The sequence below is a fragment of the Betaproteobacteria bacterium genome, from assembly GCA_016713305.1.
Lineage (GTDB): Bacteria > Pseudomonadota > Gammaproteobacteria > Burkholderiales.
In genome coordinates this window covers 1-57,671 of record JADJPK010000001.1, presented here as the reverse complement: position 1 = coordinate 57,671, position 57,671 = coordinate 1, and the positions used below count along the sequence as shown (strand labels likewise).

The 57,671-nt window shown below is 63.3% G+C and carries 46 protein-coding genes, 2 tRNA genes and 3 pseudogenes (1 of these 51 running past the window's edge); 22 read left to right on the top strand and 29 right to left on the bottom strand.

The genetic code is table 11. From position 1 onward, the window contains the following. Positions 1–599: the start of a hypothetical protein gene (locus tag IPK20_00255; protein MBK8015264.1), read on the bottom strand. The gene continues 850 nt to the left of window position 1, outside the view; 599 of the gene's 1,449 nt are visible here — the first part of the coding sequence; it begins with the start codon at positions 597–599; its stop codon lies off the left edge, out of view. Positions 600–887: 288 nt separating this feature from the next. Here IPK20_00255 and IPK20_00250 point away from each other — a divergent pair, with 288 nt between their 5' ends. Together IPK20_00250 and IPK20_00245 are read left to right on the top strand one after the other, a co-directional pair. Continuing rightward, on the top strand, positions 888–2,441 hold the full coding sequence (locus IPK20_00250; protein ID MBK8015263.1) for a hypothetical protein: 1,554 nt from the start codon (positions 888–890) through the stop codon (positions 2,439–2,441). A gap of 304 nt (positions 2,442–2,745) precedes the next feature. After that, on the top strand, positions 2,746–4,188 hold the full coding sequence (locus IPK20_00245; GenBank protein ID MBK8015262.1) for a carbohydrate-binding protein: 1,443 nt from the start codon (positions 2,746–2,748) through the stop codon (positions 4,186–4,188). A 92-nt stretch (positions 4,189–4,280) separates the two neighbouring features. Here IPK20_00245 and IPK20_00240 read toward each other — a convergent pair whose 3' ends face one another. Then, positions 4,281–4,925, bottom strand: a complete 645-nt coding sequence (locus IPK20_00240) for a hypothetical protein (GenBank protein MBK8015261.1) — start codon at positions 4,923–4,925, stop codon at positions 4,281–4,283. A 505-nt stretch (positions 4,926–5,430) separates the two neighbouring features. Here IPK20_00240 and IPK20_00235 point away from each other — a divergent pair. Then, positions 5,431–6,132 carry a hypothetical protein gene (locus IPK20_00235; GenBank protein ID MBK8015260.1) on the top strand — a complete coding sequence of 234 codons (702 nt, stop codon included), beginning with the start codon at positions 5,431–5,433 and terminating at the stop codon, positions 6,130–6,132. 548 nt (positions 6,133–6,680) lie between these two features. On the opposite strand, the gene IPK20_00230 is transcribed toward IPK20_00235, so the two are convergent. The 3 genes from IPK20_00230 to IPK20_00220 form a co-directional block, all read right to left on the bottom strand. Continuing rightward, on the bottom strand, positions 6,681–7,847 hold the full coding sequence (locus IPK20_00230) for a hypothetical protein (GenBank protein MBK8015259.1): 1,167 nt from the start codon (positions 7,845–7,847) through the stop codon (positions 6,681–6,683). A 177-nt stretch (positions 7,848–8,024) separates the two neighbouring features. Next, positions 8,025–8,747 carry a hypothetical protein gene (locus IPK20_00225; protein ID MBK8015258.1) on the bottom strand — a complete coding sequence of 241 codons (723 nt, stop codon included), beginning with the start codon at positions 8,745–8,747 and terminating at the stop codon, positions 8,025–8,027. A 326-nt stretch (positions 8,748–9,073) separates the two neighbouring features. Further along, positions 9,074–9,361, bottom strand: a complete 288-nt coding sequence (locus IPK20_00220; protein MBK8015257.1) for a hypothetical protein — start codon at positions 9,359–9,361, stop codon at positions 9,074–9,076. A 240-nt stretch (positions 9,362–9,601) separates the two neighbouring features. Here IPK20_00220 and IPK20_00215 point away from each other — a divergent pair, with 240 nt between their 5' ends. From IPK20_00215 to IPK20_00200, 4 genes are all read left to right on the top strand, one after another. After that, positions 9,602–10,264, top strand: coding sequence for a hypothetical protein (locus IPK20_00215; GenBank protein ID MBK8015256.1), 663 nt, complete (start codon positions 9,602–9,604; stop codon positions 10,262–10,264). Next, entirely contained in the window at positions 10,257–11,147 is an 891-nt protein-coding gene (locus IPK20_00210) for a nucleotidyl transferase AbiEii/AbiGii toxin family protein (GenBank protein MBK8015255.1), read from the top strand. Before IPK20_00215 ends, IPK20_00210 begins: the two co-directional genes overlap by 8 nt. A 581-nt stretch (positions 11,148–11,728) precedes the next feature. Continuing rightward, positions 11,729–12,946 (top strand): ATP-binding protein, encoded by a 1,218-nt coding sequence (locus IPK20_00205; GenBank protein MBK8015254.1) that lies wholly within the window; start codon positions 11,729–11,731, stop codon positions 12,944–12,946. Positions 12,947–13,637: 691 nt separating this feature from the next. Continuing rightward, positions 13,638–14,585 carry a restriction endonuclease gene (locus tag IPK20_00200; GenBank protein MBK8015253.1) on the top strand — a complete coding sequence of 316 codons (948 nt, stop codon included), beginning with the start codon at positions 13,638–13,640 and terminating at the stop codon, positions 14,583–14,585. Between the two features lie 105 nt (positions 14,586–14,690). On the opposite strand, the gene IPK20_00195 is transcribed toward IPK20_00200, so the two are convergent. Continuing rightward, positions 14,691–15,808 (bottom strand): IS3 family transposase gene (locus tag IPK20_00195; GenBank protein MBK8015252.1). Its coding sequence is split into 2 segments (ribosomal slippage): positions 14,691–15,556 and positions 15,556–15,808, totalling 1,119 coding nucleotides; the frame shifts between segments, so codons are not numbered across the junction. A gap of 269 nt (positions 15,809–16,077) precedes the next feature. Further along, positions 16,078–16,905 carry a hypothetical protein gene (locus IPK20_00190; protein MBK8015251.1) on the bottom strand — a complete coding sequence of 276 codons (828 nt, stop codon included), beginning with the start codon at positions 16,903–16,905 and terminating at the stop codon, positions 16,078–16,080. Positions 16,906–17,470: 565 nt separating this feature from the next. Between IPK20_00190 and IPK20_00185 the strand changes: the two genes are divergently transcribed. Further along, positions 17,471–18,553 carry a hypothetical protein gene (locus IPK20_00185; protein MBK8015250.1) on the top strand — a complete coding sequence of 361 codons (1,083 nt, stop codon included), beginning with the start codon at positions 17,471–17,473 and terminating at the stop codon, positions 18,551–18,553. 266 nt (positions 18,554–18,819) lie between these two features. Beyond that, positions 18,820–19,764 (top strand): site-specific DNA-methyltransferase, encoded by a 945-nt coding sequence (locus IPK20_00180; protein MBK8015249.1) that lies wholly within the window; start codon positions 18,820–18,822, stop codon positions 19,762–19,764. Between the two features lie 18 nt (positions 19,765–19,782). Here IPK20_00180 and IPK20_00175 read toward each other — a convergent pair whose 3' ends face one another. From IPK20_00175 to IPK20_00120, 12 genes are all read right to left on the bottom strand, one after another. Beyond that, positions 19,783–22,296: a hypothetical protein gene (locus IPK20_00175; GenBank protein ID MBK8015248.1), complete on the bottom strand. Its 2,514-nt coding sequence runs from the start codon at positions 22,294–22,296 to the stop codon at positions 19,783–19,785. Then, the gene (locus IPK20_00170; protein ID MBK8015247.1) at positions 22,293–22,646 is read right to left on the bottom strand and encodes a hypothetical protein; all 354 of its coding nucleotides are present in this window, start codon (positions 22,644–22,646) and stop codon (positions 22,293–22,295) included. Before IPK20_00170 ends, IPK20_00175 begins: the two co-directional genes overlap by 4 nt. A gap of 17 nt (positions 22,647–22,663) precedes the next feature. Further along, positions 22,664–24,649: an AAA family ATPase gene (locus IPK20_00165; GenBank protein MBK8015246.1), complete on the bottom strand. Its 1,986-nt coding sequence runs from the start codon at positions 24,647–24,649 to the stop codon at positions 22,664–22,666. A 211-nt stretch (positions 24,650–24,860) separates the two neighbouring features. Beyond that, on the bottom strand, positions 24,861–26,981 hold the full coding sequence (locus IPK20_00160; GenBank protein ID MBK8015245.1) for a DEAD/DEAH box helicase family protein: 2,121 nt from the start codon (positions 26,979–26,981) through the stop codon (positions 24,861–24,863). A 448-nt stretch (positions 26,982–27,429) separates the two neighbouring features. Then, positions 27,430–28,053: a DUF2971 domain-containing protein gene (locus IPK20_00155; GenBank protein ID MBK8015244.1), complete on the bottom strand. Its 624-nt coding sequence runs from the start codon at positions 28,051–28,053 to the stop codon at positions 27,430–27,432. 175 nt (positions 28,054–28,228) lie between these two features. Next, on the bottom strand, positions 28,229–29,134 hold the full coding sequence (locus tag IPK20_00150; GenBank protein ID MBK8015243.1) for a trypsin-like peptidase domain-containing protein: 906 nt from the start codon (positions 29,132–29,134) through the stop codon (positions 28,229–28,231). Positions 29,135–29,893: 759 nt separating this feature from the next. Then, positions 29,894–30,352 carry a hypothetical protein gene (locus IPK20_00145; protein MBK8015242.1) on the bottom strand — a complete coding sequence of 153 codons (459 nt, stop codon included), beginning with the start codon at positions 30,350–30,352 and terminating at the stop codon, positions 29,894–29,896. Positions 30,353–30,497: 145 nt separating this feature from the next. Continuing rightward, on the bottom strand, positions 30,498–30,941 hold the full coding sequence (locus IPK20_00140; GenBank protein ID MBK8015241.1) for a hypothetical protein: 444 nt from the start codon (positions 30,939–30,941) through the stop codon (positions 30,498–30,500). 327 nt (positions 30,942–31,268) lie between these two features. Next, on the bottom strand, positions 31,269–32,066 hold the full coding sequence (locus IPK20_00135; GenBank protein MBK8015240.1) for a DUF4145 domain-containing protein: 798 nt from the start codon (positions 32,064–32,066) through the stop codon (positions 31,269–31,271). 810 nt (positions 32,067–32,876) lie between these two features. Next, positions 32,877–33,524, bottom strand: a complete 648-nt coding sequence (locus IPK20_00130) for a hypothetical protein (protein MBK8015239.1) — start codon at positions 33,522–33,524, stop codon at positions 32,877–32,879. Positions 33,525–33,542: 18 nt separating this feature from the next. Next, entirely contained in the window at positions 33,543–34,229 is a 687-nt protein-coding gene (locus IPK20_00125; protein MBK8015238.1) for a GIY-YIG nuclease family protein, read from the bottom strand. Between the two features lie 325 nt (positions 34,230–34,554). After that, a complete protein-coding gene (locus IPK20_00120; protein ID MBK8015237.1) occupies positions 34,555–36,819 on the bottom strand; it encodes a hypothetical protein in 2,265 nt (754 codons plus the stop codon). A 130-nt stretch (positions 36,820–36,949) separates the two neighbouring features. Between IPK20_00120 and IPK20_00115 the strand changes: the two genes are divergently transcribed. Further along, positions 36,950–37,825 (top strand): tyrosine-type recombinase/integrase, encoded by an 876-nt coding sequence (locus tag IPK20_00115; GenBank protein ID MBK8015236.1) that lies wholly within the window; start codon positions 36,950–36,952, stop codon positions 37,823–37,825. A gap of 155 nt (positions 37,826–37,980) precedes the next feature. Here IPK20_00115 and IPK20_00110 read toward each other — a convergent pair whose 3' ends face one another. After that, positions 37,981–38,544: a hypothetical protein gene (locus tag IPK20_00110; protein MBK8015235.1), complete on the bottom strand. Its 564-nt coding sequence runs from the start codon at positions 38,542–38,544 to the stop codon at positions 37,981–37,983. Continuing rightward, on the bottom strand, positions 38,541–39,833 hold the full coding sequence (locus tag IPK20_00105; protein ID MBK8015234.1) for a DNA modification methylase: 1,293 nt from the start codon (positions 39,831–39,833) through the stop codon (positions 38,541–38,543). The genes IPK20_00110 and IPK20_00105 overlap by 4 nt, the downstream gene beginning before the upstream one ends. Before the next feature lie 170 nt (positions 39,834–40,003). Between IPK20_00105 and IPK20_00100 the strand changes: the two genes are divergently transcribed. The 9 genes and pseudogenes from IPK20_00100 to IPK20_00060 all read left to right on the top strand — a co-directional run bounded on the left by IPK20_00100 (position 40,004) and on the right by IPK20_00060 (position 46,457). Continuing rightward, positions 40,004–40,696: a hypothetical protein gene (locus IPK20_00100; protein ID MBK8015233.1), complete on the top strand. Its 693-nt coding sequence runs from the start codon at positions 40,004–40,006 to the stop codon at positions 40,694–40,696. 113 nt (positions 40,697–40,809) lie between these two features. Then, positions 40,810–42,840: a bifunctional DNA primase/polymerase gene (locus IPK20_00095; protein ID MBK8015232.1), complete on the top strand. Its 2,031-nt coding sequence runs from the start codon at positions 40,810–40,812 to the stop codon at positions 42,838–42,840. A gap of 110 nt (positions 42,841–42,950) precedes the next feature. Continuing rightward, entirely contained in the window at positions 42,951–43,415 is a 465-nt protein-coding gene (locus IPK20_00090) for a septation protein SpoVG family protein (GenBank protein ID MBK8015231.1), read from the top strand. Positions 43,416–43,886: 471 nt separating this feature from the next. After that, the gene (locus IPK20_00085; protein ID MBK8015230.1) at positions 43,887–44,072 is read left to right on the top strand and encodes a hypothetical protein; all 186 of its coding nucleotides are present in this window, start codon (positions 43,887–43,889) and stop codon (positions 44,070–44,072) included. After that, a complete protein-coding gene (locus IPK20_00080; protein ID MBK8015229.1) occupies positions 44,069–44,290 on the top strand; it encodes a hypothetical protein in 222 nt (73 codons plus the stop codon). Before IPK20_00085 ends, IPK20_00080 begins: the two co-directional genes overlap by 4 nt. A gap of 17 nt (positions 44,291–44,307) precedes the next feature. Continuing rightward, positions 44,308–44,646, top strand: a complete 339-nt coding sequence (locus IPK20_00075) for a DUF2924 domain-containing protein (protein ID MBK8015228.1) — start codon at positions 44,308–44,310, stop codon at positions 44,644–44,646. Between the two features lie 2 nt (positions 44,647–44,648). Further along, entirely contained in the window at positions 44,649–44,840 is a 192-nt protein-coding gene (locus IPK20_00070; protein MBK8015227.1) for a hypothetical protein, read from the top strand. Between the two features lie 15 nt (positions 44,841–44,855). Then, a pseudogene (locus IPK20_00065) lies at positions 44,856–45,398 on the top strand (recombinase family protein). Positions 45,399–45,617: 219 nt separating this feature from the next. Continuing rightward, positions 45,618–46,457, top strand: a complete 840-nt coding sequence (locus IPK20_00060; protein MBK8015226.1) for a recombinase zinc beta ribbon domain-containing protein — start codon at positions 45,618–45,620, stop codon at positions 46,455–46,457. Here the strand turns inward: IPK20_00060 and IPK20_00055 are convergent. The 7 genes from IPK20_00055 to IPK20_00025 all read right to left on the bottom strand — a co-directional run bounded on the left by IPK20_00055 (position 46,417) and on the right by IPK20_00025 (position 53,194). After that, positions 46,417–46,492: transfer RNA gene (locus IPK20_00055), tRNA-Glu, on the bottom strand. The two genes, IPK20_00060 and IPK20_00055, sit on opposite strands and share 41 nt — an antisense overlap. A gap of 51 nt (positions 46,493–46,543) precedes the next feature. Further along, positions 46,544–46,617, bottom strand: a tRNA-Gln gene (locus tag IPK20_00050). A gap of 238 nt (positions 46,618–46,855) precedes the next feature. Continuing rightward, positions 46,856–48,823, bottom strand: coding sequence for a phage holin family protein (locus IPK20_00045; GenBank protein MBK8015225.1), 1,968 nt, complete (start codon positions 48,821–48,823; stop codon positions 46,856–46,858). Between the two features lie 58 nt (positions 48,824–48,881). After that, the gene (locus tag IPK20_00040; protein MBK8015224.1) at positions 48,882–50,378 is read right to left on the bottom strand and encodes a glutamate--tRNA ligase; all 1,497 of its coding nucleotides are present in this window, start codon (positions 50,376–50,378) and stop codon (positions 48,882–48,884) included. Positions 50,379–50,409: 31 nt separating this feature from the next. Beyond that, the gene (locus IPK20_00035; GenBank protein ID MBK8015223.1) at positions 50,410–51,468 is read right to left on the bottom strand and encodes a hypothetical protein; all 1,059 of its coding nucleotides are present in this window, start codon (positions 51,466–51,468) and stop codon (positions 50,410–50,412) included. Further along, the gene (locus tag IPK20_00030) at positions 51,452–51,967 is read right to left on the bottom strand and encodes a tetratricopeptide repeat protein (protein MBK8015222.1); all 516 of its coding nucleotides are present in this window, start codon (positions 51,965–51,967) and stop codon (positions 51,452–51,454) included. Before IPK20_00030 ends, IPK20_00035 begins: the two co-directional genes overlap by 17 nt. A gap of 72 nt (positions 51,968–52,039) precedes the next feature. Beyond that, entirely contained in the window at positions 52,040–53,194 is a 1,155-nt protein-coding gene (locus IPK20_00025) for a tetratricopeptide repeat protein (protein ID MBK8015221.1), read from the bottom strand. A gap of 230 nt (positions 53,195–53,424) precedes the next feature. Between IPK20_00025 and IPK20_00020 the strand changes: the two genes are divergently transcribed. Further along, entirely contained in the window at positions 53,425–54,240 is an 816-nt protein-coding gene (locus IPK20_00020; protein ID MBK8015220.1) for a ribonuclease Z, read from the top strand. Continuing rightward, positions 54,237–55,082 (top strand): alpha/beta hydrolase, encoded by an 846-nt coding sequence (locus tag IPK20_00015; protein MBK8015219.1) that lies wholly within the window; start codon positions 54,237–54,239, stop codon positions 55,080–55,082. Before IPK20_00020 ends, IPK20_00015 begins: the two co-directional genes overlap by 4 nt. 78 nt (positions 55,083–55,160) lie before the next feature. Here the strand turns inward: IPK20_00015 and gmd are convergent. Continuing rightward, positions 55,161–56,125: pseudogene (gene gmd / locus IPK20_00010) on the bottom strand (GDP-mannose 4,6-dehydratase). 136 nt (positions 56,126–56,261) lie between these two features. Between gmd and IPK20_00005 the strand changes: the two are divergent. Continuing rightward, positions 56,262–57,671 (top strand): annotated as a pseudogene (locus tag IPK20_00005) (aromatic amino acid lyase).

The window sequence follows — 57,671 nt, the reverse complement described above, 5'->3', positions numbered from 1 at the left end:
TTTGTCCCGTCCCAGCGGGCGACGCCGCGGACCCGTGTGCTGCCGGAGTTCGAGAATTCGCCTGCGGCATAGAGGTGGCCATTCGGATCGAAGGCCAACGCGTACACCCAGCCGTCCAACCCCGGACCCAGTGCGGACCAGGAGGTCCCGTCCCACCTGGCGATGTGGGCCGCGGGCGCGCCGTCGGCCGCCCAGAAGGCGCCGCCGGCATAGACATCGCCGTTCGCGGCCACGGCAAGCGCGAAGACCCGTTCGACCATGCCCGAACCGAGCGCCGACCACTGGAAGCCGTCCCACCTGGCCACCTGGTTGACGGTTGCCCCGCCGGCGAGATGGAACGAACCGCCGGCATAGAGGCGCCCATGCCTGTCCACGGCCAGCGCTTCCACGGCGGAGTCCACCCCGGTGCCAAGCCCGGACCAGCTCGCCTCGTTCACGTCGGCGACAACCGCACCCGCCGCGGCCCCGGAATTCGCCGCGGCTTTGCTCGGCGCCCAGTCGGCGGCTGCACTGGCGCCGCACACCGTGGTGATCGACAGGATGGCGAGGGCCGTGCGGCCGACGGCTGAACTGCACATCGTCTTGGCTGCGATCGTCATCGACCGACCTTCCGGTTGCGCTCCATCCGGCGAGTCCCGCCCCAGAGATCCGTCGGCCCTGCCTCCGCTGCGGTTGCCGTGAGTGAGTATAGCAGGTTCTGAGATTGTGAACTGCTTCGCGACGTTCGTTCAAAAGCGCCTGTCGACACCAGGTCGGCCGTACGCCCATTGCGGACTTGAATCCGTCGGCAAGATCGACTATGCTCGGTAACCGAACAAAGTTCGCACCCAAAGTCCCGTGCAGGCGCCCCCACGGCCAGCACCCCACCGCGCACCCAGAGGCTGGCCATGACCCCCAAGGCGTCCATCCGCTCCCTGCTGCTGTTCCTGGCCGCGATCGCCGCCGGCTCCGCGCTGGCCGAAACCGTGAACGTGGGCCTCGGCAGCTACAGCACCACCCTGCCGCCGGGCGAGGTGGGCCCGCAGAACTCGTCCGGCCAGGACATCCTGCCCAAGGTCTCGTCGGCGTTCTCCCTGCCCGTGCAGACGAACGACTTCTGGAGCAGCCTGATCTACCCGTTCTACAGCGATCCGCACAGCAACGTGCTCTACGCCCATCCGCTAATGGTCAAGGCCGTCGGGACGGGGCTGCGGATCGGCCACACGCCGACTCACGTGTTCGCCGCCAACGACTACCTGTATCCGTGGTCGCAGCAGCTAACGGTAGGTGTCGCCGGACTGGCCGCCGCGCAGACGCGCACGCACGGCTACGGCGACTGGACCGCCACCGCGCGGTGGGCCGACGAAGCGCAGACGATGGAGGCCACCTTCGGCCACGGCCTGCCGTTCGTCTTCTTCCAGGTGACCGGCGGCAACGCCGTCGTCACGCCCGAGGGCGGGTTCACCACCTGGTACAACCAGGACGGGACGCTCGGACTGACGATCCAGGGCCGGCACTACGGCGTCTTCGCGCCGACCGGCTCCACCTGGACGGGCAGCGGCCCGCTGCAGTCCTCGCTGAACGGCCAGGACTACCTGTCGATCGCGCTGCTGCCCGATGCCCAGCCGGCGACCATCGCGCTCTTCCGCAAGCACGCCTACGCCTTCGTGACCGACAGCACCGTCGACTGGCAGTACAACGAGGCGACCGCGCTGCTGCAGACCACCTACACGTACGAGACCGAGCTGATGGAGAGCAACGGGACCAGCGTCGACCAGACGATGACCGCGCTCTACCGCCACCAATGGCTCAACACGACCGCCACGCTGACCGGCTACGCGTACCCGTCCGTCAACGGCCAGATGAAGCTGTACGAGGGCAGCACCTTCACGACCGAGCTGCCGTTCGGCGGCGTGCTGCCGGCGCTGCCGGACCGCGGCGACTACAACCGCGCCGAGTTGCTGGCGCACGTGCAGGCCGTGGCGACCGAGAGCCTGCCCGTGGGCCCCACCTACGAGAACGGCAAGGCTATGGGCCGCTTCGCCCACCTGGTCCACATCGCCGACCAGCTGGGCGCGACGGCCGAGCGCGACCACTTCCTGGCCGAGATCAAGAGCCGGCTCGAGGACTGGTTCACGGTCGGCGGCGCGCAGCAGTACGCGTACCTCGACAGTTGGGACGTCCTGACCGGCTACCCGTCCGGCTACGGCGCGGACAACCAGATCAACGACCATCATTTCCACGCGGCCTACGCCATCCTGAGCGCGGCCACCGTGGCGCAGTACGACAGCGCCTGGGCGGCGCAGGAGAACTGGGGCGGCATGGTCAACCTGCTGATCCGCGACTGCAACAACTGGGACCGGACCGACACGCGGTTTCCGTTCCTGCGGTCCCACGACGCGTACGCCGGGCATTCCTGGGCGGCGGGGCACGGGGACTTCGGCGACGGCAACAACCAGTAGTCCAGCCCGAGTCCATGAACTTCGCCACGGCCGCCATCCTCTGGGGCGAGGCGACCGGGCAGACGGACATCCGCAACCTGGGCGTCTACCTGCACGCCACCGAGAAGACCGCCGTCGAGCAGTACTGGTTCGACGTGGACAATGCGGTCTTCCCGGCAACCTACCCGCATGTGGCCATCGGCATGGTCTGGGGCGGCAAGGGCGTCCACTCGACGTGGTTCGGGGCCAACCCGGAGTTCATCCACGGCATCAACATCCTGCCGGTCAACGGCGGCTCCTGTACCTGGGCCACCACCCCGACTACGTGCTGGCCAACTACGCCGAGATCGTGGCCGAACGCGGCGGGCAGCCGATCATCTGGCAGGACCTCCTGTGGGAGTTCCTGGCGCTGGCGGAACCGAACCTGGCGCTGTCGCACTACTTCGCCGACAGCGACTACGAGCCGTTCGACGGCGAGTCGCGCGCGCACACGCTGCACTGGCTGTTCAACCTCAAGAAGATGGGCCGGGTCGAGACGACGATCCTGGCCGACACCCCCACCTACGCCGTCTTCCGCGATGCGGCCGGCGACCTGACCTACGTGGCCCACAACGCCGGCTCGACCAGCCGGCTGGTCACGTTCACCGACGGCTTCTCCTTCACGGTCGGCCCGCGCCAGACGGCGTCGTTCAGCACCTCGCCCGTCGACCCGGACGCGCCCGTGGTGCTGCTGCTGGCGAACCGGACCACCGGCAAGGCCCCGCTGAACGTGCAGTTCACGGGCAGCCAGAGTTTCGACCCGAACGACCGGCCCCTGACCTTCGCCTGGACGTTCGCCGGCGCCGGCGCCAGCACCGCCGCCGACACGGCCGTCACCTTCACCGACGTCGGCGAGCACTGGGTCCACCTTGCCGTCACCAATTCGCTGGCCCTCACCGCGCGGGACAGCGTCCTGGTGACCGTGCTGCCCAGCGGCACCCCCTACTTCGGCGTGCCGGCACAGATGCCCGGGAGGATCGAGGCGGAGAACTACGACCTGGGCGGCGAGGGCCTGGCCTACCACGACGTGAATGCCAACAACATCGGGCTGGTCTACCGGCCGACCGAGGGCGTCGACCTGGAGGGCGCCGCCGGCGGCGGCTACGACGTGTACTGGATCGTCGCGGGCGAGTGGCTCGAGTACACGTTCTCCGTGGCCGAGGCGGGGTACTACGACGTCATCCCCTACGTGGCGACGGTGCCGGGCTTCGGCAACTTCACGCTGTCCATCGACAACGAGGACGTGAGCGGGAAGCGGCCGGTGCCGTCCACCGGCGGCTTCCAGTTCTGGACGCCGAAGCGCGTCGAGGCCGTGCCGCTGGCCGCCGGCACGCACATCATGCGGTTCGACTTCGACTCCGACACGGACAAGACAGGCTGGCTGTTCAGCCTGAACTACATCGACGTGGAGCGGGTGTACCCGTCGAGTGTCGACGAGGGCGCCGTGCCCGGCGCCCTCATCGCGGCCCGGAGCTACCCCAACCCGTTCAACCCGCAGACCACGGTCGAATACGTGATGCCGGCCGAGGGGCCCGTGCGTCTGGGAGTCTTCGATGCGCGCGGCAGGCAGGTGCGCGTTCTTGCCGAGGGGCGGAAAGATGCCGGCACGCACCGCGTCGTCTGGGATGGCAGGGACGACGACGGGCAACTGCTGGCCAGCGGCGTGTACTTCCTGCGCGTCGAGGCGGCAGGGGCTGCCCGGGTCGGGAAGCTGGTGCTCCTGAAGTAGGGCGGCCCGGCGAAAAAGATCTCCCCCTCCAACCGGAGGGGGAGATTCCCGAGTGCGACAAGATCCTGACGCCGGCTGCAGCCGGACGTGCGCTACTGGCATTCGGCGCCCATATGAAGGGCGACAATGGCGATATCGGACAGGTTCAAGACGCCGTCCCGGTGCAGATCGCTGCGCATGTGGAACGGCCCGGCGTAGTCACCGGCGAAGAGGGCGATGTCGGCCAGATTGACCACGCGATCGCCGTTGATGTCCGGGCTGTTGACCTGCAGCTGCAACAACGGCCAGATGTCATGCGCCGGCGTCTCGGCCGGATTGTCGTTCACCTTGAAGACGACCGGTCCCTCGCTCCACCCGCCGGCCGCCAGGGGCAAGGCCACACCGGTTCGGCCAAGCGCATCCGTGTGGGTATCCATCACGAACGTCCGACCCGGGTAGGGCCCGCAGCGGTTGATCGTCCCGGACCCGGCAGGAAACTCGATCCAGGTATCCATCCGGTGGAAGTTCCCCACGGGATTCCAGGAGCTGTCGACGAGAATCGCGGAAATCGTGGCGTCGATCGGCTCGCCCGTCGGCGTGCGTGCCTCAGCCAGCGGATTCCCCGCGCCGCCGGGAACGACGAGGACACAGGCCGTCTGGGCCGGGCCAACCAACTCGCCCACCCAGGTGGCGTCGATCTGCTGCGCGGTGGCGATCGCCGGCAGCAGGATCAGCAGCGATACGCTTCGTGACAACATGGAGTCTCCCTTCGCGCCGAGCATCGGAATCGAAACAAAGCCCTGGTGTCGGAGCCTCATGACTTTACGGTCCAAGCGACGGCAATGTCAAACCGCACCGTCACTCCCATGCGATGAGCCGGCATTGCGTCCGGTGCTGCGACCAGCCCTTTCGGAGCGCCGCGCGCCGATGCCCCACAGCCACCTGCTCACGTTTTTCTTCCGTGAGTCCGTTGCAGCTTGCGACGCAGAGAAATTCCGATAGGCATTTACTGCGGTGGGAAATTAGTGACGCATTCTGCAACTGGTTGCAGCCATGGCGACCACCGCACCGGAATGGTCACCCGCGGCATGGGTTCGGCCATCAGCCGCGATCGGCCCACAGGGCCCATTGCGAGCGCATCGGCCAGTCTGGTACGATCCGCACAGGTGGGAGGCTGCTTGCAGCCCCTGAAAGGCGGTCCGCTACCCGTCTGGGAATTCGTCGGGGCCGCCCATTCATGGATTCAACAAGGAGGATCGGAACATGAAGACGCTGGCTATCGCCGCTCTGCTGCTGTTGCCGGTCATGGGCTTCGCCGTCCCGGCTCCGGTCGACGACCGCCCGGTCGTCACGATTGAGGAGTACAGCCCGGCTTCGTCCAGCTTCGCCTGCATTCTGGGCAATCCACACATTCCGCCTGGCTGGGGCGTCCTGGTCAGCAGCTCGGCCAGCCGTTCTTACGCGGTGCTGATCGATCCGGCCGACTGCCCGACCTGCGATCTTGGCTTCACTTTCTCGCGCGTGAGAATGCTGCTGCACTTGGAACCCGGGGCAACGCTGCGGGTGTCGGCCGCGATCGCTGACGTCATCGACGACGGGGGCGGTTGCTACAGGCCAGGCTTGCAGCAGGCTACAAGCGGCTGGACCGAAGTGTCTGGTATCACAGCGATCGGCAGCTACGCCATCAGCGCGAATTGGGCAGCCCCCTGCATCGAAACGGGCCGCCCCTACTTCTTGATCTTCACTACCTCCAACATCGGCACCGGCTTTGTTGGCCCGGTCCTGGACGGCAACGGCATTCTGAACTGCCATTCGTATTTCGCCTTCTTCGGGGGTGTGTGGACCGACATGGGGACCTTCGGGCTGCAGGGCGACCCGTACATCTTCGCGGAAACGGACTGCTGCGAGGCACCGGTCGGTCTTGAGAACGCCAGCTGGGGGTCTGCGAAATCGTTGTTCCGGTAATCCGGGGCGTGCCGCCATCCTGTGTGAAGAGTGCCCGGGTCATGCCGGGCACCTTTTCGGTGCGCCGATCATAGACCGTTCACTCTCCGAACGCCGTCTTGTCGCACCCAACTACGCCACCGGCCTTGTCAGAGTCACCGGTACTGTCAAGTCCCGTCGCTGCCCACGGTATGCCTGATGGCGCCCACGTGCCCTGCGACCTCATCGACTCGTCTGCAAAGGAAATCTCTCCTACCATCCGAAAGGGGAGATCTTCAATTGGCGGCCCCTGGTTTCCAGTGTACGAGCCACCAACGGAGAGGCCGCCAGGGCCCGCTGACGCGGGCCGTTATTCCGCTCGAGGCTGGAACCGAAAGAGCCGCAGGAAACCCCACCGGGACCAGTGTGCGTGTTCTGGGGCACGGAGCCGGGAACGCGCCGCACCGCCCGACCGGGGCGCCAAGGTCCCCCCTCGGCGGCCTCGGTGGCCGTCGCGAAGTGGCGGGCGGCAGCTGCGAACGGTGCGCGCTCTTGCCCGTTCGATCCAACGGAAAGGACACGCCGGGACGTCACCGCTGTCCTGCAAAACAGCGGGAAAGGGCGGGCAACAGCGCGGTCTCCAGGCGCTCCCGCAGTCGGTCCTCGTGGCCGCCGGGAAACACGACCAACTGGTTGGTCACTCCGGCCTTCGTCAGAAGCTCGGAGACGTAGCGGCAGCCCGCGGGGATCCAGGCGTGCGCGTCGTTCTCGCCAACATCGATGGTAATGGCCGACAGCCTCCGCAGGTTGTCCAGATTCTGCGGGATCTTCTCGTCCCACCCGCCGAATCCTCGCTCGAATCTGTCCCAAGCGACCGGGTCCTTCACGAAGTTGTCTCCCTGCCGGCGGTAGGGGTAGTCCAGGCCGGAACCGCTCCCCGCAGAGTCCGTTGCGAAGGCCGCCATGTACGCCACCGCGAATAGAGGGAGGGTGTCGTAGATCTGGTTCCAGTAGCTCGCCTGGGTCAGGAGCGTGACCTTGCTCATGCAACTGTCCATGGCGTCGGCGCGGTCCAGGAGATCGCGGACACGTTGACGGACGGCGTCGTCCGCGAAGCTGGGATGGGTCTCCAGACCACCGGGAGCGGCCAGACCCGGGGATAGCGCGTAGACGGCCGCGAAGGTGTCGGGATGGCGCATGGCCAGGTTCAGGGCGCCGAATCCGCCCATGGAATGGCCGGCAATGGCCCGCGCCCGCGGAACCGCGACAGTACGGAAGGCGGCGTCGACGTAGCCGACAAGGTCGCGGGCGATGAAATCCTCCCAGTTGCCGTTGACCGGGGAGTTGACGTAGAAGGACCCACCGAATGGCGTCAACCCGTTGGGGATGATCACGATCATCTCCCCGATCTCCCCCTGACCGATCAGCCTGTCCATGGCCTCCTGCAGCAGGAAGCCCTGATAGTAGGGCACGAAGCTGTAGAGGAAGATCTGGTCCGCGAAGCCGGTGAGGTAGTAGACCACCGGATAGCGCTTCTCAGCATCAGCCGCGTACGATGGCGGAAGGTAGACGACCGCACGCTCGGTCGGCGGCATCCCCAGCGAGCTCCCGGCCAGCGAAGGCGCCGGCACGTCGATGACCACCACGGTGCCCGCATACGCATCGGGCGCGGCTGCAACGCTGTCGCTCCGGGCGGATGCGGACGTGACCGCCAACAGGAATATGGGAACCATCATCGGCGCTCGACGCTGGCTCATCGTCCTCTCCCTACTTCCGCACGCGGCTTCACAATGCCTCCCCACAAACTCCGTTGGCCTTGCGCCCGTTGCGGTTACGGTGAGCCGAACATACCAGAACCGCACGCACGCAACAACGTTCCGCCAAGGCCGGATGCCGAGCCACCGCCAGGCGGACGCATGAGCCAGTGGCGTTCATCAGCGCCAGGCTGCCTTCAAGCTCCCCCACTTCTGCGGGATCGTGCCGACCGCCGGCTCGCAGCAGGTAACATCGGCCCACATGATGATGTTGCCGGGCGCCACGAATTCAAACCACCACAGGTAGCCCATGTTCGGAGTCGCCCTGTGGTCGGGGCAGTGCCCGGGCACCTCGTCAACCGCCGGGAAGACCCGACTCCCCCACAACTCGGAGGAAAAGGTCCAGGGGACCACGTTCATGACGTGTGAATAGTCGGCCGACACACAGCCGCCGTCAGGCAGATCGCTGAATACAAGCTCGTAGAAGCCCGCGAGATTGACATCCGAAGTCCATGAGCTGGACGACGTGCCGCAGTACCAGCCGGTGGCATAGCGCGGACCATAGGCGCCCGAAGGTGGCGACTGACACGTCGTTCCCGGCGGGATGAGGTCCAGGCTCCAGCCGTCGGTCAGAGTCATCATAGGGTCCGCCGTCCAGGGTGCGGCATCCGTCTTGGCGAGCACGAGGTGGTACGACAACACCCGAAAGCCCTCGGTGCAGTCCGGCACCTCGACGGTCGGGTCGAACGTGTGCCCCAAGAGGTAGAAACTGTTGTCGATGTCGGTCGCCCACGCGACCGGATTGGCGAAATGGCCGACGAAGTGTCCGGCGGGAGGCACCAGGTTCGGCGACGATTCCGGAGAGCCCAGCCACCGGACGGTCAACGTGCCGCCCACTGCCATGCGTGAACTACCTAGCAGTGCGGCCACAACGATAGAACAGCCCAGACAACAGATTCTCGACACTCGAAGGAATCGCATGGAGCTCCCCCTTCGTCTGCTTCGGCGCTACCGTGCGGGCAGCTATGACCAGCCGGAAAGTGGCCGGTTCCGGCGCCCGCGCGCCGAACACCCATACGGATCCTACAGCATCGTGATGAGGGTATGGGAAGATTGCGAACACGAAGATTGACCGGCCTCCGGATCCAGCCAACACCGATCGCGCCAAGAACGGGTGCAACCCGTCGCGCGATGGTGCCTCGCTCCCTTTGCCGCGAAGCCGGGGACGACTATGGGGCGAAAGCTGACAATGCCCAACGCCAGAAACGGCAGCCCGGCGCCGACCTAGACCATACCGCCTCCACCAGGGAGGCCGGCCGCCAAACCTCGCTGGGCTTGGCGGCCGGATCGAAGAAGTCGGAAAAGGACGCGGACCATTGCAACAGCACGATCGTCTCATTCTCAGGGAACCCCCCTGCCTTGAGGCAGCAGAAGTAGATGCCGGAGGCCAACTGGCGGCCGGCATCGTCGCCGCCGTTCCAGATGACCTCATGACGGCCAGCATCGTAGTGTCGCACCCGAGGATCCCGTCGGCCTTGCGCCCATGGCCGACCGTGACCGTCGGGTCGTCAACCTGCCGACCCCGGTGCCCGCTGCCGACCGGCAGCCCGCTCGTTCGAACGATGCGCCTGTTGGGGCATTGACGGATCTCAAGAATGTGCTACAAATACATAGTAAGTCGACGATACGTCGACATACATGCCATTCACAGCACAGGCAAGGCCATCCCAGGGACATCGAATCGCGGAGCAGGCCCCATGTCCAACGAACCCCTCGCGCTCCGGATTCCCTACGAGGAATTCGACTACCAGATCCTGTTGACCGCCCTGAGCGACTACCGGAGCCCCCGCGATCGCATCACAAGGCTCTTGAGTCAAGGCACGATCATCCGCGTCAAGAAGGGCCTGTACGTTTTCGGCGAAGCCTATCGGCGCGCTCCGGTCCACGTGGAGATCCTGGCCAATCTGATCTACGGCCCATCCTACGTTTCCCTCGAGTATGCCCTTCAGCATCACGGTCTCATTCCCGAACGCGTCGAGGCGGTGACGTCCGTTACCGTCAACAGGACGCGGGAATTCTCCACCCCTATCGGCCGCTTCACCTATCGCGCGGTGCCGTTGGCGGCGTTCAGGGCCGGCGTGGAAAGGGTCGAGGTCGAACGGGGACGGGCGTATCTGCTGGCGGTGCCCGAAAAGGCCCTGGCCGACAAGCTGCATGCCGACAAGGTGGCCTTGCGCACGCAGGGCGACATCCGGGCCTACCTGGATGAGAACCTGAGGATCGACCCGGCGGGCATCCGCTCCCTGCGGGCGGATCTGCTCAGGGACTACGCCGGACGCTACCGCTCCAGGAGGATCCGCCTTCTGGCGTCGGTGGTCGAGCGCCTGCAGGATCATGGAGGAGGTCGAGCCCATGCATGAAGCAGTAGCCGCCATGATGGCCCGATACAACTGCCGGACTGCCATCGATTACACCAATGCGTTGCGCGAAATCATGCAGGAGATCGTCCTGCTCGGCCTGTGGCGGAGCAAGTTCTTCGAGGCCGCCGCCTTCTATGGTGGAACATCGTTGCGGGTCCTGCATGGCCTGGACCGCTATTCCGAGGACATGGACTTCTCCCTGCTGGCCGCGACGCCGGATTTCGATCTGGGTGCGTACGGCCGTGCGCTGGAGAGGGAGTTGCAGGCATTCGGCTTCACGGTCAGCGTCCAGAGAAAGGAAAAGGCGCGCCCCAGCGCGGTGCAGTCGGCTTTCCTGAAGGCCGACACCTATCGGGAGGTGCTGGTTGTCGCCACGGATGAGGAGATCGTCAAGGCCATTCCCAGAGGCCGTCTCCTGAAGATCCGACTCGAAGTCGACACCGATCCGCCCGGTGGCTTCGCGACGGAATCGCGCTTCCTGTTGCAGCCCATTCCATTTTCCGTGCGCACCTTCACGCCGCCGTGCCTGTTTGCCGGCAAGATGCACGCCGTGCTGTGCCGCCAGTGGCGATCCCGGGTCAAGGGGCGTGACTGGTACGATTTCGTCTGGTTCGTTGCCAGGGGAATCCCATTGGATCTTGCGCACCTGGCGACCCGTATGCGCCAGAGCGGACACCTTGCCAGCGACAGCGTGCTGTCCGAGGATCTCTTCCGCGAGCGGCTGCTGCAGAGAACGCACGCCCTCAAGGTTGCGTCCGCCCGGCAGGACGTCGCGCCATTCGTCAAGGATGCCGATGCCACCGCGGTGTGGTCGCAGGAGTTCTTCTGTGAAGTCGGCTCGCGTGTCCGCGTGGTCGGCGTTGATCGGACCCCTGGGGAATAGGGTGTGGTGGTGCGGCTCGGGAGTTGACGGCAGTTGATTGTCGGGGTCGGTTCGCTGCCCTGAAGATGCGGGCGGCGGCGGCGGCGGACGCACTTCCCGGCGTGAAAGCAGTGCACCTTCCCCGCCGGCGGGCGAAGAACGTGCTCTTTCAGGACTGGTGCACGTACGCGGTGTCGTGCCGCGTCCGCAGTTCCTCTGCGGTTCGTGCACTGTCACATCCGGTGGCCCCTCTACAGTGCACGAACCACAGCCAGAGAGCCCCCCAAGGCCCGTTGACGCGGGCCGTTCTTCTGCTTGGCGCGGGATCCGTCCGTGCCGCAGAAAGCCGCCCAAGGGCCAGTGTGCGCATTTTGGCACGCGGAAGCGGACTGGAGCCCCTGTTGCCCGAAGGAATTGCTGGGAGACACACCGGTTCCGGCTGCCAATATGAATCGACGGTTGGCCGTACCGAATGGTGAGATCCCTTGGCCGATGGAATAATTGGGAAGCACAACGGGGCGGCTCGGACGTAACCTATTGCCCAGCAGCGCATTGGAGAATTGATCTTGATTTACTCAGTTTGTTGAGTATAATATCTCACCATGGAGAGCAAATCGAAAGACACTCCTTTCCGCCGCCAGCGCGCCGACGATCTTGCAGGTCGTCTGCGCGAGCCCCGGCACTTCATCCAGGTCGTCACCGGCGCCCGCCAGGTGGGCAAGATAACGATGGTGGGCCAGGTCCTCGACACACTCGGACGACCCGGCATTTACGCCTCGGCAGACGAACCGACATTGCGCAACGCTGCCTGGCTGCATGCGCAGTGGGATGAGGCGCGCCGGCTCGCGCGCAGCAACGAGCCGGACGGCGCGGTCCTGATCGTCGATGAAATCCAGAAGGTGGACGGCTGGGCCGAAGTCACCAAACGCCTGTGGGACGAGGATACGCGAACTGCGACGCGCCTGCAGGTGGTGCTTCTGGGTTCGGCGCCACTGCTGGTCCAGCGCGGGCTGACCGAGAGCCTCGCCGGTCGCTTCGAGACACTGCAGGTCCAGCATTGGTCTTATGGCGAAATGCGCGCGGCATTCGGATTGACGCTGGATGAATTCCTCTATTTCGGCGCCTATCCCGGCGCCATGTCACTGCGCCACGACCCGGCGCGCTGGCGCCTGTATGTACTCGAGGCATTGATCGAGACGACGATTTCCCGCGACGTCCTATTGCTCACGCGCGTCGACAAGCCGGCGTTGCTGCGACGACTGTTCGATCTCAGCTGCCGGTACTCGGGACAGATCCTGTCCTACAACAAGATGATCGGACAGCTGCAGGATGCCGGCAACACCACGACCCTGGCCCATTACCTGGACCTGCTGGCAGGCGTCGGCATGGTGCGCGGGCTGGAGAAGTTCGCCGGGGAAGCCGTGCGCCGACGCGGCTCGAGTCCCAAGCTGCAGGTGATGAACACGGCGCTGATGACGGCGACCTCGGGCCTGACGCCCGAGGCGGCGCTGGCCGACCGCGAGTTCCGCGGTCGCCTGGTCGAATCGGCGGTCGGCGCCCACCTGGCCAATGCCGCCGCCGCCGGCGAGTGTGAGCTCTTCTACTGGCGGGAGAGCTCCCGCGAAGTGGACTTCATCGTGCGCAGCAACCGCGAAATCACGGCCATCGAGGTCAAGAGCGGGCGCGCGCCCGCCGGCCCACCGGGTCTGCTGGCCTTCGAGCAGTTGTTCCGGCCCCGACGCACGCTGGTGGTCGGCGATGCGCAGCTGCCCGTGGAGGAGTTCCTGACGCAGCCGGTGGCGCGCTGGCTTGAATGCTGATCCACCAACGCAAGAACATCCCAAACGCAAGAAAGCACCTTCCCCGCCTTTCGGTGGAAAAGGTGCTCATTCAGAACCGGTGTACGTTCGCGGTGCGGTACCGCCTCGCGCAGTTCCCTGCGGTTCGTACACTGTCACATTTGGTAGCCCCTGGGTTACAGTGTACGAACCACCACCGGAGGGCCCCCCAAGGCCCGCGGACGCGGGCCGTTTTTCTGCTCGGGGCAGGGTCCGGCAACGCCCCTAATCGCCCCACAGGTGCCAGCGTACGCGTTCTGGGCCGCCCCGCCGAGTTAGAGGGGGGTCACCCTATCTCCCCGCCTGCCGACCGCCGTGGCGTCCCGGCCGTGGCAGTCGGGTAGGCCCATCTTCCTGACGACCGGCTCCCGCGATCCCGCCTCCCCGGCCACTCCACACTCATCACCGCCAAATCCGTCCCGTGCACCCTTCACCGGTCCGCCCGATTCCTTGCCGGATCGAATTATTGGGAGGTACAGGCGTCAACCGACGTGCCTACCCTGGATGCCCCGGTAACACCATTCCGTACTACCACGGCCCTTGTCCATTTACACTACCTCCCTGGCGTTGTACTGTCACATACAGGTAGGGAGCATCGGAGCGTCCGCAAAGAGTCCTGCCACACGGACTGCCTTGAGCCCCCTCAATATCCAGAGCGGCCACCCAGGTAACAATGATCGACTTCACCGAGTTGCCCGCAGACGGAGTCAAATTTGAGCAGCTCATACGAGAGTTGCTGGTTCGTTCCGCCTTCGACGTCCACTGGACTGGCGTCGGCCCCGATGGCGGCCGGGACCTAATTGCCGTTGAAAACGTCGCGGGCTTACTTGCGCCCTTCCAACGCAAATGGCTGGTCAGCTGTAAGCACTTCGCGAACGCAAACAGATCTGTTGGAGTAGACGACGTTCGAGACATGAGCGACACTTGCGCGGCAGTCGGCGCAAGCGGCTTTTTGCTTGCCTGCTCTACACAACCATCATCTGCACTCGTTCGACGATTTGAAGAAATCGAAGCTCAACGCAGACTTGTCGTCCGCTATTGGGATGGCGTCGAAATAGAAAATCGACTTTCCGCACCGCAAACTCTTCCGCTCATTTATCTGTTCTTCCCAGCCAGCGCCGCAGCAGTGCCTTGGCATATCTATGCCACGCTATCACCTTCATTCTGGGCAGCCAATTACAAGGACTACCTCGTGTACTTGGCGTCACGGACTGCCCACTCTTTTCCATCACTGGTTGAAGTAGAAGAGATTGTCGCACGACTAGAGAGCATCAAATTGCCGGAAGGCAGTGATTGGGCGCGCCATCACCTCCGCCCGAGAGCCGTTCATTTTGACGATAAGCACGAGCAGTTTACTGTATTCGCCGACTACCTGTTTCCTGAAGGACAGATGGCAGATGTTGTGGGCCCGCAAGCATTGAATGAAATACTGCGTGACGGAATGGGCCTTCATGGCGATGAAGATAGCATGTGGTACATTACATTCTGGGACATCCGATATGTACCCTGCACGCAGATCAGCGAGCATTTTCATCTTGACCACAAAAACTACTACGAGCCGTTCATGCGCCAGTATCAACTTGGTGCGGCGCGCAACCGCTTGTTGAGCGATATGATCTAGTTGTTGTTACCGCCGCACTGATATCGGTCCTTCACGTCCGAGCCATGCAGCGCCCTCAGGCTTTGTTTTGCAGGTTTGCGCCGTGCCAACGCGTAAGCTTCCCCGTCAAGTGGACAGTTCGAAGTTAGAGTTTTCGGCTTCCCATCTCTCCCTGAAGACCGACGGCGGTACCTTGCCAAGGCTGTCGTGCGGTCGCTCCTCGTTGTAGTCGAGCATCCAGTTCCAGGCCAGATCCCGCACCTGGTCAAGGTCGTCGAACAGGTATGCGCTGAGCAGTTCGTCACGGAACGTCTTGTGGAACCTTTCGATGTATGCGTTCTGGTTCGGCTTCCCGGGCTGGATGTACAGGATCTCAACGCCGTTCTGCTCGCACCAGTTCACAAACGGCTGACTCAGCAGTTCTGGCCCGTTGTCGCATCGGATGGCATCCGGCACGCCGCGCCAGCTTTTGATTTCGTCCAGGGTCCGCACGACTCTGTCGCCTGGAAGCGATGTGTCGATCTCGATCCCCAAGCACTCGCGCACACCTTCGTCCAGCACATTCATCGTTCGGAAGCAGCGCCCGCAGTACAACGTGTCGTGCATGAAGTCGAGTGCCCAGATTCGGCTCGGCTCTGCTGGAACAACCAAGGGCTGACGCGGCCGGTCGCCCAGCCGCTTCTTCGTCCGCCGTCGGTGATTCAAGCCCAACTCACAGTACACACGGTAGATCCGCTTGTGATTCCAGGGCCGACCATCCAGCCGCAGGCGGTCCCGGTACTTCCAGAAGCCGCGGCGCGGGTGCCTCTCTGCCAGGTCCTGCAACGCATCAATGACCTCGGCGTCGCGCACCAATCGATCCTGCGGCGCCTTGTACCAGGCCGAACGCGACAGCCCGATCGCGGCGCAGGCACGGCTCACGGAAAATTTCTGCTCGGCCACCAGATACCTCACGGCTTCTCTTTGCTCCGGTGGCCTCAGAGTTTTTTTGAGATCAAGTTCTTCAGGCCATCGTTCTCCAGGCTCAGATCGGCGTACATCCGCTTGAGCTTGGCGTTCTCGGCCTCGAGCTCCTTGACTCGCCTCAGATCAGAAGCATCCATGCCCCCGTACTTGGATTTCCAGCGATGGAAGGTCGCGGGGCTAATCCCGTGCTTCCGGCAGATGTCCTGGACCTTTAGCCCAGCATCGGCCTCACCCAAAATCCCGATGATCTGGGTCTCAGTGAAATCGGACTTTTTCATCAGAACCTCCTGGTTGATTATGCCAGAAAGCTCTACTTCTCAACTGTCTGAATTTTGGGGAAGCTTACGCCAACACGACGGCCTCGCGGCGGCGGTCGGGTAAGCGACTTACCGGCCCCCGACTGTCCTGCCGCTATGCCGACGCCGTAACCACTCCACACTCATCTTCCGCCACATCCCTCCAAGACGCACACCCCCCGCAGGTCGAGGCATTCCTTTGCTGGCTTGGCTTGTTGGGAGGCACAGATGCGATCGTTTGCCGAACGGAATCAATGGCTGTCATTGCACATGACGACCGTGTACCCCCATTGCGCGTTCTCGTATCTCCATATTTCGTCATCATAAAAAGTCTGCCCATATTTCCGCGCCAGCTTGAAGTACTTATCTGCCATGTCACGGTTTCTACCCTTTATGCCCAATAGGAACAAACCACGATATGCTCTTGCACATCTGTGATCTAGCTCCACAGCTTTGAGATAGTCAGCAGCAGCGGCCTGCCACGAGTCTTCGCCATAACTACATGCGAAAATGTCCGCTCTCCGAAGGTAAGCATCCACGAGATTGGGATTCATTTCCATTGCGCGTGTGAACTGTTCCCGTGCGGCGTCCCGCCGTCCCTGCAAATCCAGCGTTTGCCCCAAGCAGCGAATTGTCTTAGCGGAATCTGGGTCGAGTTCTGACGCGCGCCGGAGATCGGCTTCAGATTTTTCTAACTCGCCGAGAGCGCGCCACTGGTCGCCTCGGAGATGATATGCATGTGAGTTCATCGGATCGAGACTCAAAGCGCGCGAATAGGACGTAATTGCCTGTCGCGCAGAATATCCGGCCTGACTGTTGCCGAGCATTAGATAGCTTCCAGAGTCGCCGTTCCGCCCAACGCGCAGATGCTGAAGACAGAATGCCTCGATCCTATATCGAAGTTCTCTTGTCCGTCTTCTGGTGCGATAATACGCGAGGGTGATTCGCATTCCCGGCAACGACATCCGCCCGTACTTGTCTTGACGGAAGACCATTACCGCGGCAACGGCCAACGCAATCAGGACGCAACCGAAAAACCAATAACCTTCGACGCGCCATGAGAGAAATTTCCAGGACATTATTCACGTGCCTTCCAAGAACTCCGCCGGCTTTGCGCCCGCTGCGGATACCGTAAGCCGAGCATAGCATACCCGGCCGCTCGCAACAATCTTCCTCGTACCCGAGCGGCACTCCATTCACATGCCTCGTGGGGCCCCCGTGCGCGCTGTGGGGCGGGGCGTTGGGCGGGAGCTGGACCGCCTTGTCCGTGCGCCAATGGTCCCACTGAACGGCACCGCCGCGGTGGCCGGGTAGGCCGTTTCGCCCCGGCGGCCAGTCGGCCGCATTCGGCCAAACCGTCCGACGTTCATCCTTCCGCCACACCCGTCCCGGGCGCGCCCTTTGCTGATCCACCCGCCCGTTGCCGGATGGAGCTATTGAGAGGGACACTCATCGTGTGGTATAGAATCGGCACGCGAGAACGCCCCCACCGGACAATGGGAGAAATGTCATCCTGGATTCACAACCACTGCCGCGTGGCCCAGGATGCCGCTCAACGGACCGGCGCGCCATGATGCGCGAGAGAGCGATCGGCTGGCGGCCTATCCACCGCGTCCCCAAACCCCATCCCACGAGGTTCACCCATTGGCCCCAATTACCATTGCGGATCTCCGGCAGCGTATCAAGAACGAGCTTTCTGTTGTGGACACCGCTAACGACACGGCCATCATGGCGGCCATTCATGATGTATTCAAATATGCGGTTGAACACTTCAACGATCTTGATGTGGACGCACAGGTGTTTGTTGAGACCCGACTGGAAGTCATGGCAGCGGAAGCAAAGGCGGCAATCGAAGCACTGCCGGAATCACCAGAAAAGCGAAAGTTGCTCCGCTCGTACGCGGCTGCCAACGGTGACCAAGTCAACCCGCAGTTGCACCTCGCAGCGCTCGCCGCGCTTCCTCAATCGCCACCCGAGGCAATATCAGCCGCGGAACAGTTCATTGTAGACGCACTGCAGCAAGCTGCCAACATCATCCACGATGCATCTTCTACGACGAGAAGTGGATACCAGGATGCCGCGTTGATTGCGGCATACACAAGTGTCGTCGACGATCTCCTTGCAGCGACCCATTTGATCCGACACAAATACTGCAATCAAGCTTCGAATATCTTGCGCACCGCCCATGAGACTTTGGAAAAGGCCGAGGTCTTTTTACTAGATCCGTCGCTGGCAGAGCTTTGGGCCACCGGCACGGAGCAGCAATGCTGGAAGGAGCTGCGACCAGCCATGGTCAGGAAGCGTCTGGGCCGCGACAAACACGACCCGATGTATGCCCACTTGTCTGCGGTTGGCACTCACGCATCCTTTCTGAGTTTTCAATTGAGGTCCGGCCGCGTTGCCGATGCTGACGCTAGTCCGGTCCCCAAGTTGATAATCTTCATGGGAGGCACAAGGGTACAATTCGTCGTCTACATGACTGCGTTGTGGGCCATGTACATGGCCATGTCACTGGTGCTTGGTCTTTCCTCGGCATTCGCACAGGACATCAATGAAGATGATGCCTCTGCCGCAATCGATGATTTGGCGAGTCAATTCACACAGGTGCTTTCAGACCACATGCTGCCGCAATGCCGAGAACTCGGAGCAGACACGAGCGTGTTCGAGGAATTTCTCCGGACCGGATTCGCTGGCGCATGGCCCGGGCGCCGACACGGCGACACGTGACCTTGGAGTCTGGAATATCTGCGCACCACCGTACCGCCTTGCCGATCGGGTAGGGGCTTCCCAGGGTGGCCGCCAAGGGGCGAGGCGGACTGTGGGGAAGCAGAATCGCGCCGGTTTCCATTGGACATCCCCGCCAATTCGAGCTACGGTAAACAGTGCAAACTATTCCACTGGTGCATTTTAGACCGTTCTGACCAAGGACCGCACACATGAATCAGCGCCGCTCGACACAGACGCTTGCCGCGTATTCGACCCGCCACGGCAAGATGTACCAAGGCGAATGCGAACAAGTGCTCCAATCCAGTCCCTTCTCCCGTAACAAGGGGAAGGTACAGCTGCTATTCACTTCGCCGCCGTTTGCGCTAACGCGCAAGAAGAAGTACGGCAATCAGCAAGGTCAAGCCTATGTGGACTGGCTAGCTGCGTTCGCACCGCTATTCCGCGACTACTTGACTGACAACGGATCTATCGTGATTGAAATCGGCAATGCTTGGGAGCCTGATCAGCCAACCATGTCCACGCTTGCCATCGAAGCACTGCTGGAGTTCAAGCGCCGCGCCGAGTTGCATCTATGCCAGGAGTTCATCTGTTTTAACCCAGCCCGACTACCGTCGCCCGCGCAATGGGTCAATGTTAAGCGTTGCCGCGTAAAGGACGCATTTACGCGGGTCTGGTGGCTTGCCGCTACACCATATCCGAAGGCCGACAATCGGCGCGTACTTACAGAATACAGCCCCAGCATGCGTCAGCTTCTGTCGCGTGGCACCTACAATCCAGGGCTGCGACCTTCGGAACATTCAATCGGGCACACTTCATTTCTTGCGGACCATGGCGGTGCGATCCCCCCCAATGTCCTCGCCCCTGCATTCGCAGAGACAACGCGCGAACTATTTGACTCTCTGGTTGGCGAAAAGAACAGCTTACTCCCCATTGCGAACACGCGCGCCAGCGACCCATACCGCGAATACTGCCGCACTTCGGGCCTACCAGTTCATCCGGCGCGAATGCCCGCTAAGCTCGTTGAGTTTTTCGTTGCGTTTCTCACCGAGCCGCAAGACCTGGTACTTGACCCATTTGCTGGGAGCAATACCACAGGCCGCATTGCCGAGACAATGAAACGGCGCTGGCTTGCCGTTGAGCGTGATTCTCACTACATCCGCGGCTCAGCGGCTCGCTTCGGCAAACAGGATAGTTGCGTCACGATGGGTTGAGCGCGTCTATTCTGGACACTAGTCAACACAATCTAAGTCTGCATCATCTGAATCTCTATCTTCAGCAGCACCCCCCACAATCCATGAGTTTGTGGGCGCACTGTACCTGGCGCCGGATGCATATAGGGCCGCAACGACTTTTGCCCTCAAGCCTGTCAAACCGGTTTGCAGCTCCACTCTAGCGACAACTGAATCCATGTCCCGACCTCCGTCCGGGTCCCCCAACACGTTTCGCACAGCCGCACTGATTCCAACGCGCCGTGGCTCACACCATTCTTCGAGATAAAGGAATCTGCTGCCGCTAATCCTCATGCGTTGGTCCTGCGCGGCCAAAGAGAACAGAACATGCGGATTCATCCCCGAGGCTGGGTAGTCGCATTGCAACTTGTCAGTCTCAGAAATATGCAGACCTAACTGAGTCTGCTCCAGGTATCCAACAATGTGCTCCACCAGCCTGGGCTGATCCTCGCGCTTAAGTGGAATGTCCCGATCGTTAAGACCCCATAGCCTTTCATCGATCTTGATCACGGGGTCGAGCGAAAGAATCTGCAGACCCTCGGCGGTACCTCGCAACGTCACCAATTGTTGCCGAATTTCCAATGCCGTAAGTGGCTTGCGCGCTTCAACCAATGCCGCCACCACAGCTTCACGAATGCTGACCCTATCACCAACGTCGTCCACCGCCTCAGCCGCATCCACCCACGTCATTCGCCCGAGAGGCCGTAGGAACTCTGATTGCCTGAGCAAATAGTCGAGCTGGTAATTCGTCAGTGAAACATCTTCCAGTGCGCCGCAATCGACAAGCGCATTGACGATTTCAGAACTATGCCACTGCCTCTTAGACGAGCCCATGGCGACAATCTCCTCCGCTGCTGCCCTGATGCGCGCACCTTTGTCCACATTCACGCCCACATGATGCTCCAGGCCGTAGGTGCCGCGGTCAAGAAGCACGGCGATGCTAGCGGCCGCACTGTGAGCGCGACGCGCGTCCACCGGCCGCCCAAGCCGCGCCGACACCAGTACCGCGATCTCCTGAAAATGAAGCGGAACCGCAGATTCAGTCAGCACCGCTTCGACTGAATGTTCAATTCCGCGGCCGTAGCCAATCAGAGTCCGCATTCCCGGTGACGTTTCCGCAAAATGACAATGGGGCCGCACTTTGTCCCATAGCAGCTTCCTAAATTCGGCTGCGCGCTCGTTCAAAAGCAAGCCGACCATTGTCTGACAGCGCTCCTCAGACCATCCGTTTCCGCCAGATGCCCCAAGCAGTCGATCCGCCTCGTTGATGGCCTTGTCCCACTCATCGCGCTTCAGGAATGCGAAGTACTCGACGCCATCGAGCGTGAGTACATTCACGCGGTTGCCGCATATGTTCTTCAGGATGTAACTCAACGCACTGCTTGCCTGGGTAAGCCCAGAAAACCACCTGTCTGCCGCCTCGACCCCAAGTACGGGCAAAGGATAATCTCTTCCATGCAGCAGGACCTCAAGCTTCGACGATAGCAAATCATCCCAGTATGCATCGCGAATGAGTGCCTTAACCGCCTTGCTTTCAATTTGTCGAATTCTCTCGCGCGTCAAGTCGTAATACTCAGCCACCTCCTGCAGCGTCATAGGCTCTCCGTCGAGACCCATTCGACTCCCCAACACATCACGTTCTCGCGGTGAAAACTTGGCGAGCGTCTTATGCAGCTCCGTAATCAAGGTGCCGGACTCGGCTTCCTCCAACTTCTCGTCAATGTACCGGGGGCCCTCATCGAAGGCGTCCATGAGAATGCCCCGCAGAAGGCGAATTGACTTTGTCCCGAGGTTCCGAAAACGGTACAAATCAAACTCCCGGAGTTTCGCCAGATCGGACACCCTTACGATGCCTCGATCGGCAAATACATTCCCGAGACGCACGGAAAGGTCCATCGTGCCAAATCCGCGATCAAGCAGCCAAGGAGGCGCGGCTCGTGCGATCGCGGTGGGATCGTTAACATCATTGCCCACGATCTCGTCGAATCTGAATCTTGCGGCAGCGACACGTTCCGTATGTGGGAGTGCGCTCTCATTCGCGAGATAGCTGTCGTCGTCGAAGATCTGCGCGTCGACCAGGGCGTTGCGTCGGCCGGGAAACTGTTCGAAATACCGGATTACCCAGCCGCTCGCGGCCCGCGCATCAACCGATCGCCGAGCGTTCTCAACCGATGCAATGGTGCTTTCATCCAACAAATAGCCCCAACCCACGGTGCCGAGATGAACCGGGATTCCCTCCACGACGCCAATCACTGCATCGGTTGCTTCGTAGCCATGAGGCAAACCATACTTTGCGGCGCTGGTCAGCAACACGCGACCAGGGAAGTTGGCCGATACGTCCTCAAAAGCCGATGAGGCCGGGCGATCAAATCCAATATGCAGGACGCCAGTCACCGCGTCGTCACCGCGATTGCGCCAGGCGGCCAAGACGCTTTCAAAGTCCCGCGCGACCTGCACAGACCAGTCGCCAGCACCAAATTTCAATGCTAAATAGGCACGCAGCGGCAGACTCATGTTTCGCTCTTGGCCTTCATCTTATCCAAAATGGACACCATGTCGATGCTCCCTTTGGCCGCCTCTTCATAGATCTCTTGTACGCCCCAGTTCGCCAGGCGCTCGGCCATACGGTACACTGGGCACTGCACTTGATCGCCCAAGATCGCTTGGATGGCATGCTTTATAGTTTGGTCGGGATCAACACTTGCCACCGAAAACACAGTTTGCGACGACACCTCGTCGGGCACAACTCCCATCGCCAGAGCATAGGCAATTCCGAATCGGTATGCGTCGAGCATCTCACGGAAATGGCCATCCTCCTTGAGCCGTTTGAGCTTCGGATGAACATTTTCCGATACGCCAATCATGGTCGGCTCAGGAAGCATTAGAGTGCCGTCCTTTCCAGTGCGGAGTGACGCGCACTAATCTCTCTAAGCTCATACACGGCGCCGATTCGAGGGGCAATCGCCTCCAGATCTATCTCGCGGCGGATCTCACCACTGTGCACCAGCAATACGAACTGGCTGCAGACCTTGGGAAGATACGTCAAGATATTGTCGCGGTGCTTCAGATCGAGGCGTCCAAACGGCGTATCCATGATCACCGGTCCCGCCGCCCTTCCGGTCCGATTCAGGCCGTCGATGAGCGACAACGCGACCACCTGCTCAGCTCCCGCCGAACGTATAGTGACACGACCACCCAGATCATCGACGATCGTCAACCCGTAATTATCGTTGATCGCAAGACCGCTGTAGCTCTTGCGAGTGGTCATTTCCCGAAACGCTTCGTTCGCCCGTTCCTCGACGCGTTTTCGCAGTCGATCTCGCAAACGCTCGATGCTGGCGCCAAATACAGCCTCGAGCTGGCTGCACGTCGAAGCCTTGAGCCGACTCCGATTGTTGCGCGTCTGCGCCAAACCGTCGATCGTGCGCTGCGCCATCGCAATCTCATTCTTGACCTTTTCGATGTCACCCTTGCGGACTACGACATCGCCTTGGAGACGGCCCTCTTCCGCGACCTTCATGTCGCGCAATGCGATCTTGCGCGCAATTTCGGCGGTGTCGTAGCCCGCAAGCTTGTCTTTCAGTTGGGCAGCTTCATTTTCGATCCGCGTCAGATCGATTTCATAGCCCTGCAGATCATTGTCGATCTGCGCGATCCTGTCGCGGGCATTCACACCCCTGATTTTGCTCAAAACACCAATCTGGGCGGCGATGCTCTGCAACTGCCCGTCACTCTCTTCCAATCCCTCCAGCGTGCCCTCAAGCACGCCGAGTTCTGTACCGATCTCGACATGGCGCGTCTCGACCAGATCGATCTTGCAGGTCGGGCAGATCTTCGTCGCCAGCAATTGTCGCAATTGTGCAATGCGGGTCTCAATTCCAACGCGTGCCCGCATTCTTTCGATGATTGCCAACCGTGTGCTTTCCATCTGCGCGAGGCGGACCGCGACCTTGGCCTCAATGAGATCGCGCCACGCGTTTCCAAACAGATCCAATCGTTCTGCCGTCTTCTTGGTCTGGTACGTTTCGATCTGCTTGCGCTGCAGTTCGAGCGTGTCCAATCGGCCCTTCTCTGCGTACACTGCGTGCGTGGCCTCAATGTCGTCGTCGAGAGATGCGCGCTCTTTGCGCAGATTTGTCAACTTCTGCTGGAGGCCCGTCAGGTCTTTGTCAAATGACTCCTGTTTGGATGTAAGCTCTGCCTGCTGTTGGGCCAACCTCTCAAGTCCCTGAACCCGCTGTAGGTCCGATTGCTGCGCCTTCTGAGCCGACTTCGACAAGGCCGCCAACTGATCGCGGCCATATATCAGCGCCGGTACACCAAGAACCTGCTCAATTGCTTCTTTGATTTGACGCCCTTGGTCGCTGTTCTCAATCAACAAAGCTTCGTATTCCTGGAGCAACTCGCCGTCGAACAGGAAGAAGCGCGATACCTGTTCCGGCGAAACAGCATTGATCTCAGCCTCTACAAGATCGCCTTGAACGGGGATGCCGTCTTTCCGGAGGAGGACTTGCGTTTGAAAATCATCCGCACGCGTTGGTAAGGCAATTGATGCACGCTTCTCTGTGCGGCGCCTCAAGTCGTATTGCGTACCATTGGCTTCAAAGTCAATGTGGACCTCAAACGTCCAGTCGCCCTCGCTTGCCGCTTCCTTATTCAGGAGATCATGCGAGGGGATCGTGCGTGAATGGCGGGCAATCGCGGTTCCATAAAAGCCCCATCGAATTGCGTTGAGGATGCTGGTCTTTCCGAGCATGTTGTCGCCGAATACCAACATCACGTTTCTGAACTCATCCTGCGGAAAGTCAACTCGAACCACGCCCTTGAAGGGCATGAAGTTCTTCATGGTCACGGCCTGCAGCTTCATTAATCTCCATCCTTATCCGAGCGCTCCGCGCAGGAGCGCACGTGCTCGTCTATCAAGCGCTCCATTGCCTGCAGAGATGCCGTGGGCGCATGCCCGAATTGCCCCTTCTGCTGTATCGCGTAGCAGCTTCTGAGCAGTCGCTCATCAAGATCAGGAGCGATTTCCGCTCGTGCTGCGAGAAGCGCCTCGAGGGCCAAGTCTCCTTGCTCTGTCATTCGTCGTCCTCCACTTCCTCTTCAATGCCCGAGTCCAATAGGACGCCAGGATCAAGTCCCAGATCTACGGCAATCGACCGCAAGTCCGCGGCCGCCATCATGTTTACAGCAAAGGACGCAAACTCCATTGCTCGCAGAAGCTCCGACTTCAACAGAGACGCCTGTTCGGGCTCGTCTTCAATGCTGACCGGGACAACAATGGCATCGTGAATGACTGCGACATACTTGCCCGGGAATTTGCGCAGGACACGACCCCTACGCTGAATGAACTGCCGTGGATTCTGAGACGATGCCAGGATTAGCGCGTGAGAGATCGCGGGAATGTCGACGCCCTCATCCAAACACCGAATTGATACCAATGGGCCGCCAAAGGCCCGGAACCAATCAAGCGTCGCACCCGGTGAGCCGTACATCGCCGAATGATAGGCAATTGGAGACAGTCCTTCGGCAGTCAGGCCATCCATGACTTCCGCAAGCTGATCTGAATCCTCGCAGTAGACCAGCCAATGCTGACCATCCTGGTATTCTTTCTTCAGAATGGCGCAAGCAAGAGGCACTTTATTGGTTGCCTTCTTTGCGATTCGCGATCGCCGGATAAGCAACATTTTGGCCGCATCGCTCAAGTACTTGCGACCGTGCTCATCGTCTTTCTGGCGGGCAATTTCGTTGCGAATGCGTACTGACAGTGCGCACCAATCGTCTACTTCTGACTGCGTGAGGTAGGTCGGATGCGGATAGTACTCGTACGGAACTAGACACCCGCTCTTGATTGCGTCACTCAGGGTAATTGGTGGCGGCACGACGCCGGAAAAATAGTCCATCATCTTCGCTGTGCCGTCTGGATCGCCGTAACGTTTCGGTGTGGCGCTCAGTCCCAGACGCGCGCCAGCGACAAGTTCCATGATGCGGGAATTCTTCGGGCTGCCGATTTGGTGAACTTCGTCGGCGACAAGCAAAAGATGGTCACCCTGCTGCACTCCAGATCGAAAGGCGTCGCTGGACGCCGTTGCCATCGTAGCGAGTACGATGCGGCCGCCGTGCGCTGGACTATCTGACGTCATTCCCCGGAGGCGGCCCGGCGCTTTCCATTTTGTATGACCGCCCCCCGCGAGCAACAGCGCGGCAAGTGGAATCTCTCGTCGAATCTCGTCCGCCCACTGCTCCAGCAATAGGCGGCTCGGCACAACAACAACAGATGGGTGGCTGGTCTCAGCATGTTCTCGCATTGCGAGCAGGGCAGTAAAGGTCTTGCCGGATCCAGTAGCGTGTTCGAAAATTCCTCGCCGCCCCATAGCTCGCCAAGCGTCAAGCGCAAACTGCTGATGGGGGCGAATTGTTCTATTCGGGGCGGAATTCTCCAAATCCATCTGATCCAATTCCGAAAAGTCTCTGCGTGCTGCGAGTTTCAGGCGCTCCGCCGCACCCGCCGGAAAGGGGAACACTTCAATGTCGACATCTCGGCCTGACCATAGGCCATCGAAATGACACTCGTGCTTCTTTACGCGTTCGGCTTCAAGCCCTCCCCGCCAGCTGCAAAACGCCTCGATGGACTCAACGTTTCCGTGTGAATGCCACCCACTCCAGGTCTCATTTGCTGAGCCTTTGAAGCTAATCCGGTTACCAACTCCATCGGCGAATATCCCGATCTTTTCGTGATAGAGGCCTTTGTGGTCGGCGCGGACGGCAAGCTTTATGTCGAGGGATCCAAGCGCCACCAGCGTAGCAAGAACCTGAGTGTGATAAGCAGTAGATGGTTCGGCGAGCATCTGATCTATATTGGCGATGAGACTCTGTTCGACCAGTTCACTTCTCCTGCCATACCCCGCTGCGATGCATTCGATGTCGTCAGGACACAGTTCTGGCGAACATATGAGATCGATCTTTCCGCCACGCCGCGCGAATTCAACTATGCTGGGCCCGATTACCAGGTAAACGGTGGACCGAAAGTAACCCACCGCGCGCTTGTATCTGATCGAACTCAGCAGACACGGCCGATAGAAGTGCAGCGCGGGGTCTTCTTTGATCGAGCGATATTCCGTGTCAATCGTGAGACATGAGAGATCGCCGAGGAACGGAGATCCTGCGCGGTTGGTGTTTGTGTGCGCGGCGTCGGTCATTGCATTCAGCAATCTATCCACTTCAAGGCGTGTGTATGTCGGGTCGCCCTCGACGATCAGTTTCCACCAGACTTCGCAGGCGGCGCACCCCTAAGTGCCCAATTTCTATACTTCACGGCTGGCCCCAATGGGGAAACGCCACGCTAGAATGGGGAATGTCGTATTGCGAATGGCTCAACGACAACCACTGTTCCAGCAGGCCTGACGGAAGCGTAATCGATCGATTCCGATTCCGAAAATCTAAATCGACTACTAGCGGGGAGCAGAGCCCCGTCTAGCGCGTTTGACCTCTCCGGAACTAGCTAATCACAGTCCTATCAGGCATGTCCATGCGTTTCTCGATCGTCAAAGGATGACGCAGCCCTAAGATGTTTGGTAACTGGCAGTTCGGCTCACGGCCACAACAATGGGAGGAGGACGGGTCCGTGACGGCCATACCGAGCAACACTCATGGCCCATTGGCCCCGAATTGCTTCCAGACTTCATTTTCCACTAGCGTTGATCTGCCGACCAGCAAGTTTCGACATCCTTCAATGGACTGCAGCGTCGTCCTCACAGCCGCAACTACCTCCTTCGGCAACCACGGACTCAAAGTGATCTTCTCAACCACTGCAATCGCGATTGGGAAGCGATGGGTTGCTTGCCCTTTCGTCTTGGTCGCGAGAAACAAGCGAAACTCCTTTTCATCAGCGAATACAGCTCGCTTCAAGAACGGAAGCTCGGACACGGTCGGCCGCGCGGCGCGCAGATCCTTGATCGTCCTGTACTGCACGGGTTCTGCGCGCAACCCGTCTACCTTACGAACATATTGCATGAGCTTGTCCCTCTTGAAGACAATGCAGGCGCCGCCACAGCCATGGGAGAACACCTTCCAGTGGTGGTACGTTTCTGAGGCTTCGGCCAGGCACAGCGCGTACGTGCTTGCCATCTCTTCTCTACGCGCGTATTGCTCAATGTAATAGGAGTCGTTCCTGTCGTCCCACGCGGCCGGACTAACCAGCACCATCTCCTTCGTTTGCAGTAGGTCAACGACATACGGAAGTTCCGTGTAACGTCTGAGAACTATCTCCATTGTGTTCCGCCCTTCAGTGATTGCCGCTGCTTGGTGCGCGTTGCTCAGAACACGAATATCGCACTTCGCCGATCATACAATCAGCATCGTCACCCCTCCCCCTCGCCGCCGGACGAGAGGCGGGAGCCAGGGGCCGCTACGACTGGTCGTGCCAGCCGCGCTCATACGGCTCCATCTACCCGTTAAAGCCGTCCTTTTCAATTTGCAAATCCAGTAGCGCGATTAGACCGGCGGTCTTCGTGATCTTGCCAAACGGAATCCGTGCCGATAGTTCAGGATTCCCTTCTAGTGGCAACACGGCCTGTGCACTCACTATACCCACCAACTTGTCACCCTCGACAACCCCTCCTCCGCTGTTTCCGGGATAGATGCTCATGTCGGCCCAGAAGTACTGCAGTGCGTCGTGAATCATCGCGACTCTGCCGAAGGAAAACACAGGCTCGGACACGTATGCAGAACCCCAGTTCTTGAGCGCCGCTTCCAGTTCAATTTGTCCAATAGTAGAAGTTGCAGATGGAAAACCGACCGCAAACACGTGTGCGCCAAGCCCGCTAGGCGACATCGCGATGTCGCTTTCTTCAATCGGCACGTAGCCGTTGGCCTCGAGTTCGTCAGCAAAGCCTGAGTCGCGTTGGTCCAGTGAAACCACGGCGAGATCCAAGTGCGAATCTGAAAACGTGTAAGGGACCGTAAATGACGGGCCCGCTCCAAGATTCATCAGAAACGCACGTTTCTGCGCGCCGCCACCGTGTAGAACTTCGTCAATCGACGGCACGCGAAAAATGATCGAGAAGATCTGGTCCCGAGCGCGCTCCAAACGGAAATACTGAGCCAACTTGTCAGGCAAGGCAGAGGTGAAGCCGGGCCAGTCATTCTCGCCGAATAGCTCTCGTTCTGCTTCAATCTTGTCCCACAGAACATGCCTCGCAGTCACAAGATAGCGCTTGCCCTTGAATCTCAAGAAAACAGCTGTCCCGTGAAATCGGACATCGCGAGATCCCTTCGATGCCAGAACTGCAAATTCCTCTGCCACGATTTCGCCGGCACTCAGCTTTCCCTGTAGCTCGCTTAAATAGCGCATGCGCGCTTGATACCCCTGGCTATCAGTCGCGCACTCCAAATGTACCGATGCCCTCCGCCACTTATCCATATTACCTCCGAGACAAGATTCGCCGAGGTTGCTCTGTTCCTTCGCCCGGGCGCCGTCGGCATGACGCGCCCCAGCCCCTACCGCGCCACAAGGGGCGGGAGGCCAATCGACCGCCCGACCACTCGCGAGTCCTCAACTACGGGGCCCTTCGCGCGCCCCGCCTCAGTGCGGTCTCCGACAACTGAGAGGTGTCGCGCTCATCGTAGCCTACTACACCCGAGTCGGTGATCATTCTCAGGTACTCTTCCCATCGGCCCGACAGATATCCACCACTCTCGGCTGCTTCGAGGCACGCCGCCACCAAGTCGTCTACCGATCTGTACCCCGCGGCAACACCTTCACGCACATGCGCGAGGTCCACATCCGATTCAATCACATCAGCCACGATCGCCATTTTGCAAATATAGGCAGCCGCGGCCCTGTGATTTCCGGAGCATACGAGGTAGTTCGTTTGCCTTGTCCCGCTCACCGATGCAGGCACAGGCACAACGGCAATCGCATGTAGCGTCTTGCCTGCACAGAGAAGCGGCACAAACCTAAGGACACCCACCAATGACCGCGGACAATCCGTCGGGATCAGGTATTGAGGGTCGGCCATGATTCGCTTCAATTCGTCCCCCTGCGCTCTCTGCTTATCCTGCCCTCTCCCTTGCCGCCGGACGAGAGGCGAGAGGCTATTTGACAATCTGTCTAGAGGTTTCGGACCAGATCGTTCGGCTCCATGTCAAAATACCGTGCTCGATCCGCAATGGCCGTGAAGAAGTCAGGTCCGTGACCGCGCTCACAAGAAATCAACGCGCTTTCATTGTGCAATGCGCGACCTGCATCTGTTACCTCTCCCCGTATTACCTTGAACTGGTATTCATGGAGCATCTCATGAATCAGCTCTCGCCTCCACAAACTCCACCCCAAATTCCGATAGACGACAACTGCAGTCCCCGCCAGTTCTTCGATAACCTCATTCAGGTTCGCTTCCGGAAAATACAAGCACAGCTGATTCTCCTTTCTTCTGTAGCCTGAGGAGTGGTTACCTTCCTCGACAACCAACTCCGCACGTGTTGCATCCAAGTGGCCATACCAATCATTCCAAATCCGGCCATACTCTTTTAGCAGAAGACCTCTCGCTTGTTCTAGGATCTCGACACACAACTGGCCTACCCCTTATTCATACTGCCCGCCGCCTTTCTGCGGCCAAGACTGACTCGCAACAATCCTACGCGCGGCCAACTCCCGTGCCGCCAGACGAAAAGCAGTGGACTACGTGCCGGTTGCGACACATTTCTGCGAACCACGCCTAGATGAAGGGCCCAAGATCATCGGACCATTCATCTCCCTGCCACGAGTAAAGCTTGACGCTCCTGGTGTCAATCGTCCAGGAGTCCGGGTGCGGGATGAGGGCCAAATATGGCGCGCTCGCGCAGTTGCGCGCCGGGGCCTTCAAGACGCGGAGATAGCCGTTATGCCGCTCGGAGTCATTCAACTGCGGCCCGATGAACAGCACGTTCTGCGCGTTGCCGAGAACCAACTTGTTGAAATCGTACAGAGCTTGGCGGCTGTCCCTTGCCATTTCAGATTCGATAATCCACAGCCCGCGCTTCAAGTAGACGAGGTCTTGCCCCCTGATGGAAGTCACATTATCGAATTGCAATATGGAGATGTCGTACAACAGCTCTTGCATGCCAAATAGCCTGCGGACTCTGGAGCGCTCCTCGAGACTGCGCGGGAAGTCCTTCGACATGACGGCGGTATCGGACGAATCATAGGCACGCCTCATGCATCCCGCGAGACAAGCCACGAAGTACTGCGACCGCGCTCGATTACGCCTTGTGGGGTCGTCAGGCTCATGAGCGTCATGAGCGCACTTCTCCATCGCGGCTTCTATGAGCGCGGCGGCAACGATATGCCCGATCTCCACTCCAGCCCCCCGTCGAAGTAACTCCCGTGCATCAGCAAGGCGCGACTGGCGTGCCACCGGATTGCCTGATTGCCTGGACTCCTTGCACCCCTCATCGCCGCTGGGCGAGAAGCTGACCTTGGTTGAAGCGAAGTCATGAGTAGGCAATAGTCACGCGTCGCCACCCGTATTCTTCTTGGGCCCCTTCCTCCGCGAGGCGTTCCCGGGTCGAGCGTCCTTCTTGCTGGTGGCTGCACTTTGCGAAACCTTACTCGCAGTCGGCGTCTTGGCAGCCGTCGCGACACGCACTTTGCGCTCCTTTTGCTGCTTCCTCAGTTGAGCGAGCCTCATTTCCGCTTGAGCGACGAGCTGAGGCGCCGTATACACGTATTCGAGTATCGCGCGGCACAGGCTATCGAGTATCGGGACCTCTGCCGGCCCCAACTCGCCTACGAATGCATGTGCACCAACATGGCGTAACTCCTGGAGCTTTTCTCCGACCTTTACGAGCTTCTGCGGTATCTCCTCGTTGTCTGCAAGCTGCTTGAGCCGCATACCAAGCTTGCCTTCAGTTGCTCCCCTCTCATTGCAGACGAGTTCCAGAAGCCTCCCGAGAAGCACTCCGTAAGCGTTCGGACTGATCATTCTCACTCGGGCGGCGGCCACGAATTCTTTGTGCAGCTGGTGAGGCAACCCCAGCGGAATGGCATCGGCATCATTGGGATACACCACGTCCGTGCGCATATCGTCCGGATCATGGGCATCATGCCAATAGTATTTCGCCAAGGAAACCCCGCGGCATGCTGGGCAAGCCCAGATCTCGAAAACAGGACCCTCTTCCCAAGTAAATCCACCAGGTGTGTTTTCGAGTTGCTGCACCTGCGAAAAAGTGGCTCCAACAACCATCGGGGTGTCATTGCCGCAATGCCTGCAGGTGGTGGTTTGCGAGTAGCGAGTTTCCGACGACATGGCACCCTTTCATGTCCGAATTGCGGGACGCGTCGGCCTTAGATTCGATGAATCGCTCATAGGCCAATCCACATCTTCGCTACCGCGAACACCCCCCAAGACTTCTGTCGCGCAAGGTAGCTGCCCGAACCGACCGCCCGGCCCGACGCATCCGCCCGGCTCAAACGGCCGCGTGGTCGCCGGGGAGCACTTTGACGGCCACTCTACCACACCACCCCATAGCGTGGTCCAGCTTTGCGAAACCCCGCGCCGTGGCCTCGGCCCAACTCACCGCACTGCAGCATATGAGCATTCCGTCCGCCGGAACGATACCGCGCAATCAGTGGATGCAGAAACAAAGGCGCGAGCCCCCCACCGGTTCGCACGGCAGAGGGCTCGCGGCACGAGGCGAGCGGGGGATTGCGGGAGGGCTCGCTCGTGCCCTGTTGGCACCAGCGGCAGAGCAGTATGCCGCCGTCTCAGGTCGCGGTTCCGGCGAGCTGCCTCGAACTTGCCTTTAGCCGGCCAAGGCTCGACTGCCAGGCGATCGCTGTCGAATCCCCGTTGCGTCGGGCAGCCCGCGGAACCGCACACCAGGGCGCCGTATAGCCGGGCGGCACGTAGGGCCCCTGGATCACTGGATCAATTGTAACCGAACCACAGAATCACATTCAAGAGCCCTGAGGCCAGTTGCAGAAAATTGGCCAGTCTCACACGAAGTCCACCGACACCCCGCACGACCGCCTGAACGCCCCGTACAGGTGGTCAGAAGCGTGGGCGTAGCGGTAGTGGCCCAGGGCGCCCGGCACGGTAGAACTCTTGCGACCCTTCCTATTCATCGTCACCGCGATGCGCCGTCGCTTCCTCGTCCACCCAGTTCTCTTCCTCCCAGGACATCCCCTTGCGTCCGGGCACCTTGCGGGTGGCCCCGGCCGCATAGAGCCCGCAGCTCTTCGGCCCGTAGCAGAAGGTCTCGTAGCGCCAGCGCGTGATGTTGGGCTTCCACTGGTCGATAATCATCTCGACGGCCATGCGGCAGCCCCAGATACACGTCAGGCACTTGGCGTCGTAGGTCCGGGGATCAAGCCGTCGATGACCGCGAGCTCTGTACGTGGGCAGGTCGGGCGGTACGCCGTGCCAGGGCGGACTGGCAGTGGCGGTCTCGCCGGTTTGTGCCTTCACCCGAAGGCCACTCGCCTTGTAGAGGTCTACAGCCTCGGTCTCGGGGTTGGCGATCGTCTCTGCGGCGCCTTCAACTTCATCCCCTATCTGGAATGCGTGCTTCGCCTGCGCAGCCGCGCCGATGCCGACAGTAAACGTCGCCTCGCGCCCGTCGAGGAATCCCTGCACGCCCAGGGCGTAACCGAGGTAGCTGTGTTGGCGCTGATCGAAGGAGCGTAGCAGGCGAATGCGGGGCTGGATCGAATTGATCAGTCCAGCCCAAGCGAGCTTTCTCGGCTTTTGGGTTGCCACAGCCAGCTCCGTGACGGCATCGTCTTACTTGCGCAGAGTCTGCAGCGGAACCCACTCCCGCTTGCTGTCGCGATAGTGCCAGAATCGCCACCCGCTACACCGCTTCCCAACCGCAGCATGTGCAGCAGCTGCGGGTGTCTCGTACACCTTTCCGCCACACGTGATCGTTCCGTCGCGACGCAGGAAAGCGCGATACTGATAGCCGCTACGCCACCCGCGTAATTCTCGGCGTCGCTCCAGTAAGCCGTCCAGAGCGCCTAGCCCCTCGCGGCGTGTCTTCTGTCTCTGCCGCCGTTGAGCCGTCTTGCCGCCCATGAGAAGAGCGCGGCGGTTGGCATCTTCATCTGACATTAATCGGTGAAGCTCGCGGCTGAGGTCCCTCGACTTGGTGAACTTGCCGCCGGTTCGATTGCCGCTTGGCACGGCTATGCGCAGAATCAGGGACTCCAACTCTTTCATGTGGTCGTCGCGCACGGTCAGGTAGACGCTGAAGCGATCCCATTTCCCGCGCAGGCGGTCTCGCAGGTGCTGCTTGAGTCTGGTAGACAGATTGCTCGCCAACCCGACGTAGTACAGTCGGTCCTTCTTGTACAGGGCATAGATACCCCATCGGCCACGTATTTGACTCTGGATGACCTTGGGGTATCGATCCATGACCTCCCATGACACTCGCTCCAGGTGCGCCAGAACCAGTTGCTTCTTCGGGGGCATCGGCGACCTCCACCGCATTGCGCAATGCAGCAGGCAACGTGGACCTTCAGTTCGGACCGGCAGGTCATCCACCGGCTCGGGCGGGGAATCTCGCGCCTGACTTGCAGATGGAGGCTAAGCTGCTTCTGGGAAGCCTGTCAACAGGGTGCTGCGGCTGGCAGATGCCGGACTGCGGGACGGGCAGGAGCCGCTATGCTCGTGTGTCGGCGCCTTGGGCCACGTGCAGGTACCGGGATGTCACCAGCACCGACGAGTGCCCGAGCCGGTCCCGCAGGCGGTGGAGCGCGTAGCCGATAAAGATGGCCGCCGCAATTGATCGCCGTTCTCAAACGAAGTCCACCGACACCCCGCACGACCGCCTAAACGCCCCGTACAGGTGGTCGAAAGCATGCGCGTACCGGTAATGGTCAAGGGCGCCGGTCTCCGTCCACCGGTACCGCAGCTCGCCGGTCGACAGGTCCCGGACCCGACTGGGAGCCTTCAGTTGTGCGTAGAACTCTCCGCCGTCGATGCAACCGGCATCGCGCGGCAGATGCCACCGCTGCTCGCGGATCTCCTCGTAGGCCGAGTTCAGGATGAACGTGCGGTCCACCGTCACGGTCCCCGTCCACTTCGGCCAGTCCGGCTTGCTGACGCCGTCGCTTAGGAGGTGGACCATGTAGACGTTGCCGTGGTGCCTCTGTTTGCGCCAGGCCTGGACCAGGTGGGGTTCTGGTTGCATCGAGATCACGCAGCCGAGCACGGCGTACTTGACCATCAGCGCGTCGAGATCCTCAAACGATTTCACGCGGCCGATGAACAGGGACTTGCGCGCGCGGTCAGAGCGGCCACCGTCGTTTAGGGAAGAAATCACCACGTAGAAGCTCGAGGCCCCGACGGACACACCCATTGAACTGCCGTGGTAGGTGTCAGGTACCTGATCGTAGTCCCGGACGCAGGCATCGAGCAGCTTGTCGGTGACCTTCAAGCGTTCGCGGTCGTTGCCACTCAGCAGCTGGCTGATTGCGGTATCAAACTCGTCGATGAACGGGAACGGCAGCATGGCGCACAGCAGGGCGTCGGGGCCGTGGTCATCCTTCTTAACGATGCGGCCTGACTCGTCGCGGTGGTATCGGAGCAATTGGCGCACGACTCTCTGAAGGTCGCCCTGATCGGCGATTCTGAACTTCCCGTGCTCGAAGTAGCGGGCGATGTTCTCAATCCCCTCGTCCTTGAACTTGTTGAACGGCACCGGGACCGTCTCGAACCCGGCGTTCCGGCAGTCGAGGTTGCCATACGCGTTCTCGGCGTCGGCGTAGACCACGAAGTCCCCGACCCGCGTTCGCAGGTCGCTCAGGTACTGGACGAGATCGCTGATCGGCCGGGAATCGAAGATCCTGGCCTCGGGAATCAGGATGTGGTCGCCGGCCCGCTCGGCCAGGATGGCGACGGCGAACCGGCCCCAGTCGATGCCCACCGCTCGCCGGACCGGGCCCGTCGGCCGCACAACCTCCACCACCGGAATGACCGCGGCCTGGACCTTCTCAGGGTTGTAGATCATGCCCGCGGCCTTGGGCCGCTTGCACTCGTGCTCCACTTCCCAGACTTCGGTGCCGCGATTGAGGAGCTTCGCTTTGATGACGTTGTCCCGCGACAGGTGCCCGCAGGTGGACCGGGCCCGGCCGTTGCACCCAGAGAAGTGCTCGCCGACCTGCTCGCCGTCGGCGTTGTAGTCGGGCACGGCGTCCGTCAGGGGGCACTCGCGCCGGCAGTAGGCAGTCGCTTGAGGATCATCCTTGGTCGCGTCCTCGAGACCCACCTGACAGCGGGCCATGCAGTCGTACACATCCCACCGGTAGCGCTTGAAGCCGCGCTCGACGGCCAGGTCCCATGCCTCCTGGAAGAACCCAAACGGGACGTGGAAGGTCGACAGCAGGACGATCGTGAAGTCGGGCTCGGACAGCACGCCCTGAACGGCGGCCTGCAGGATGCGGCCGATGCGCGGGTCCTCCTGGCAAGATTCGTCGGCCACGAACCCGGCGACGTGCTTGCCGCGGGCGGCCTTTTCACTCGCCGGCACGCAGGACAGGCTGACGCCGTTCTTAAGCTGGGTCAGCGACTGCAGCGGGTCCTTCTCAAGCACGGCCTCGGCCAGCCCCGGCACACAGTACCAGAACTGGGTGGTGTACTCGTACACACGCTTGGCCTGTTCGCCAGAACCCGCCATGTCGATGAACGACTTGTTGCGATACACGATCATCAACCAGATGAGGACCGCGGCGGCCAGCGACCCGCCCCCACCCCGCGGCTTCCACAAAATGGCTTGCTGCTCGCGCTCGAAGAACAGATCCGAAATGAACTCCAGCATCGGCGGGATGACGATGATCGGCAGCTTGCGGCCGTCCTTGTAGACGAACAGGTGGTTCTGGACGGTGTCGAGCAGGCGGGCGTCCTGCTCCTGGCGCGACAGACCGGCCTCGAGCAAGTCCGGCAGGCCGAAGTCGGTCGGATCGGCACCAAGCCCCACCTTGTCTAGCAGGCTGGTTGCCGTGGTCAGCACCTGGAGGTCGTTTCCCACGGTCTTCAGTTGGGGCGCTTCCCTGCCGGCCATCGCGAGCTCCTTATCGCCTTTGTATCGCCTATAACCTGTTGCCGGCACGTCAGATATGCCTTGCCACTGTTTCTCCCAAGAGCCCTGATGGATGGGCCAGCCACCACCCCAGCATCAGGAGGAACCAGACGTGAACATCGCTCAGGCCGTAGATGATTACCTTCGCCACCTTCAGGCCGAGGGCCGCAGCCCGCACACGGTCAGCGCATACCGACGGGACCTTGCCGCGTTTGAGAGCTTTGCGGACGGCACGAGCATTGCCGACCTCGGCAGCGTGACGCCCGCCGACCTGGTCGCGTTCATGGCGAGCCCTACGGTGCACCAGGATCGCGCTGGACGCACGCGCGCGCCGGCCAGCATCAACCGGTACCGCGTGACCGTCAAAGCGCTGTACGCGTTCGCAGAGGCCCGCTGGCTGGTCGAGCGCAACCCGACGGCCATCTTGCGTTGCCAGCGGCATCGGGGGCTGCCGCCGGTCGTGCTCGACGCTGGCGAGATCGCGCGACTGGTGGCCGCTGAGTTCGCCGGGGGTGCCGGACGGCGGGACCACGCACTGATCTGCTTCATGCTTCTCACTGGCTGCCGGCTGGCCGAGACCGCGGCGCTGAACGTCGGCGACATTGACCTCGACGCACGCGTCGCCATCTTGCGCAAGACCAAGGGCGGCGATCCCGACCGGGTGATGCTCAGCCCTACCCTCGCCGGGATAGTCGCCGGGCACATTGGCGGCGCTCGTCCCGGCGCGCCCCTGTTCGCCACCGGTGGCCGCCGGCTCTCGACACGCCAGGTCCAGCGCATCGTCACCCGGCGAGTCCAGGAGGCCGGCATTACCAAGCCGATCACCGCCCACTCGCTCAGGCACTCGTTTGCCACGAGGCTGTACAACGCGACCGGTGACATCCGGCTCGTCCAGCAGGCGCTGCGGCACACCCATGTCTCGACGACCGAGGTCTACGCCCAGGTCGATCCCCAGCGTTGGCGCGCGAGCGTCGCCGCGATCGCGTAAGTCGTTGTGCGGCATATATCTCCCAGTATGCGACCTTGGGTGGGGAAAATCCGCGCCCAAAGCGCCAATTTGGGACGATGGGACGCCCCCTAACCGATTGTGACGTATCGTCTTGTTTCTTTGCATGATGCCTCAAGGTGGGGGAAATTCCCCAGTTAGGAACCCGCTCCCACCACGTACCGGAACGGCGCCTGGTTGACCCGCTGGGCAAACTCGTCGGCGAACTGCTTGGCCATCCGCTTGTCCATCCGGCCGCCGTCGATGAGCGCCTTGATCACGTCGGCAACCACCAATTCGAGCACCTGCACGTTGGCCTGCATCAGGGCCCGAACCTCCCTGACCTCGGTGGGTTCGCCGCGCACCAGCCGCTCGCCCCGGATGCCGGCGTCCAGCATGGCGGCCGCCTCGCTGGCCTTGGACGGTTCCAGGTTCCGCAGCGCCTGCACCGCCTTGGACTGCATCAGCTGAAATTCCTTCAGGTGCCGGCTGTTCATTTCCGAGATGGTCTCGGCCACCGCCGCACTGACCCGGCGCTCGGTCTCCTGCTGGATGATGTCCCGCTCGATGTCCCACTGTTCCGCGCGCCGCCACTCACCGATCGTCTCCGGCCGCTGGACGCCGACCTGGGCGGCGATCTGCTCATCGGTCAGGTTGCCAACGATCCACAGCGCCTTGGCCCGCAGGCGCGTGTCAGGGCCGTATCCGTGGCGGCCCCTCACGCCTTTTCCTCCTGGCCGATCCTGATGGCCGTCTGCCCCGTGTACTGTTCCCACCGCTTGACGATCACGTCGCAGAACCCGGGCATGCGCTCCACGGCGAAACACCGGCGGCCCAGACGCTCGGCCGCGATCACCTGGCTGCCGCTGCCGGCGAACGTCTCGAGGCAGATGTCTCCGGGCCGCGTGTGTTTGAGCATCGGCAGTTCGAACAGGCGGACCGGCTTCTGGGTGGGATGATTGCCGTCGGTGCAGCGGGCCTTGCCCTCCCAATCGACCTCCCAGCAGTTCGAGTGCTCGTCCGGCACCGGCAGTGCCTCGGGCTTGTTGCCTTGCTGCCAGCCCATCAGGCAGGGTTCGGTGCGATAGTTCCACATGGCGAAGCCGAGCACGAACGCCGGCTTCACCCACGTGATCGTCTGGTGGTAGCGGATGCCCACAATCTCCCAGGCGCGCAGGAAGCTGCTCGCGGTGGCCGAAGCGTGCCAGCAGTACCAGGCGGCGTCCTTGGCCACCCGGGTCTTGGCGTTCAGGAAGATGCGCTCCAGGAAGCCCTCGAACGCAGCCGGGGAGTCGTAGTGGTCCCAGTACTCGTCGCCCCAGTTGCGGTTCTGGCTGCCGGGCTCACGGCCCTCGGACTTGTCCCGCTGGTTCTGCGGGTGACTTGTCCCGTCATACCCCACGCCGTAGGGCGGGTCCGTCGCATATAGCTTGGCCTGCTGTCCGTCCATCAGACGGTCGAGCACCGCGGGATCGCCGCTGTCGCCGCAGATGAGCCGGTGGCCGCCGAGGATCCACAGGTCACCCGGCTGGGTGATCGGCTCGGCCGGCGCCTCGGGCACGTCGTCTGGATCGGTCAGCCCGTCGGTCGGCGTAAGCGCCGCCAGCAGTTTCTTGGTCTGGTCGGCCAGGTCGTCGAAGCGCAGCAAGTCGCTGAGCTCAGGCATGGCGGCATTGATTTCGGCCAGCAGCAGGTGGATGTCCGCGGTGAACTCGCCGGCGATCGCGGGGTTATTGAGCGCCACGTTGAGCGCCTTCTCCTCCATCTCGTCCAGGTCCACGACCACGACCTGGGTCTCGGTCGCGCCCATCTGCTGGAGGACCTTCAGGCGCTGGTGGCCGCCGACGACGCGGCCGGTACGGCGGTTCCAGACCACCGGCTCGACCAGGCCGAAGCGTTCGACGGAGCCGCGAAGGCCGGCCAGGGCGTCCTGGCTGATGGCGCGGGGGTTGTAAGGGGCCGGGATGAGTTCGGAGATGGGCTTGCGCTCGATCTGCAGGTCGGGGGACATGGTCGGACTCCTTGGGAACGGGCCGGGGTCGGGCTCCCAAGGCGAATTTGAGGCTGGTCTGATAGGGCAATTGAAGGCAGGTTTGTGACGGACTGATTATCGCATAGAATGACTTCCCGTCGCAAGCACGGACTCGACTCGGATGCCACCTACTCGACCGGGAGTAGACGATGAAGACTGACTTCGAATTCACTCCTCGGCAACGCGTGACGGTAGCGAAATTGGCTGGAGCCGCCACAGCAGTGCCGGATATCGAGGACCTGGTCAGGCGATTTCGCGTGCAATCCAGCAAGCACATGACTGTCCGCGACGTGAGGGATCGTGTGCAGGAGGTGCGCAAGGCAAGCAAGAAGTTGAGCGCGGCCCTGCGGGCACTCGAAAGAGCCGGCGGGCATTCTGCCGATTGGATTCTGGAACCGCTCGACCAATGCGAGCATTACGCTTCGGGCTTGTACGAATATCAGTTCAAACGTGGACTCCCGGCAGGCAGGCCGCCGGAATCAGCTAAGACCGACCTTGTCCGAGCACTCGCATCGTACTGGAAATATGTCCTCCAACGGGACGTAGGCACCGGACGGGGGCCGTTCTCGAGGTTCGTGCAGAAGCTCTTGGACTACTCGGGTGTTCCCGGTGCGTCCATCGAAAACCCGGAGGAGGTAGTCCGACAGGCACTGACGACCAGTATCGGTGCGTACATGTGCGAAGCCGGCTACCCGTTTGCCCACCGCCACGAAAGGGACAAACTCACACCGACACAACGACACGCCGAAGAGTTCTTCTCTACCTTTCTCCTAACCCCCGGCGCGCCGGCCTGGCGGCAGCGACCGTCAACGACTAAGAAAAGGCAAATCTCCAAGAAATAGTGAGATTTGCCCCCCAGACGAGCCGCAGAGCCCTCTCTACGATACGGAGGCTTGCACCGGAACCAGCGCGTCAGCCTGGTTTCGGAACTTGAATCCGATCGCAGGAGGCGCGCGTGGCGACCCCTTCTTTGCCAGCCAAACACTCGTTGGAACCTCGCCACCCCGGCGGCATCGTCGCTCCGATTCACGAGCAGATTCGAGCCGAAGCCCGTCGGCTTCTCGAACTCGGATATACGCCGCTGCCGGCAGATCCAATCGGCAAGAAGCCACTTTGCACATGGAAGCAATTCCAGAGCACGCCGCCGAAGCACGATGAACTGGATCATCTGTTCGATCAGCATCCGAGCGCCACTGGGCTTGGCATCGTGACAACCGGCATGGTGGTGCTGGATCTGGACGCCATGCCCGACGGATCGCCGAATCCGTTCCCCGCCGATCCCGACCAGCGCATGGCGCTCGCATACGTTCCCTCGGTCGAGACGCCCCGCGGCGGACTTCACCTCTACTTCAAGGCACCTGCCGGCGTCACGATCCTGAACTCCGCGAGCAAGATTGCGGACCACGTCGACATTCGCGCCGCGGGCGGCTTTCTCATGGTGCCGCCAACGGTGCGTGGCGATCGCTCGTATGAATGGCGCGGCGGCTTCGTGCTTGATGTACCGCCGGACCATCTGCCTGGGGTTCCGCAGTTCATCCTCGATCTCCTGACGGCGACGGCTCCTGCTGAGCGCAACGGCCCCGTGCCGCTGGAGGGCCCAATTGTCGAGGGCGAGCGGAACGATACGCTGTTCAGGCTCGCCTCGAGGTGGCGAGGACAGGGGCTCGACCAGGGGCAGATTCTGGCCCTCCTTCGCCATGAGAACGCCGCTCGGTGCAGGCCGCCGCTGGAAGACACCGAACTGGAGACCATCGCTGAGAGCGCAGGCAAGTATGCACCCAACGAACCGCGCGAACTGCCGCGGGCAGAGTTCTATCCCGAGGAGTGCCCCGCGTACTTGCCTGGTGACCCCGGCCCCATTGTGCAGGAATCGTCGGCCTTCAGACCGCGATTCATTTCGATGACCGATCTTGCAAACCGGCCGCCGCAATCGTGGCTGTTCACCGACCTGATTCCCGATTTCGGTGTCGGCTTCCTCATCGGGAAACCCGGGGAAGGCAAGTCATTCGCGTTACACGAGCTCATCCAAAGCGTCTCTCGTCAGGTGCCCGCATTCGGCGATGAAAAGCTTATGCCCACGAGAGCGGGATGGTGTCTCGCGCTCCTTCCCGAAGCCAGTGCGAGCTGGGCAAGCCGAATTCGCGCGTACTGTGACTTCCATGGAGTCGAATATTGCGACGACTTCGTGTGCTGTCTTGAGCAGAACGACCTCGCCGACGCTGCCGCCTGGGTGCTGCTCCATGCGGCGATCTTGGAACTGTGTCGCCAACGGGGGCGCCCTCCTGTCCTTCTGATTGTCGACACGCTTTCCGCGAGCATTCCCGGGCATGACGAGAACTCGCAGTCCGAAATGACGTTGCTGACCGCGCATCTGCGGGCGCTCGCTGACATGGGCACCTGCGTCATTGTCGCTCACCACACTGCCAAGTACTCCGACAGCTACCGGGGCAGCTCGGTTCTCCTCGGGGCTTGCGACTGGATGGTCTCCATCGTCCAGTCGGGTCATGTGCGCGAGTTTCGGGCCGTGAAGCTCCGCGATGCCGAGCGAATCGCCAGCAAGACCTTTGAAATCAAGGCTCACGGCGAAAGTGCGGTGTGCGTCGGGCTGAATGTCTCGGGGCCTTGGGAGCAGTTTGCTGCTGTTGCCCGTGCTCATCCCGGGCTTCACCAGGCGCTGCTGCATCACGGGTTTCAAGTTGCCGGCGAGCAGCGCACCCCGCCGACCGAGGACGACATCTGCGGTGCGGGCGTCAGCCTGAACACGATTCAATCTACCTGGAACAGCCTCGACGCCATCTCCCCCACCAACGCCGAGGACCCGGCCGCATACAAGTCCGTCCACGGCGTACGAGCGACCGCCTTGCTTGCGCTCGCTGACACGCTTTGCCGCGCCGGGGTGCTCGAAGTGACGATGGGAGAGCTGTCTCGCAAGTCCAGGAAGCTGTCGGTCGTCGTGCGGCAGGTCTGCGGTGACGACGATGATTAGGCTCAGATTCCGAGCTTCGGAACATATACCCTTGCGGGGCTCGGAATGCCCCGCTGGGTGGGTCATTTTGAACCTATTCCGAGCCAACCCACTGAACGCAACTATCTGTCTTGCAAGTGATTGCCAGCTTTTCGCGCGGCATTCCGAGCTTCATCACAGCGAATTCCGAGCCGCTCAACGAGCAGGTCAGATTCCGAGCCGCCTCAGCCCCACCGCGGCCGGGTCTAGAGACTGTTCTCAGCATGGAGGTCAAGGCGATGCCTGACACCAATCCCAGCGTCTCGATCACTGATATCAAGGTTCGCTTGGTCGACGACGGCACTGATGGCCTGGTCGCTTGGGCCTCTTGCGTGATCTCGGGCGCCATCCGACTGGACAACATCGCCATCCGGCGGAGCGCGCGCGACGGCGCGCTGTTCCTGACCTACCCGACCAAGCGTACCGATGCCGGGGACAAGTACCCGTACTTCAACCCCATCTCGAGTGCGGCGGCACGTGCGGTCGAGGACGCTGTGCTGGCGCGATTGGCGGCGCTGGCCAGAACTGCTGCCAATGCCGGGGAGCGGAACCTGTGAAGCGCTCCGACGGCAAAAGCGACGATCTGGCCCAGATCGCAGCGATCCTGGCCACGGGCTACCTGAAGCTTCGTGCTGAATCTGCTAAGCCGCCATCCAGAGCCAAGTTACGGCTGCCAGAATCTGTCTTATCCCCTTGCTATGACCAGCGACCGGAGGCATAGATGTCATGTCGTAACGCCGCAACTCATTGCCGCAAAAGGAGATGACATGACAGCACAGCCCGCCAGCCGAATATCGGATGCAGCGCGCGCACGTGTTCGCGAGCAGGTTGCTTCGGGCTCCGATGACACGAACCCCGCGTACGTGTTCTCGACCGCGCACACCGCCCTGCTGCTGGCCATGGAGTCCGGCACCATCGACTCCGCCAACCTGGCGCGCGCCGAACTAGCGAACCGCGGCCTCGACGCCAACGGCGTCTGGTGCGGCTTCGACCGCGCGCGAGAGATCCACTTGGGTGTCGCCGACAACCTGGCGCCGGACACTGCAGCCGAGCAGGCCATCGCTGAGATCGCACGCCGGATTCTCCACCTCGACACCCTCGAGACCCGCAACAGCGACGCACTCGACTTCCACGAGCTGGCCGTCTGGTCAATCCGCGAAGCGCTCGTCGCTGCCTACAACGCCGGACGCACGGCCGGAGGGAGTCAGCTGTGAACCTCTACTCGCAGATGATCAGGGAGACCATGGCCCGCAACGGCCGGGTGGGAGCCGCCGATCCCCGCCACGTCGAGGGCTGGATGCGAATCGAACATGGCTGCCTCGATGGCCTCTCCCGCTCTCAGTTCGACGTCGAGGTCAGGATCGCACTCGAGTGCATCGCCGCTGCGCCACTGGCCGACAGCGAAGCGCTCGCCACGAGTTACGGGCTCTAGAACCAGGAGGAACGACCATGGCGACAAAGAAGACGACCAGCAAGAAGTCGCAGACCAGCAAGTCGAAGAAGCCGGCTGCCAAGCCGCTTCAGAAGCCCGCCGCCGAGCGTGCGGTCCAGGCCAAGCCCACTGCCCGCCCCCGCGACCCGAACGCTCCCGCGGTCGGCACGACGCTCAAGCGCAGCTTCAAGGGCCAGGACCATACCATCAAGGTCACCGCGGCCGGCTACCAGTTCGACGGCCAGACCTTCGGCAGCCTGACGGCGGTCGCCCGACACATCACGGGCTACGCGATCTCGGGCCCTGTCTTCTTCAAGCTCGTCGAGCCCAAGGCCGCGGCGAAGGCGGAGGCGTGACGATGAGCGCCCAGTTCTTCGAGTCCCGGATGGGAAGGCAGTACTACGAGGTCACGTTGCCCGAACTGGTCCGCCAGCTTCACCGGCTGAACGACCTGCTGGCGCTGGGCGTCGAGCAGATGGAGCAGAACGCCGAGACGAAGGGCGACGGCGGCAACCCCGATGGCGCACTGCAACCGAGCAGTCGAGACTAGGCGGATGTCATCCAGATGAGCAGCGGCACTCGAAAATTGGATTCACCGATGGACCGCAGGAGCGGCCCCGGCATGTCTCCAGTGGCGCGAACCGACATGCCGATCGTGGCCTGGTACATCCGCAAGAGCACGTGCAGCGAAAAGATACAGCAGTTCACCCTTAGTGCTCAGGTTGGCGCTCTCCAATTGCTGTGCGACAAGAAGTTCGGTGACGAATGGACCAAGTACCGAATCTATGAGGACTCCGCTACCGGCACGAACATGAATCGTCCTGGGCTGCAGCAGATGCTCGCAGACGCACGATCTGGCTGCTTCACTCACTTGGCCTTCTTGGCGATTGACCGGCTCACGAGGAACGGCGGGGAACTGCGACTCCTGATTGATGAACTCAAGCGATTGGGCATCAAATACCTGAGCGATAGGGAAAACGTCGAAGACGAAGGTCCTTCCGGAAAACTGGTCTTTGCAATCCACGGAGCAGTCGGAGAGTACGAACACGACATCATCATCGACAGAATTAAAAAAGGTATGTTCAAGAAGGCTGAATTGGGTCAGTGGCCAGGCGGCTGCATCCCCATCGGCTACAGTTTCGACTCAAAGGCCGGACTGCAGATTGACGAGAACGATGCTCCGATAGTTAGGAAGGTCTTCGAACTCTATATCGAAGGCAAAGAGGGATCGAGCGCCATCGCCCAACGGCTGAACAGGGAGGGCTTCCGCACACGCCGCGGTCGCAAGTTCAGCCGCAAGAGCGTGCTCCAAATCCTCAGGAATCCGATGTATGTCGGCCGCTTCCGTTGGCAGAAGCAGGAGTTCGCGAGCCCGCACCCGCCGATCATTGCTGAAAGTACATTCGCAGCCGCCAAGCAAATCCTCGACTCCCGGTCTGAGGAGCCAACCGGCAAGCGGTGGCATCACCAGGACGAGAGGCTGCTCACCGGCCTGATCCGCTGCGGCCGCTGCCGGTCCGGCATGGTTGGCGTCAGCGGCAACAAGAAGGGCCAGAAGCACTCCTACTACGCCTGCACCAAGCGGCTCGAGTCCAAGGAGTGCGACCAGGACTACGTTCGGACCGATTTGATCGAGCCGCTGATCTTGGATGAAATCCAGAAGGTCTTCCGGGACGAGGCGCTGCTGGAGGAAGTCTGGCAGTCTGCTCAGGCCCAGCTGGCAGCGAGCGCGCCCCAGCTCGAAGCGGAGATCAAGCAGATGGACCGGCAGCGGGCGAAGGCCCAGGGAGCCCTGGACCGATACTTCGCCGCCTTCGAGGCTGGCACCATGGCACCGGCGGACTGCAGTCTACGGGTCGCGGAACTGACCGCCCAGATGAAGCAGTTCGACGAGCAGCTTGCCAGCCTGCGTGAGCAGCGGGCCGCCCTGGACCTACCGGCCATCCGGGCTGACTTCCTGAACGAAATACTGACCAATCTGAGCGGCGTGGTCGGCGCTATTCCAGCCCCACAAAAGAAGCACCTTCTCCGCCTGTTGGTGGAGAAGGTGCTCGTGCGCGACCGGTGTACTTTCGAGGTCTGGTACCGCCTACCCCAGTTCCCTGAGGTTCGTACACTGGGCGAACTGGTAGCCCCTACGGGACTCGAACCCGTGTTACCGCCGTGAGAGGGCGGCGTCCTAGGCCACTAGACGAAGGGGCCACTAAATTCGGCGACCCGGAATATATTCCGGCCCGAAATCATTGGCAAGTGTGGTTGCCCGGGGAGGACTCGAACCCCCATCGACTGATCCAGAGTCAGCTGTCCTGCCATTGGACGACCGGGCAATCGACGCGCCAATATACGGTCCGCCTTCCGCGAAGGCAAGAAGGGGATGATACGCCGCAATCCGTATCCTGGTTCCCGGTCGGCCACGCGCGCGGCCCCCGAACTTGCGCCGGCGCAAGCGGATAAGGAACCCCGCCGCTCAGCGCCGCCCCCGCCCCGCGGCCCCGCCGCCCGGCCCGGCCTGGCGGTACCGCTCCAGCTCGCGGCTGACCAGCCGGTGCAGGGCCTCGGGCGATGTCAGGTCCTCCCCTGCCGACGTGCCACGCGGTGGGCAGCACCACGAAGGGCTCGGTCTGGCGCCCGCCCAGCCCGCCGTGCGAGCCTGGCCTGGTCCTCCATGACCACAATGCGCCCGCCGCCGCCGCGCCAGTCGGGCAGCCAGGCGCCGTTGACCACCAGGTCGCCCGTGTCGGGGTAGCCGACCAGGCGCGCCAGCTCGCCGGCCCATAGCTCGCGCCGCGCGTACGGAGCCAGCGGGTCGCGGCTGCCCGAGCGCTGGCCGGTCAGCAGGTTGCGGATGCCGTCGTCGCAGATGGCCATCGCGTCGCCGAAGCGGCGGCGCGCCGCCACGAAGCCGATGCCCGGGTGGCGGGCCAGGCTCTCGACCAGGCCCGGGTACAGTGCAATCACGTCCTCCAGGAACTGCGGGTCGCGGTTGCCGGTGAAGTAGATGTGCGCCAACGAGCCCGACACGCAGACCACCACGGGCGCGCCGCCCGCGCCGCCCGCCTCGTCCGCTTCGCCGGGCCGAGCGTGGGCCAGGCGCGACAGCGCGCTTCGGCTGCGCCGCGCCAGCCAGCCCAGCTGCCGCTCGTCGACTTCCTCCAGCCCCGCCAGCAACGACAGCGTGTAGCTCGTGTCCGGACTGAACGCGCGCCGCACGACGGGACCGTCCGCGGCATCGCCGGCCAGCAGGCCTGCCAGCATCTCCTCCAGCGTCTGCCCGTAGAGCAGCCGGAACGGCACGCTGGGCGTCTGCCCGTGGTCCGACAGCAGCATGATGTCGTAGCGGATGGGCGCGCGGCGTCGCGCGCGCCGGCCCAGGATGCGCAGCTTGCGGTCGAAGGCCGACAGCGTCAGCTGCGCCTCGACCGTGTCGGGGCCCGAGTGGTGCGCCACCTCGTCATAGCCGACGAAGTTCGAGTAGATCACCGGCACCCCGCGCACCATGTCCTGCTTCAGCCAGAAGAACGACACCTCGCGCAGGAACGCGTTGGCCACCGCGCGCTGGGCCGCGCGCCGCGGTGTGTAGCGCAGCCGCGGCCGCACGCGGTCGAAGCGACCCGCCATCGCGAAGGCGAAGCCGGCCAGGAAGTCCCAGGCGGCCGCCAGCACGGCCTTGGTCAGGTCCGTGGGGCTCAGGAAGAAGAGGTTGAAGTCGGCGTTCTCCCCCAGGCGGCGCGGCGCCGAGCGCTCACCCAGCGCGCTGACCGCCATCAGCCGCTTGGCCGCCCCGCCGGACATGAACGTGTTGATGCAGCTGCCGCCCTCCAGCAGCGGCCGGTTGCCGACGGCCACCATGCGCTCCAGGCGCCGCAGGTCGTCCGGCTGGCTGACCACGCGCAAGCGCTGCTCGCGGCGGTCGTACCAACGGTAGCCCGGCACGTTGTCGCGGTCGCCGTAGAAGAAGCCGGCCTGCACCGCCGGCGTATTCGAGGGGATGCCGCAGTGCCACACGTTCAGCCTGTGCGTGCCGCGGGCCAGCATCGCCGAGACCGCCGGCATGCGGCCGCGCGCCAGGGCGCGGCGCAGGCTGGCGCGCGACAGGCCGTCCACCTGCAGGATCAGCAGCCCGCGCGCGGGCGGGCGCTCGCTACGCGGTCCGAAGCGGCGGCCGATTCGGTACAGCAGCGACTGGTAGAACGGGTAGGCCTCATCCACGCCCAGCCAGCCGGTCAGCGCGGCCGAGACGGCGGTGATGATGAACGAGCCCAGCAGCGCCTGGTCGAAGCCGTCGATCACCAGCGTCCACGAGCCCAGCGAACTGGTCCACAGGATCAGGCCGTTGAAGAACAGCGTGGGCAGGCCCAGGGTCAGGCTGTTCAGGGGCAGGGTCAGCAGCAGCAGCAGCGGCCGCATCACCAGCAGCAGGAGCGACAACCAGAGCGGGAGCACCAGAACGCCCAGCCACCAGTGCGGATGCGAGCGATCCAGGGAGAAGCCGGGCAGCGCCAGCGCGGCCAGCAGCAGGGCCACCAGCGTCACGGCCCAGACCAGCAGGTAGCGCCCGAGGATGCCGGCTTCTTTCTTCGCGGCCCGCCTCCTAGCCCGTTGCCGCCCGCCGCAACCGCGCCAGCACGCGCGGCGCGCCCACCAGCTCCATCACCTCGAAGATGCCCGCGCTGCGCGACTGCCCGGTCAGCGCCACCCGGCAGGGGTGGATCAGGTCGCCGGCCGGCACGCCCAGCTTGTCGGCCGTGGCGCGCACCACCTGCTCGAACGCGGCGGCCGCGTGCGCCTGACCGGCCGGCAGCGCCGCCTCCAGCTCCGTGGCCAGGGCCGCCAGCCGCTCGCGGGCCGCGGCCGGGGCCACGTGCTCGTCCCAGTCGGCCTGCTCGCGCGGGTAGTCCTCGCCGTAGAAGAAGCCCACGCGCTCGGGCAGGGTCACCAGGCTGCTGAACCGGTTGCCGAGGGTGGCCAGCACGCGCGCCAGGTACGCGTCCGCGCTGTCAGCACCCGCCACCAGCCAGGCCGCGTCCCAGGCCCAGCCGCGCCCGGCGATGATCGGCCGCGCCAGCGACAGCCGCTGCTCCGGCGACAGCCGCTTGATGTGCTCGCCGTTGATGTGCGCCAGCTTGTCGTAGTCGAAAGCCGCCGGCGCGCTGTTGATTTTCTTGAGGCTGAACTTTTTGACCAGCGCCGCGGTCTCCAGCACCTCGTCGCCGCCGGCGCCGATCGACCAGCCCAGCAGCGCCAGGTAGTTGACCATGGCCGCGGGCAGGATGCCCATCGTCGAAAACTCCTCGACGCTGGTGGCGCCGTGGCGCTTGCTCAGGCGCTTGCGGTCCGGGCCCAGGATCATCGGCAGGTGCCCGAACTTCGGCGGCGTCCAACCGAAGGCGTCGTAGATCAGGATCTGGAACGGCGTGTTGCTCACGTGGTCGTCGCCGCGCAGCACGTGCGTGATGCCCATCAGCTGGTCGTCCACCACGCAGGCGAACTGGTAGGTGGGGAAGCCGTCGGCCTTGACGATCACGCGGTCCACCAGCACCGCGTTCTGGAACTCGCGCTTGCCCACCACCAGGTCGTACCAGAAGGTGACGCCCTCGGCCGGCGTGTGCAGGCGCCAGGCGTGCGGCGTGCCCGCGGCGGCCAGCGTCGCGGACGCGTCCGCCGACAACGCGCGGCACTTGCCGTCGTAGCCCTCCCACTGCCCGCCCGCCTCGGTGACGGCCTTCTCGCGCGCCTCCAGGTCGGCGCCCGTGCAGAAGCAGCGGTAGGCCCTGCCCTGGTCGGCCAGCTGCCGCAGGTGGTCGCGGTAGGTGTCCAGCCGCTCGGACTGCAGGTACGGGCCGCAGGGGCCGCCCTTGCCGGGCCCCTCGTCCCACTCGAGGCCCAGCCACTCCATGCCCCGCAGGATGGCCGCGTAGGAGGCCTCGGTGCTGCGCTCCTGGTCGGTGTCCTCGATGCGCAGGATGAAGGTGCCGCCCTGGCTGCGGGCGTACAGCCAGTTGAACAGGGCGGTGCGGGCCCCACCCACGTGCAGGTGGCCGGTGGGGCTGGGGGCGAAGCGGACACGCGGCGCGGCAGGCGCATTCATGGCGTCGTGGTTCCTTGTCGTTCGGTGGTGCCTACGGCTGGCGGTGCGGGTTGGCGTTGAAGACCAGGCCGCCGGCCGGCTCGCCGCCCACCAGCGGATCCAGGAAGTCGGCCAGCCCCGCCAGGTCCTGACCGTACACGGTGCGCGCGGCCTGGTCGAGGGGGATTCCGGCTGCAGCCTGCCCCAGGAAGTCCCGCAGGGCGTGCATGCCGCCCTCGTACTCCACCAGCTGCCACGTCATCAGGAAGGCGTTGTAGCAGGCCTTGCGGAACAGCTCGCGGTCGCGCCCCTGGTCCGGGTCCAGCGGCGCCGCCAGGACGGCGTCGATCTCGGCCGGCCCCATCAGGACCGGTCCCTTCGCGCGGAATTCGGCCATGTAGTCGGCCAGGTGGATGCCGTCCTCACCCAGGTACTCGACCAGCCCCTGGTGCAGCCATAGCGGCAGCGGCTGGGGCAGGTTCTGCCGGAGGATCCAGTCGATGGCCAGCATGAAGGCGCCGTGGCCGTCCAGGTTGCGGGCCAGCAGGACGGCAAACGGCTCGATCACCGCGCGGTTGCCGTCCAGCTGATAGAGCCGCCACACGCCCTGTCCCGTCAACTCCAGGTAGTGCGCCGACGAGTTCGGGTTCTCGATGTGCAGCGTGTCGCGCGCGGCGAAGCCCACCAGATTCCACATCCGCGCGCGCGCCCACTCCAGCAACTCGACGCACGGCAGCATGTCGCAGTCGGCATAGCCGGGGTGGTGATGCAGGACCCAGGGCCCGCAGCGCTTGGTATCCGGCTCGATGACCAGCCCCTCACGCGGCAGCGGCTGGCGCGCCTGGCACAGCGAGCCCGGGCCGACCGGCTGGCCGTCCGGCCCGGTCTCGGGCGTCCAGCCGCCCCAGTGGTACTCGTGCAGGTGGTCGGGAAAGCCCACCCTCCCGATCAGCGGCTCCGAGGCGCGCGGGTACGGCCCCTCAAACGTCAGCGGCGGCAACTGGCTGGCGTGCAGCTGGGCCGCGGCCGGCAGCGCGCCGGCCAGCCCGGCGGCAAGCCCTAGAACCAGCACGACGGCGGCCGGCACGCCCGGGCTACTTCTTCTGGCCACGTTCGAAGTCCTTCGCTTTCTGGTACCAGGCGACCGCTTCCTTCTTGTTGCCCAGCTTGTCCAGGGTCATGCCGATGTTGTTCATCACCGCTGCGGACTTCTCGAGATCGAGCGCCGTCTCGAAACCCTCGAGCGCCTGGTCGTACTTGCCCAGATAGAAGTACGACAGCCCCTGGTTGTTGTGGGCCCGGTATGTGGGCCCTTCCAGACTGATCAGGCCATCGAACGCGACCACGGCCTCGTCGTACTTCTTCAGGTCCATGTAGGCCAGGGCCAGGTTGTACTGCGCCTTGACGTACTTTGGGTCGAGGGCCAGCGCCTGCAGGTAGGCCTCGACGGCCTTCTCCGCATTGCCGGCTTTCTGCGCCGCGCTGGCCAGCAGGAACGCGGTCTTGGCGTCCGGCTGCAGGAGCAGGGCCTGCTCGAACGGCTCGACGGCCTCGGCGTGGCGGCCGCTGGCCTGCAGGCACTGCGCCAGCGCCATCCAGGCCTGCGGCATCTCGGGGCGCTCGCGCGTGACCGTGCGCAGCGGCGGGATCGCCGCCAGCCACTTCGCCGCCGCGCATCAGGCTCACCGCATAGTTGTAGACCACCTCGGGCTTGGTGTCGGGGGTGACACCGGCGCGCAGCCATTCGGCGGCCTGGTCATCGTTGCCCAGCCGGATGTGGAGGTTGCCGATGGCCACGCGCAGATCCTCGGCTTCTCGATCTCCCAGGCCCGACTGTAGGCGTCCAGCGCCTCCTGCAGGCGGTTCTCCTTCTCATGGACCTTGCCTGTGGCGATCCACGTTCCGGTCCACCCCGGGTGATCGGTCTGCGCCTGCACCGCGGCCGCGGTGGCCTCGTCGGCGCGCCCCAGCTTCAGGAAGACGTCGACCAGGCGTGGCAGCACGTCCGGACGCTCGGGCGTCAGCCGGTAGGCTTCCTGGTAGAGCGCCACGGCTTCGGCGTCCAGACCCGACTGCTCCAGCAGCTTGCCGTCGTCCACCAGCAGCCCCACACGGTGGTTCACCACCGCGGAGGCTTCGCGCCAGCCGTCCTCGGCCTCGGGCTGCTCCTTCTCCTTCAAGCCGTCCAGGAAGGCGCGCGCAGCCGGCGTCTGCTCGGCCAGCAGGTCGCGCACCGCCTGCTCGTCCGCCGCTTCGGTCTCCAGTTCGAACAGCGACTGCACGACGCGAAAGGTCTCGCCGACCGGCGGCTGAAGCTCCGCCAATCCCTCGCGGTAGGTGCGACGCGCATCGTCGGCCTGGCCGGCCTTGCGCTGGGCGCTGCCGATCAGCCGCCAGTAGTCGAGTCCGCCGAACTGGTCGAACCTCCGGTACTCGCCAAGTTCGGCCACGGCCATGTCGTGCATGTCCAGGCGCGAGAATACCAGGCCCAGGTTGCGGTGGTAGTCGCCGTTCGTCCGTTCGCACTGGACCGCGCGGATGAAGGCGTCGCGGGCCGCCGGATAGTCCTCCTTGCCTGCCAGCAGTACGCCCAGGTCGTTCCACGAGCGCCCGTCGGCAGGGTTCTTCACCAGCTTGGCGTTCAGCAGCGCGATCTTCTCTTCGGCCGACACCTGCTGGTCGTCGTAGTGGAACGACCGGGTGCCGTCGGCCAGGGTGTCGATACGGGCCGGGGCCTGCGCCGAGGCGGGCGGCGCGGCAACGCCCCACGCCGCCAGCAGGCTCAACGCGGCCAGCCGGCCAGCAATCGCGAGCGGAGGTCGCCGACGCAGGGTCATGGGATTCCTCTGGGCCGCGTCCGCGGCCGGTCCGGATCCACAAACGGGGATCCGCGGTCCAAGAGTCCGTTTCCGGGGGTCCGCCGCATGATAAGGACCCTCCCGGGGGCTGTCCAGCTTCGGGCTCCTCTTACACCGGGCCGGGCCGGAGATTCCCGCCGCCGCCCGGGCCGCGGCCGCCGCGCGATCGGCGGCTTGACGCACCGCCGGTTTGCTGTTGCATTGGCGCCATGATCCGCATCCGCATCCTGGGTGCCGGCGGCGCCGTGCCCACCCCCACGCACACGCCGGCGGCCTACTGGGTGACGGTCGACGGGACCAGCCTGCTCATGGACCCGGGCCCCGGCGCGCTGGTGCGCCTGGTGCGCTGCGGCGACGCGCCCGGCGGCGTCGACGCCATCGAGACCGTCCTGCTGTCGCACCTGCACCCGGACCACAGCGGCGACCTGGTGGCTCTCCTGTTCGCCCTGCACTCGCCGCTGCCGGCCAGCGAAGCGCCCTTGCGCCTGTTCGGCCCGCCCGGGCTGGCCCGCCTGCTGGATCAGCTGCGGGGCATCTACGGATCATGGCTCCACCCGCGCAAGCGCCGGCTCGACGTGACCGAGGTGCGGCCGGGCGACGTCCTGCCCTTGGGCGAAGGCGGTGCCAGCGCCGCGCCGTTCGCCGTCTCGCACGCCCAAGACCGGCTGTCGGAGGTGGCCCTGGGCTGGCGGTTCCGCGATGCGGCGGGCCGCTCGCTGGTCTACTCCGGCGACACGGGCGACTGCCCAGGCTTGCGCGAAGCGGCACTTGGCTGCGACCTGTTGGTCCTGGAATGCTCGACCACCGACGAGTGGGACGTGCCCGGACACCTGAACCCGACGCAAGCGGGTGCCGTGTGCGCCGCGGCCTCGCCCGGCCGTGTCGTCCTGACGCACCAGTACCCCAATGCGGCGGCGCTGGACCTGTCGGCGCTGGTCGGACGGCAGTTCGCCGGGCCGGTGGAACAGGCCCGTGACGGCGATGTATACACGGTTTCGGCCACGCCGCGAAAGGAACCCGCATGAACCCGCGTACCGCGCGCCGGCTGCCTCTGCTGGTAGCCGCCGTCATCGCCCTGTTCCTGGCCGGTCTGCTGGACGCTGCCCCGGGTGCCGCCCAATCGGCGAACAACCCGCCGCCGCCCCTGGCACCCAGGGGGCGACTGCCGCAGCTGAAGACCGGGACCGACCCCCGCTTCGAGATGGTGCTCATCCACGGCCTGGGCGGGGCAGCCAGCGAATGGGACGGTCTGGTCCCCTACCTCATGGGCACCTTCAAGGTCGGCAACTTCGAATTGGCGGGACATGGCAAGACGCAACCGGTGATGGACCCGACCGTGGAGTCGGAGGCCGAACGCCTGGGCCAGTTCCTGCGGACCAGCGGCCTGACGTACCCGACGCTGGTCGGTCATGGCATGGGCGGCATGATCGCCCTGCAGTACACGCTGGACCACCCGAACGAAGTCCACCGCCTGATCCTCGTCGACACGGCGCCGCGCCAACTGGCCGCAGCGGAGCAGAAGCTGGACGTGGGACGACAGCTGGTCGAGGACTACGACGGCTTCGTCGGAAGGCACTATGCGCTGATGAGCCCGGACGACGAGATCGCGGAGCACATCCTGGACATGGCCCTGCGCACGCACGCGCCGACGTTCGTGTCCCTGCTGATGTCGAGCTTCGACTTCGACCTGACCCCGCGGTTGTCGACGCTGTCGGCGCCCCTGCTGGTGATCGGCAGCGAGTTGATGTTTCCCGACCCGGAGCAGACGCAGCCGAGGCTATCCACCTACGGCTTCGACCAGGCGCGCTCGCTGAGCTTCAAGCGGTTCGGGAAGACCGGGCACTACATCATGCTCGACAGCCGGTGATGCTGGCCAGCGTCCTGATGGCCTTCGGCGTCACGGCCGGGTACCAGTTCGAGCCGTAGCGCGCGCCGGCCGGTTCGGTCAGGCGCCCAGCAGCGCCAGGTCGGCGTCGACCATCATGCGCACCAGTTCGGGGAAACTGACGGTCGGCTCCCAGCCCAGGACCCGCCTTTGCCTTCGCGGCGTCGCCGCGCAGGTGGTCCACCTCGGCCGGGCGCAGGAAGCGCTCGTCCTGCCGCACGTACTGCTCCCAGTCCAGGCCGGCGTGCGCGAACGCGATCTCGACGAATTCCCGCACCGAATGGTTCTCGCCCGTGGCGACGACGAAATCGTCGGGCTCTTCCTGCTGCATCATCTGCCACATGGCACGCACGTAGTCGCCGGCGTAGCCCCAGTCGCGCTGCGCGTCGAGGTTGCCCAGCAGCAGCTCCGGTGGCGCGGCCGGCCCGGATGGCGGCTACGCCGTGCGAGATCTTGCGCGTGACGAACTCGAGGCCGCGGCGCGGACTCTCGTGGTTGAAGAGGATGCCCGAGACGGCGAACAGGCCGTAGCTCTCGCGGTAGTTGACGGTGATGTGGTGGCCGTAGGTCTTGGGCCACGGCGTACGGACTGCGGGGGTGGAAGGGCGTCAGCTCGGTCTGCGGCACCTCGCGCACCTTGCCGAACATCTCGCTGCTGCTGGCCTGGTAGAAGCGTGCCTTCGGGGCGACCTGCCGCAGGGGCTTCCAGCAGCCGCGAGACGCCCAGCCCGGTGAACTGGCCGGTCAGGTCGGCTGGGCCCAGCCAGGGGCACGAAGGACTGGGCCGCCAGGTTGTAGATCTCGTCCGGGGCGGCCGCCTCCATGGCCTTGGTCAGCGAGGCCTGGTCCAGCAGGTCGGCCTGCAGGAACGAGATGCGGTCCTTGATATGGTCGATGCGTTGGGAGGTCTCCGTGCTGGAGCGGCGGACCATCCCCCAGACCTCGTAGCCCTGCGCCAGCAGTAGTTCCGCCAGATACGACCCGTCCTGTCCGGTGATCCCGGTGATCAGCGCTCTCTTGGCCATGGTTTCTCCAGCTCCGCGGGCCTAGGGGGACCATTCGACTCCCCATCTTACACCGCCGGTAGCGGCTGGACAAGTTCGCCGGACGGCTCCACCTTGGAGGGGACAAACCGACCCGTTCCCACCCGGAGGGACTCCCATGTCGATCGTGCTGGACGGCCGCCACCTGACTATCGAGATCCTCTCACGCATCGCCCGCGACGGCGAAGCCGTCGAACTGGCGCCCGAGGCGCCCGAGCCGCATCAAGGCCTGCCGCGCGCTGGTCGAGCGCAAGATCGAGGCGCGCGAGGTCATGTACGGCATCAATACCGGCATCGGCGAGTTCAGCGAGATCATTCTCGACGACGACCAGGTGCGCGACTTCCAGCGCTACCTGATCTACAACCACGCCGCCGGCATCGGCGAGCCCGCGCCGGCCGAGTACGTGCGCGGCGCCATGGCCGGCCGCATCAACGTGCATGCGCACGGCCGCTCCGGCTGCCGTCCCGGGAGATCACGCTCTGCCTGCTGGAGATGCTCAACCGCGGCGTCACGCCGTACGTCTGCCAGAAGGGCTCGGTCGGTGCTTGCGGCGACCTGGCGCCGATGTCGCAGATCGCGCTGCTGCTGATGGGCGAGGGCCAGGCCTGGTACCAGGGCGAGCCGCTGCCCGGCGCCGAGGCGCTGAAGCGCGCCGGCATCGCCGTGCCTGGCCTGAGGCGCGCGATGGCCTGGCGACCATCAACGGTTCGAACCTGCTGACGGCGATGAGCGCGCTGCATATCCACGACATGGAGCGCTGGCTGAAGCAGGCCGAGATCGCTGCGGCGATGTCGCTGGAGGCGCTGCTGGCCAACCTCAAGCCCTACCAGGCGCCGCTGCACGTGGTGCGCGGGTTCCGCGGCGCCATTCGCAGCGCAGCGGCCATCCGCCGCTGCATCGAGGGCAGCGACCTGGCCACCGGCAAGGTGAAGACGCGCGTGCAGGACGCCTACTCGATGCGCTCGACGCCGCAGGTGATCGGCGCCGCGCACGACGCGGTCGCGTTCGCCCGCGCCCAGGTCGAGACGCGACAACCCCATCTTCTTCCCGGAGACCGGCGTCACGCAGACCGGCGCCAATTTCCAGGGGTCGCCCGTGTCGCTGCCGATGGAGATGGCCGGCCAGGCCATCACCATGGTCAGCGTGCTGTCCGAACGGCGCCTCAACCGGCTGCTCAATCCGGCGCTCAGCGCCGGCCTACCGCCTTCCTGACCAAGGGTGCCGGCATGTTCAGCGGCATGATGCTCAGCCAGTACACGGCCGACAGCCTCATCGTCGAACAGCGCATGCTCTGCACGCCGGCCTCGGTGGCCTCGATCCCGGCCGCCGCTGACCAGGAGGATTTCGTCTCGATGGGTATGAACACGGCGCTGAAGAACGCGCAGATCGTCGAGAACGCCTGCGGCGTGCTCGGCATCGAGATGATGGCCGCCGCCCAGGCGTGGACCTGCGCGACTTCGCCCCCGGCCGCGGCACCGCCGCAGCGAAGGCCTGCGTGCGGGAACTGTGGAGTTCCTGGACGTGGAC

What these genes read in the sequence shown, in the direction of transcription:
- IPK20_00250 (MBK8015263.1), top strand. Translation starts at nt 888, where the DNA reads ATGACCCCCAAGGCGTCCATCCGCTCCCTGCTGCTGTTCCTGGCCGCG.
- IPK20_00240 (MBK8015261.1), bottom strand. Translation starts at nt 4,925, where the DNA reads ATGTTGTCACGAAGCGTATCGCTGCTGATCCTGCTGCCGGCGATCGCC.
- IPK20_00235 (MBK8015260.1), top strand. Translation starts at nt 5,431, where the DNA reads ATGAAGACGCTGGCTATCGCCGCTCTGCTGCTGTTGCCGGTCATGGGC.
- IPK20_00230 (MBK8015259.1), bottom strand. Translation starts at nt 7,847, where the DNA reads ATGAGCCAGCGTCGAGCGCCGATGATGGTTCCCATATTCCTGTTGGCG.
- IPK20_00225 (MBK8015258.1), bottom strand. Translation starts at nt 8,747, where the DNA reads ATGGCAGTGGGCGGCACGTTGACCGTCCGGTGGCTGGGCTCTCCGGAA.
- IPK20_00215 (MBK8015256.1), top strand. Translation starts at nt 9,602, where the DNA reads ATGTCCAACGAACCCCTCGCGCTCCGGATTCCCTACGAGGAATTCGAC.
- IPK20_00210 (MBK8015255.1), top strand. Translation starts at nt 10,257, where the DNA reads ATGCATGAAGCAGTAGCCGCCATGATGGCCCGATACAACTGCCGGACT.
- IPK20_00205 (MBK8015254.1), top strand. Translation starts at nt 11,729, where the DNA reads ATGGAGAGCAAATCGAAAGACACTCCTTTCCGCCGCCAGCGCGCCGAC.
- IPK20_00200 (MBK8015253.1), top strand. Translation starts at nt 13,638, where the DNA reads ATGATCGACTTCACCGAGTTGCCCGCAGACGGAGTCAAATTTGAGCAG.
- IPK20_00190 (MBK8015251.1), bottom strand. Translation starts at nt 16,905, where the DNA reads ATGTCCTGGAAATTTCTCTCATGGCGCGTCGAAGGTTATTGGTTTTTC.
- IPK20_00180 (MBK8015249.1), top strand. Translation starts at nt 18,820, where the DNA reads ATGTACCAAGGCGAATGCGAACAAGTGCTCCAATCCAGTCCCTTCTCC.
- IPK20_00175 (MBK8015248.1), bottom strand. Translation starts at nt 22,296, where the DNA reads ATGAGTCTGCCGCTGCGTGCCTATTTAGCATTGAAATTTGGTGCTGGC.
- IPK20_00170 (MBK8015247.1), bottom strand. Translation starts at nt 22,646, where the DNA reads ATGATTGGCGTATCGGAAAATGTTCATCCGAAGCTCAAACGGCTCAAG.
- IPK20_00165 (MBK8015246.1), bottom strand. Translation starts at nt 24,649, where the DNA reads ATGAAGCTGCAGGCCGTGACCATGAAGAACTTCATGCCCTTCAAGGGC.
- IPK20_00160 (MBK8015245.1), bottom strand. Translation starts at nt 26,981, where the DNA reads ATGACCGACGCCGCGCACACAAACACCAACCGCGCAGGATCTCCGTTC.
- IPK20_00155 (MBK8015244.1), bottom strand. Translation starts at nt 28,053, where the DNA reads ATGGAGATAGTTCTCAGACGTTACACGGAACTTCCGTATGTCGTTGAC.
- IPK20_00150 (MBK8015243.1), bottom strand. Translation starts at nt 29,134, where the DNA reads ATGCGCTATTTAAGCGAGCTACAGGGAAAGCTGAGTGCCGGCGAAATC.
- IPK20_00140 (MBK8015241.1), bottom strand. Translation starts at nt 30,941, where the DNA reads ATGTCGAAGGACTTCCCGCGCAGTCTCGAGGAGCGCTCCAGAGTCCGC.
- IPK20_00135 (MBK8015240.1), bottom strand. Translation starts at nt 32,066, where the DNA reads ATGTCGTCGGAAACTCGCTACTCGCAAACCACCACCTGCAGGCATTGC.
- IPK20_00125 (MBK8015238.1), bottom strand. Translation starts at nt 34,229, where the DNA reads ATGCCCCCGAAGAAGCAACTGGTTCTGGCGCACCTGGAGCGAGTGTCA.
- IPK20_00120 (MBK8015237.1), bottom strand. Translation starts at nt 36,819, where the DNA reads ATGGCCGGCAGGGAAGCGCCCCAACTGAAGACCGTGGGAAACGACCTC.
- IPK20_00105 (MBK8015234.1), bottom strand. Translation starts at nt 39,833, where the DNA reads ATGTCCCCCGACCTGCAGATCGAGCGCAAGCCCATCTCCGAACTCATC.
- IPK20_00100 (MBK8015233.1), top strand. Translation starts at nt 40,004, where the DNA reads ATGAAGACTGACTTCGAATTCACTCCTCGGCAACGCGTGACGGTAGCG.
- IPK20_00075 (MBK8015228.1), top strand. Translation starts at nt 44,308, where the DNA reads ATGGCGACAAAGAAGACGACCAGCAAGAAGTCGCAGACCAGCAAGTCG.
- IPK20_00070 (MBK8015227.1), top strand. Translation starts at nt 44,649, where the DNA reads ATGAGCGCCCAGTTCTTCGAGTCCCGGATGGGAAGGCAGTACTACGAG.
- IPK20_00060 (MBK8015226.1), top strand. Translation starts at nt 45,618, where the DNA reads ATGTATGTCGGCCGCTTCCGTTGGCAGAAGCAGGAGTTCGCGAGCCCG.
- IPK20_00040 (MBK8015224.1), bottom strand. Translation starts at nt 50,378, where the DNA reads ATGAATGCGCCTGCCGCGCCGCGTGTCCGCTTCGCCCCCAGCCCCACC.
- IPK20_00030 (MBK8015222.1), bottom strand. Translation starts at nt 51,967, where the DNA reads ATGCCGCAGGCCTGGATGGCGCTGGCGCAGTGCCTGCAGGCCAGCGGC.
- IPK20_00025 (MBK8015221.1), bottom strand. Translation starts at nt 53,194, where the DNA reads ATGACCCTGCGTCGGCGACCTCCGCTCGCGATTGCTGGCCGGCTGGCC.
- IPK20_00020 (MBK8015220.1), top strand. Translation starts at nt 53,425, where the DNA reads ATGATCCGCATCCGCATCCTGGGTGCCGGCGGCGCCGTGCCCACCCCC.
- IPK20_00015 (MBK8015219.1), top strand. Translation starts at nt 54,237, where the DNA reads ATGAACCCGCGTACCGCGCGCCGGCTGCCTCTGCTGGTAGCCGCCGTC.